Source organism: Anaerovibrio sp. RM50 (assembly GCF_000622005.1).
In the GTDB taxonomy this organism is placed as follows: Bacteria; Bacillota; Negativicutes; order Selenomonadales; family Selenomonadaceae; genus Anaerovibrio.
Map to the genome: position 1 here is coordinate 292,951 of NZ_JHWV01000001.1, position 57,671 is coordinate 350,621.

At 46.5% G+C, this 57,671-nt stretch carries 53 protein-coding genes, 1 tRNA gene, 1 pseudogene, 1 riboswitch and 1 other annotated feature (2 of these 57 only partly in view); of the genes and pseudogenes, 2 read left to right on the forward strand and 53 right to left on the reverse strand.

Annotation, left to right across the window (positions count from 1 at the left end; genetic code table 11):
• The 7 genes from mraY to T525_RS0101495 all read right to left on the reverse strand — a co-directional run.
• Positions 1-108: the start of a phospho-N-acetylmuramoyl-pentapeptide-transferase gene (mraY, locus tag T525_RS0101465; RefSeq protein WP_369751924.1), read on the reverse strand. It extends 885 nt beyond the left edge of the window; only the first 108 of its 993 coding nucleotides appear in the window; the start codon lies at positions 106-108; the stop codon falls past the left edge of the window.
• Positions 109-156: 48 nt separating this feature from the next.
• A complete protein-coding gene (murF, locus tag T525_RS0101470) occupies positions 157-1,536 on the reverse strand; it encodes a UDP-N-acetylmuramoyl-tripeptide--D-alanyl-D-alanine ligase (RefSeq protein ID WP_027405716.1) in 1,380 nt (459 codons plus the stop codon).
• A 2-nt stretch (positions 1,537-1,538) separates the two neighbouring features.
• Complete coding sequence (locus T525_RS0101475; RefSeq protein ID WP_027405717.1) at positions 1,539-3,035, reverse strand: UDP-N-acetylmuramoyl-L-alanyl-D-glutamate--2,6-diaminopimelate ligase; 1,497 nt, start codon at positions 3,033-3,035, stop codon at positions 1,539-1,541.
• 150 nt (positions 3,036-3,185) lie between these two features.
• Positions 3,186-3,560: a cell division protein FtsL gene (gene ftsL / locus T525_RS13865; RefSeq protein WP_037324762.1), complete on the reverse strand. Its 375-nt coding sequence runs from the start codon at positions 3,558-3,560 to the stop codon at positions 3,186-3,188.
• A 36-nt stretch (positions 3,561-3,596) separates the two neighbouring features.
• Positions 3,597-4,541, reverse strand: a complete 945-nt coding sequence (rsmH, locus tag T525_RS0101485; RefSeq protein ID WP_027405718.1) for a 16S rRNA (cytosine(1402)-N(4))-methyltransferase RsmH — start codon at positions 4,539-4,541, stop codon at positions 3,597-3,599.
• Between the two features lie 8 nt (positions 4,542-4,549).
• On the reverse strand, positions 4,550-4,981 hold the full coding sequence (mraZ, locus tag T525_RS0101490) for a division/cell wall cluster transcriptional repressor MraZ (RefSeq protein WP_027405719.1): 432 nt from the start codon (positions 4,979-4,981) through the stop codon (positions 4,550-4,552).
• A gap of 202 nt (positions 4,982-5,183) precedes the next feature.
• On the reverse strand, positions 5,184-6,017 hold the full coding sequence (locus T525_RS0101495; RefSeq protein WP_037324767.1) for a polysaccharide deacetylase family protein: 834 nt from the start codon (positions 6,015-6,017) through the stop codon (positions 5,184-5,186).
• A gap of 139 nt (positions 6,018-6,156) precedes the next feature.
• Here T525_RS0101495 and T525_RS0101500 point away from each other — a divergent pair, with 139 nt between their 5' ends.
• Complete coding sequence (locus tag T525_RS0101500) at positions 6,157-6,354, forward strand: DUF1858 domain-containing protein (RefSeq protein ID WP_027405721.1); 198 nt, start codon at positions 6,157-6,159, stop codon at positions 6,352-6,354.
• 127 nt (positions 6,355-6,481) lie between these two features.
• Here T525_RS0101500 and T525_RS0101505 read toward each other — a convergent pair whose 3' ends face one another.
• From T525_RS0101505 to T525_RS0101630, 25 genes are all read right to left on the reverse strand, one after another.
• A complete protein-coding gene (locus tag T525_RS0101505; RefSeq protein WP_027405722.1) occupies positions 6,482-7,426 on the reverse strand; it encodes a nitronate monooxygenase in 945 nt (314 codons plus the stop codon).
• Positions 7,427-7,634: 208 nt separating this feature from the next.
• The gene (locus T525_RS0101510; protein WP_027405723.1) at positions 7,635-8,033 is read right to left on the reverse strand and encodes a biotin/lipoyl-containing protein; all 399 of its coding nucleotides are present in this window, start codon (positions 8,031-8,033) and stop codon (positions 7,635-7,637) included.
• 36 nt (positions 8,034-8,069) lie between these two features.
• A complete protein-coding gene (locus T525_RS0101515; protein WP_027405724.1) occupies positions 8,070-9,605 on the reverse strand; it encodes an acyl-CoA carboxylase subunit beta in 1,536 nt (511 codons plus the stop codon).
• A gap of 45 nt (positions 9,606-9,650) precedes the next feature.
• A complete protein-coding gene (mce, locus tag T525_RS0101520; protein ID WP_027396274.1) occupies positions 9,651-10,073 on the reverse strand; it encodes a methylmalonyl-CoA epimerase in 423 nt (140 codons plus the stop codon).
• Positions 10,074-10,105: 32 nt separating this feature from the next.
• Positions 10,106-11,044, reverse strand: coding sequence for a methylmalonyl Co-A mutase-associated GTPase MeaB (meaB, locus tag T525_RS0101525; protein WP_027405725.1), 939 nt, complete (start codon positions 11,042-11,044; stop codon positions 10,106-10,108).
• A gap of 70 nt (positions 11,045-11,114) precedes the next feature.
• Positions 11,115-11,504 (reverse strand): cobalamin B12-binding domain-containing protein, encoded by a 390-nt coding sequence (locus tag T525_RS0101530; RefSeq protein WP_027396272.1) that lies wholly within the window; start codon positions 11,502-11,504, stop codon positions 11,115-11,117.
• A 17-nt stretch (positions 11,505-11,521) separates the two neighbouring features.
• The gene (locus tag T525_RS0101535) at positions 11,522-13,168 is read right to left on the reverse strand and encodes a methylmalonyl-CoA mutase (protein ID WP_027405726.1); all 1,647 of its coding nucleotides are present in this window, start codon (positions 13,166-13,168) and stop codon (positions 11,522-11,524) included.
• Positions 13,169-13,185: 17 nt separating this feature from the next.
• Entirely contained in the window at positions 13,186-14,691 is a 1,506-nt protein-coding gene (locus T525_RS0101540; protein WP_027405727.1) for an acetyl-CoA hydrolase/transferase family protein, read from the reverse strand.
• Between the two features lie 245 nt (positions 14,692-14,936).
• On the reverse strand, positions 14,937-15,506 hold the full coding sequence (locus T525_RS0101545) for a peptide-methionine (S)-S-oxide reductase (RefSeq protein ID WP_027405728.1): 570 nt from the start codon (positions 15,504-15,506) through the stop codon (positions 14,937-14,939).
• The gene (gene meaB, locus T525_RS0101550; RefSeq protein WP_027405729.1) at positions 15,506-16,699 is read right to left on the reverse strand and encodes a methylmalonyl Co-A mutase-associated GTPase MeaB; all 1,194 of its coding nucleotides are present in this window, start codon (positions 16,697-16,699) and stop codon (positions 15,506-15,508) included. Before meaB (T525_RS0101550) ends, T525_RS0101545 begins: the two co-directional genes overlap by 1 nt.
• 12 nt (positions 16,700-16,711) lie before the next feature.
• Positions 16,712-18,913, reverse strand: coding sequence for a methylmalonyl-CoA mutase (gene scpA / locus T525_RS0101555; RefSeq protein WP_027405730.1), 2,202 nt, complete (start codon positions 18,911-18,913; stop codon positions 16,712-16,714).
• Entirely contained in the window at positions 18,913-21,114 is a 2,202-nt protein-coding gene (locus tag T525_RS0101560; protein ID WP_027405731.1) for a methylmalonyl-CoA mutase family protein, read from the reverse strand. Before T525_RS0101560 ends, scpA begins: the two co-directional genes overlap by 1 nt.
• Before the next feature lie 252 nt (positions 21,115-21,366).
• Positions 21,367-21,556: riboswitch (cobalamin riboswitch) on the reverse strand.
• A gap of 117 nt (positions 21,557-21,673) precedes the next feature.
• Positions 21,674-24,319 (reverse strand): calcium-translocating P-type ATPase, PMCA-type, encoded by a 2,646-nt coding sequence (locus T525_RS0101565; protein ID WP_027405732.1) that lies wholly within the window; start codon positions 24,317-24,319, stop codon positions 21,674-21,676.
• Between the two features lie 27 nt (positions 24,320-24,346).
• Entirely contained in the window at positions 24,347-25,021 is a 675-nt protein-coding gene (locus T525_RS16490; protein WP_027405733.1) for a TerC family protein, read from the reverse strand.
• Between the two features lie 3 nt (positions 25,022-25,024).
• The gene (locus T525_RS16495; RefSeq protein WP_051533327.1) at positions 25,025-26,245 is read right to left on the reverse strand and encodes an O-antigen ligase; all 1,221 of its coding nucleotides are present in this window, start codon (positions 26,243-26,245) and stop codon (positions 25,025-25,027) included.
• 82 nt (positions 26,246-26,327) lie between these two features.
• The gene (locus tag T525_RS0101580; protein ID WP_027405734.1) at positions 26,328-27,770 is read right to left on the reverse strand and encodes a folylpolyglutamate synthase/dihydrofolate synthase family protein; all 1,443 of its coding nucleotides are present in this window, start codon (positions 27,768-27,770) and stop codon (positions 26,328-26,330) included.
• A 126-nt stretch (positions 27,771-27,896) separates the two neighbouring features.
• Positions 27,897-30,563 (reverse strand): valine--tRNA ligase, encoded by a 2,667-nt coding sequence (locus T525_RS0101585; RefSeq protein ID WP_027405735.1) that lies wholly within the window; start codon positions 30,561-30,563, stop codon positions 27,897-27,899.
• Positions 30,564-30,623: 60 nt separating this feature from the next.
• Positions 30,624-30,848, reverse strand: a binding site (T-box leader).
• Positions 30,849-30,983: 135 nt separating this feature from the next.
• Positions 30,984-31,068 (reverse strand) — tRNA-Leu (locus tag T525_RS0101595).
• Positions 31,069-31,128: 60 nt separating this feature from the next.
• Complete coding sequence (locus T525_RS0101600; RefSeq protein ID WP_027405736.1) at positions 31,129-32,268, reverse strand: glycerate kinase; 1,140 nt, start codon at positions 32,266-32,268, stop codon at positions 31,129-31,131.
• A gap of 25 nt (positions 32,269-32,293) precedes the next feature.
• A complete protein-coding gene (locus tag T525_RS0101605; protein WP_027405737.1) occupies positions 32,294-32,719 on the reverse strand; it encodes a hypothetical protein in 426 nt (141 codons plus the stop codon).
• Positions 32,720-32,722: 3 nt separating this feature from the next.
• Entirely contained in the window at positions 32,723-33,205 is a 483-nt protein-coding gene (locus tag T525_RS0101610) for a DUF523 domain-containing protein (RefSeq protein WP_027405738.1), read from the reverse strand.
• Between the two features lie 81 nt (positions 33,206-33,286).
• Positions 33,287-34,687: an NADPH-dependent glutamate synthase gene (gltA, locus tag T525_RS0101615; protein ID WP_027405739.1), complete on the reverse strand. Its 1,401-nt coding sequence runs from the start codon at positions 34,685-34,687 to the stop codon at positions 33,287-33,289.
• A gap of 6 nt (positions 34,688-34,693) precedes the next feature.
• Entirely contained in the window at positions 34,694-35,533 is an 840-nt protein-coding gene (locus tag T525_RS0101620; protein WP_027396257.1) for a sulfide/dihydroorotate dehydrogenase-like FAD/NAD-binding protein, read from the reverse strand.
• A gap of 21 nt (positions 35,534-35,554) precedes the next feature.
• Positions 35,555-36,298 (reverse strand): methylenetetrahydrofolate reductase, encoded by a 744-nt coding sequence (locus T525_RS0101625; protein ID WP_027405740.1) that lies wholly within the window; start codon positions 36,296-36,298, stop codon positions 35,555-35,557.
• A 27-nt stretch (positions 36,299-36,325) separates the two neighbouring features.
• Entirely contained in the window at positions 36,326-37,993 is a 1,668-nt protein-coding gene (locus tag T525_RS0101630) for a formate--tetrahydrofolate ligase (protein WP_027405741.1), read from the reverse strand.
• Positions 37,994-38,276: 283 nt separating this feature from the next.
• Here T525_RS0101630 and T525_RS0101635 point away from each other — a divergent pair, with 283 nt between their 5' ends.
• Positions 38,277-38,468, forward strand: coding sequence for a hypothetical protein (locus T525_RS0101635; RefSeq protein WP_027405742.1), 192 nt, complete (start codon positions 38,277-38,279; stop codon positions 38,466-38,468).
• A gap of 91 nt (positions 38,469-38,559) precedes the next feature.
• Here the strand turns inward: T525_RS0101635 and folD are convergent, their stop codons facing one another.
• The 21 genes and pseudogenes from folD to glmU all read right to left on the reverse strand — a co-directional run.
• Positions 38,560-39,420 (reverse strand): bifunctional methylenetetrahydrofolate dehydrogenase/methenyltetrahydrofolate cyclohydrolase FolD, encoded by an 861-nt coding sequence (gene folD / locus T525_RS0101640; RefSeq protein ID WP_027405743.1) that lies wholly within the window; start codon positions 39,418-39,420, stop codon positions 38,560-38,562.
• 126 nt (positions 39,421-39,546) lie between these two features.
• A complete protein-coding gene (locus T525_RS0101645) occupies positions 39,547-40,410 on the reverse strand; it encodes a 4-hydroxybenzoate octaprenyltransferase (RefSeq protein ID WP_027405744.1) in 864 nt (287 codons plus the stop codon).
• A gap of 4 nt (positions 40,411-40,414) precedes the next feature.
• Positions 40,415-41,875 (reverse strand): menaquinone biosynthesis decarboxylase, encoded by a 1,461-nt coding sequence (locus T525_RS0101650; protein WP_027405745.1) that lies wholly within the window; start codon positions 41,873-41,875, stop codon positions 40,415-40,417.
• Positions 41,876-41,885: 10 nt separating this feature from the next.
• The gene (tatC, locus tag T525_RS0101655; protein WP_037324771.1) at positions 41,886-42,653 is read right to left on the reverse strand and encodes a twin-arginine translocase subunit TatC; all 768 of its coding nucleotides are present in this window, start codon (positions 42,651-42,653) and stop codon (positions 41,886-41,888) included.
• Between the two features lie 2 nt (positions 42,654-42,655).
• A complete protein-coding gene (gene tatA / locus T525_RS0101660; protein WP_027405747.1) occupies positions 42,656-42,859 on the reverse strand; it encodes a twin-arginine translocase TatA/TatE family subunit in 204 nt (67 codons plus the stop codon).
• A gap of 244 nt (positions 42,860-43,103) precedes the next feature.
• A pseudogene (gene tatA, locus T525_RS16760) lies at positions 43,104-43,241 on the reverse strand (twin-arginine translocase TatA/TatE family subunit); the annotation flags it as partial.
• Between the two features lie 32 nt (positions 43,242-43,273).
• A complete protein-coding gene (locus T525_RS0101670; protein ID WP_027405748.1) occupies positions 43,274-44,245 on the reverse strand; it encodes a polyprenyl synthetase family protein in 972 nt (323 codons plus the stop codon).
• A 91-nt stretch (positions 44,246-44,336) separates the two neighbouring features.
• Entirely contained in the window at positions 44,337-45,728 is a 1,392-nt protein-coding gene (gene amrA, locus T525_RS0101675; RefSeq protein ID WP_027405749.1) for an AmmeMemoRadiSam system protein A, read from the reverse strand.
• Between the two features lie 131 nt (positions 45,729-45,859).
• The gene (gene sdhB, locus T525_RS0101680) at positions 45,860-46,615 is read right to left on the reverse strand and encodes a succinate dehydrogenase iron-sulfur subunit (RefSeq protein WP_027405750.1); all 756 of its coding nucleotides are present in this window, start codon (positions 46,613-46,615) and stop codon (positions 45,860-45,862) included.
• Positions 46,616-46,632: 17 nt separating this feature from the next.
• Positions 46,633-48,387 carry a succinate dehydrogenase flavoprotein subunit gene (gene sdhA / locus T525_RS0101685; RefSeq protein ID WP_051533339.1) on the reverse strand — a complete coding sequence of 585 codons (1,755 nt, stop codon included), beginning with the start codon at positions 48,385-48,387 and terminating at the stop codon, positions 46,633-46,635.
• 100 nt (positions 48,388-48,487) lie between these two features.
• Positions 48,488-49,108: a succinate dehydrogenase gene (locus tag T525_RS0101690; protein ID WP_027405752.1), complete on the reverse strand. Its 621-nt coding sequence runs from the start codon at positions 49,106-49,108 to the stop codon at positions 48,488-48,490.
• Between the two features lie 46 nt (positions 49,109-49,154).
• Entirely contained in the window at positions 49,155-49,712 is a 558-nt protein-coding gene (locus T525_RS0101695; protein ID WP_027405753.1) for a Fe-S-containing hydro-lyase, read from the reverse strand.
• Positions 49,713-49,729: 17 nt separating this feature from the next.
• Positions 49,730-50,572 (reverse strand): fumarate hydratase, encoded by an 843-nt coding sequence (locus T525_RS0101700; RefSeq protein WP_027397325.1) that lies wholly within the window; start codon positions 50,570-50,572, stop codon positions 49,730-49,732.
• Positions 50,573-50,800: 228 nt separating this feature from the next.
• Positions 50,801-51,544, reverse strand: coding sequence for a ribonuclease PH (gene rph / locus T525_RS0101705; RefSeq protein WP_027405754.1), 744 nt, complete (start codon positions 51,542-51,544; stop codon positions 50,801-50,803).
• Between the two features lie 154 nt (positions 51,545-51,698).
• A complete protein-coding gene (locus T525_RS0101710; protein WP_027405755.1) occupies positions 51,699-52,367 on the reverse strand; it encodes a hypothetical protein in 669 nt (222 codons plus the stop codon).
• 14 nt (positions 52,368-52,381) lie between these two features.
• Positions 52,382-52,942, reverse strand: a complete 561-nt coding sequence (locus T525_RS0101715; RefSeq protein WP_027405756.1) for a hypothetical protein — start codon at positions 52,940-52,942, stop codon at positions 52,382-52,384.
• Positions 52,943-52,980: 38 nt separating this feature from the next.
• The gene (locus T525_RS0101720; protein ID WP_027405757.1) at positions 52,981-53,388 is read right to left on the reverse strand and encodes a thioesterase family protein; all 408 of its coding nucleotides are present in this window, start codon (positions 53,386-53,388) and stop codon (positions 52,981-52,983) included.
• Positions 53,389-53,519: 131 nt separating this feature from the next.
• A complete protein-coding gene (locus T525_RS0101725) occupies positions 53,520-55,025 on the reverse strand; it encodes a Na+/H+ antiporter NhaC family protein (protein ID WP_027405758.1) in 1,506 nt (501 codons plus the stop codon).
• A 142-nt stretch (positions 55,026-55,167) separates the two neighbouring features.
• Positions 55,168-56,334: an aminotransferase class I/II-fold pyridoxal phosphate-dependent enzyme gene (locus tag T525_RS0101730; protein WP_027405759.1), complete on the reverse strand. Its 1,167-nt coding sequence runs from the start codon at positions 56,332-56,334 to the stop codon at positions 55,168-55,170.
• Positions 56,335-56,404: 70 nt separating this feature from the next.
• On the reverse strand, positions 56,405-57,355 hold the full coding sequence (locus T525_RS0101735; protein ID WP_027405760.1) for a ribose-phosphate pyrophosphokinase: 951 nt from the start codon (positions 57,353-57,355) through the stop codon (positions 56,405-56,407).
• Positions 57,356-57,463: 108 nt separating this feature from the next.
• Positions 57,464-57,671: the end of a bifunctional UDP-N-acetylglucosamine diphosphorylase/glucosamine-1-phosphate N-acetyltransferase GlmU gene (glmU, locus tag T525_RS0101740; protein WP_027405761.1), read on the reverse strand. 1,160 nt of this gene lie beyond the right edge of the window; 208 of the gene's 1,368 nt are visible here — the last part of the coding sequence; its start codon lies beyond the right edge, outside the window; the stop codon is at positions 57,464-57,466.

Consider the following 57,671-nt stretch of genomic DNA (forward strand, 5'->3'; position numbering starts at 1 on the left):
TATCAGCCAAGGGCCGGCCCCCAACACCAGAATAAAGCTTAAGGCCAGCGCAAAGGCTGCACTCATAGGCAGGACAATGGCGGTGCCTGCTATTGTAAATTCCAACATAATATTGTAAAAGCCTCCAAATAATTCAACTAAAACTATCCTGTTTCTTTAAATAAGATCAATAATCGCTTCCATCTTCATGCCCCGGGAACCCTTAAAGAGCACCGTATCTTCCGGCTGAAGCAGCTCCTTCAGCTTTGCCGCAGCCGCCTCATGGCTGTCCACATGGAATACATTTTCCATACCGGCCTCCGTGGCACCTCGGACGATTTCCCTGCCCATTGGGCCAAATGCCACCAAAGCCACAGCACCACTTTCTGCCACCTGACGGCCCACCTTCTGATGAGCTGTCACAGATACATCCCCCAGCTCCAGCATGTCTCCCAGTACAGCAATACGACGGCCCTTTGTTATTTCGCCCAACGTATTGATAGCCGCCTCCATGGACATAGGGCTGGCATTATAAGCGTCATTTATAATATTGTACTGACCTATACGCTTTGCCTCAAAACGCATGCCGGTCATTTCCAGACCATTAAGGCCCCTCTGAATATCAGAAGCATCCATTCCCAAAGCATAGCCTGCCGCAATAGCCGCCAAGGCATTGGAAACATTGTGACGGCCCACCATCGGAAGCTCAAAGTCCCCAACAGGACCGTTGGTGCCCAAACGGCACTTAAAGGTTGTGCTGTTAAGGCCGCCCTCCACATCAAAGGCCTTTATATCTGCCTCATTGTCAATGCCAAAGGTAATAACCTTTACACCGCCATTGCACTTATCCTTCATGGCAGCTGTATATTCATTGTCATTATTCAAAATAACAGTTCCGCCGGAGGGAATAGCCTCCACCAGCTCAGCCTTGGCCTTGGCAATATTTTCCATGGAGCCCAGAAGCTCCATGTGGGTTTCCCCCACATTTGTAACAATACCGATGGTGGGAGCCGCTATCGGTGCTAAAGCCGCAATCTGGCCAAGCCCCCGCATACCGATTTCCACCACTGCCGCCCTATGAGTCTCATTCATGTTGAGGAGAGTCATAGGAAGGCCAACTTCATTATTGTAATTTGCCTGGGTCTTTAAAACCGGGAACTTGGCCGACAGCACGGAAGCCGTAAGGTCCTTGGTGGTTGTCTTGCCATTGGAGCCGGTAATGCATACCACAGGAATATCAAACTTCATGCGCCAAAAATGAGCCAGTTCCTGATATGCCCTCTGGGTATCAGTGGCAGCCTTTATAACGGTACCCCCAAGCTCTGTCTGTGGCATCTGGTATTCATTGCTGACAAGAACACCATTTGCCCCCAGCTTCAAAGCCTCCTCAGCGAAGGTCTCGCCATTGAAACGCTCTCCCTTCAGGGCTATAAACAAACAGCCCGGAATGATTTTGCGGGTATCAGTAATAATTTCAGAAAAGAGCTCCTTGCCATGCTCCAGTATTTCTGCACCATTTAAGGCAGTTTCTATATCCTTTAAAGAAAACTCAGGCATAATTATTCTCCCATTTTCGCTTTGATGGCCTCTGCAGCCACCTCTTTATCGTCAAAATGAATCGTCTTATCCTTGAGAATCTGGTAATCCTCATGACCCTTGCCGGCAATTACCACAATGTCACCCTTCTTGGCAATTTCCACGGCTCTGAAGATAGCCTCACGTCTGTCAATAATAGCCTCATGCTGCTTATTGCCGGCCGCCTGCTCAACTCCCTCTACAACCTGGCTGAGGATAAAGGAAGGGTCCTCAGTACGTGGATTATCTGAGGTGGCAACGATAATATCAGAAAGCTCCGCGGCAATACGTCCCATTATTGGACGCTTTGTGCGATCACGGTCACCGCCACAGCCAAATACTGTAATAATACGGTTGTCGCAAATCTTGCGGGCGGTGTGGAGAATATTTTCCAGTCCGTCAGGAGTATGGGCATAATCCACGATTACAGCAAAGTCCTGACCGCCACGAACCAGCTCAAAACGGCCCGGCACGCCGCTGAACTCCTCCAGGGCAGCCTTAATAAACGGAAGTGGCACTCCCTCAGCCATGGCAGCTCCCGCAGCCGCCATTACGTTATACACGTTAAAGATGCCTGTAATCTTCAAATCCAGTGGCAGAGAACCAAATTGCTGCTTAATATCGAACTTGGCACCACTGGCCAGAACCTGAATATTTTCAGCCTTTAAGGAGGCCTCATTTTCAATGCCATAGGTAATATGACGGCAGTCAGCGTGATCCAGCATAAATTTTCCAGCCTCATCATCAATGTTTACAATGGCAGTCTTGCCATTCTTAACATTGGAAGGGCTGCTGACCATTTCGAACAGCTTTGCCTTGGCCAGCTTGTAGTTTTCCAGTGTCTTATGGTAGTCCAGATGATCCTGGGTTAGATTGGTGAATACCACAGTATCGAATTCCACCCCGGCAACCCTGTCCTGATCAAGGGCATGGGAGGATACTTCCATAACCACGTAATCCATGTTCTTCTCCAGCATCATGTGCATGGTATGCTGAAGCTCCACCACATCAGGGGTGGTATTGTGAATTGGCAGCACCTCATCCTCTATCATAATCTGAATGGTGCCGATAAGTCCCACCCTGAAGCCCATCTTACGGAGCATCGCCCGTATCATATAGCTGATGGAGGTCTTGCCGTTGGTACCGGTGATGCCGATTACGCGCATGCGCTGGGCCGGGTAATCATAAAAAAATGGCACGATGACCTTAAGGGCTTCCTTCAGGTCCGGTACCAGCAGTACATCCATCCCCACAGGCATAAAGGCGTTCTCATTATCTGTAATAATGGCTACAGCCCCCTTCTCCTGAGCTTGGGGAATAAAGTCGTGGCCATCCACATGGGCCCCCACCATACATACAAAAAGGGTACCTTCAACAGCCTTTCTGGAATCATGCTCTATATTTTTAATTACAGTCTCACTGCTGCCAAAAATCTCAGAACCCTCAATAAGTGCCGCCAGTGAACCCAATGTTTTTTCCATTAGAATTTCCTCCTAATTTATGTCATAACACAACTAATTTATTATAACGCCGCAACCCATACCGTGCAACTAAAAATAAACTCCCCATTTTTTGCAATAGAAAAGGGACTGCTTATCGCAAGTCCCTTTTCACTATGCCTATTAGTCCTTTTAATGCTTCGCCTGATTCCCTGCAAAATAATTTTCCTGTGGTACAGTCATCCCCAACTGATTCACAGCAATTTCCTTGATACGGGAATGAGACTTTAACTTTGCGTTTTCTACTCTGAGTGTTTCGTTGCTTTTCTCCAGGGCACTAGCTTCAGCCTGAATACGACCGACTTCGTACACTTCACTTGCCAGACAGCTGCTAAACCATAAGATTAAACCATAAATAAGTGCACTTACAACTAAAAAGCAAACTGCCTTTTTACGACGAGGGTCCTTCTGTACGTTACGCCTTACAATTTTACGTCGTATAATCCTTTGCTGTTCCTGGGGAAGTTCCTCAAAGTACTCTTCTTCAATTAATTGACGGGCAAGCACACAAGTAACCTCCTTTCAGTGCTTATTTACTAGGTGTCAATCCAATTTCTCCGCTATCCGCAGCTTAGCGCTTTTAGCTCTTGAATTCTGTTCCAGTTCATTGTCTGAAGCCACAGCAGCTTTCACAAGAAGCTTAATCTCTGGCTTATGGTTGCATACACAAACTGGAAGAGATGGCGGACAAATACATCTGCTTGACATTTCCTTAAGTACGTTCTTGGCAATTCTGTCCTCAAGGGAATGGAAGGTAATAATTGCTATTCTGCCGCCTGGCTTTAAATGCTTAACTGCAGTACGGAAAGCTTCTTCAAGAATCCCCAGCTCGTTATTAACCTCTATTCTAACTGCCTGAAAAATGCGCTTGGCAGGATGGCCTCCCTTGGCATTTCTCACTGCAGCCGGAACCGCCTTTTTTATTATATCCACCAGCTCACCTGTGGTTTTGATAGGCCCTGTTTTTCTTGCCTCCACGATGAACTGTGCTATTCTCTTATACCATCTTTCTTCGCCATATTCCTTAAAGATACGGCAAAGCGCATCCAAGTCATACTTGTTGATAACATCATAGGCAGAAAAATCCGCCTGCTGATTCATCCTCATGTCCAAAGGGGCATCCTGCATGTAGGAAAAGCCTCTTTCTGCTGTATCCAGCTGATGAGATGATACCCCCAAATCAAAGAGGATACCGTCGATTGACTCTGCATCCTGCTCCTGAAGGATTGTCTCCAGACCGGAAAAATTCGCCTTTACTATATTAACGCGACACTTTACTCCAGTCAACCGCTTAGTTGCAGCTTCTATGGCTGAAGTGTCCTGGTCAATACCTATCAATCTGCCATCTTCATTCAGCTTATCAGCAATCATCCGGGAATGGCCGGCACCACCCAAGGTACAGTCCACATAGGTTCCGGACAGGTTTGTTACCAGTCCGTCAACTGTTTCCTCCGGCATCACGCTTACATGATGAAATTTCTCACTCATTTGTTACCTCATATTCCCAATTCTGCCAAGGTTTCAGCTATAGCAGAAACAGATGGAGTAATTTCTTCATTGTACTTAAGCCATTCATCCTTGCTCCAAACTTCAATACGATTGGAAACGCCGATAAGTATAGCATCTTTCTTAAGGGAAGCATGCTCACGGAGGGTGGCAGGAATCAGGAATCTTCCCTGTTTATCAAGCTCAACCTGACGGGCACCTGAAAAGAAGAAACGCACAAAGGCGCGAGCTTCAGTTTTTGCTAAAGGTAGTTGACGAAGCTTTACTGAAAGCTGCTCCCATTCAGACTGAGGATAGATGAACAAGCAGTTATCCAATCCCTTGGTAATAATGAAGGATTCGCCTAATTCACTGCGAAAATCAGCCGGTAAAATAACTCGGCCCTTCGCATCCAGCGAATGGTTATATTCGCCCATTAACATCCTTCATCACCACCTTGTAGTCATAGTCTACCACAATCCCCCACTTTTTTCCACTTTTTAATGAATTTTGCCGCCAAAATTTTCAAAAAATTAAAAAAAAGGAAAAATGTCCTAGAAGCCCGTTCCAGGCAGTTTGAGAAGATTTAATTTATAAAAGAAAAAACACCTTCAGCATGAAGCCAAAGGCGTTAAAACACATTATTTATTTTTTAATCCATCCATCCTTATTCATAAGTGGGAGATATAAAACTCTTTCCAAAAAGTCCTTATTGGTATCTTCTGTATGAAATATAGGTACCCTCTCAAGAGCATAAACATTACTATTGCGGTTGACCGCATCATACTTAATGGTAAATCCGGCCTTATAGCCTGCATTCTTCACTAACTGCGCAATATGGAGGTTATAAGTCCCAGTCGGATATGCAATGAAGCAGGAATCCTTTCCCAGCTTCTCCTTTAGCATTGCTTTGGATTTCGTCAGCTCCTCCATAATCTGATCGTCACTGGCCTCAGTCATGGACTTATGAGTAGCTGTATGTGACTCAATAGAAAACCCATTGTCTTCCAGTTCCCTTGCCTGACTCCAGGTAAGATAATTTGGATACTTTTCCAAATAGGTGGTAACTACAAAAATGGTACCAACAAAGCCATACTTTTTCATTATGGGATATGCATTCTTATAGTTGTCAACATAACCGTCATCGAATGTTATCATGACCGGATTATCCGGAAGCTCCGCACCATTTGTCACAAACTCGTACAGCTGATCAGGTGTAATAGTATGATAACCGTGCTGGCTTAACCACTTCATTTGCTTTTCAAAATCTTCCGGTCTAACTGAGAGGGAATGAAATGTATTGTCAATTTTATGATAATTTAGAACCGTAACTCCTCTATGATCCTCTGTCTTAGCTAACTGATGCACCACAGGCTCTTCCTTCTTGCCTATAAAAGCTATCAGACCAACAGCCAAAAGAATAATTCCTGCCACTATAACCAATCTATATTTTTGAATATACTCATCAATATTAACCATAATTTCCCTCCATATTAATACCACCACTACATTATACCGCAATCATTTTATTTTTCCCACATTATATTAGGAAATTTTTCTTATTTATGTTATAATCGTGGAGTGTAATTAATAATTATTATTAAGGAGGTTGTTATATATGACTATTACAAAGGACATGTCCATCATGGAGGTTGTTACTAAATATCCTGATACCGTTCCTGTTTTCATGGAGAGCGGCATGGGCTGCATCGGCTGTGCTGCCGCACACTTCGAGAACATCGAGCAGGGTGCATCTGCCCACGGCATCGATATTGACAAGCTCATGGAGGGCCTCAACAGCGTTGTTGAGCAGTAATTAAGCCCATCAGAGAGCCCAATTTGTCTGAAGTTTAATATAACAAAAAATTAAGACGCTTGGAACTGTGGTATCTGCCACAGCCCCAAGCGTCTTTTTATTTAACTTTTATCTTTTACTTACCCAATCAAATTTCTATCTTCTGGGCATTTTTCAAGGTCTCCCTTGCCTCTGCCACCAGATTTTCTATGATAGCGGCCATTGGCTCAATTTTCTTTATTGGAGTCAGGCTCTGGCCGGCCTGAATCATACCCTTTTCCATATCGCCATCCACGGCTGCCAGCTTATTGGTGCCTGTAGCCAGCTTAAGGAGCTCCTCCTTGGTGGCCTTTCCGGAAAATTCCAGTGCCTGGTATTCCTCGGAGAATTTATTTTTGAGACCACGTACAGCGCTCTTTATGGTCTGCCCCGTTACGATGGTGTCCGTATCAACAGCATCGATAAGCTTCTGTTTGAAATTCGGGTGAACCGGGCACTCCTCAGCCACAAGGAATCTGGTTCCCATCTGCACGCCAGCTGCTCCCATAAGAAGTGCTGCGGCAATACCACGGCCATCTGCGATACCTCCGGCCATTACCACCGGAATATTTACTTCCGGAATTACCTGGGTCATTAGAGCCATGGTAGTAAGCACGCCAATATGGCCGCCGGCCTCCATACCTTCTACTACAATGGCATCCGCATTATTCTGTTCCAGCCGCTTGGCCAATTTAACATTTGGCACCACAGGAATAACCTTGATACCTGCATTATGCAGTGGCCCCACAAATGGCACCGGATTGCCTGCCCCCAGAGTTACAAAGGCTGGCTGTTCCTGGCAGATAACCTCCAGAATTTCATCCTTATTTGGTGCCATCAGCATAATATTTACACCGAAAGGTTTACCTGTAAGTGTCTTTGCCTTACGAATTTCATCTCTTACATACTCTGTGGTACGACCACCACAGGAAATAATTCCGGCTCCCCCTGCATTGGACACAGCCGCAGCCATGTTGGCATCAGAAATCCAGGCCATACCACCCTGAATTATCGGATACTTTATCCCCAGTACCTCACAAATACTTTTTGCCATATTGTTACCTCCATCTCTTTTCCCCAAACAACAGGGATTCAAATACCTTTTTTATCTTCTACACCATAAGATAAAAATCCTCTTTTTATATCACTTGTTGCTCCAAAGGATTCATCCACCTCGATGAAAAACAGATAAAAAGAAACAGGCGTCTCCGAATAATTTCAGAGACGCCCATTTTATTTACGTAAAGATACCCGTCAGCTTATTAGCCGATGATAACCATAGCCTCGCCAGCGGATACAGTGGAGCCCTCGGATACGTTAACAGCCTTAACAGTACCATCGCATGGTGCAGGAATCTCGTTCTGCATCTTCATAGCCTCGAGGATGATTACAGTATCGCCGGACTTAACAGCAGTGCCTTCGCCAGCAACAACCTTCAGAACCTTACCAGGCATTGGAGCGGAAACTGCAGTCTCGCCAGCGCCTGCTGCTACAGCAGCCTTAGCTGGAGCTGGTGCAGGTGCAGCAGCTGGAGCAGGAGCTGCCTTAGGAGCAGCTGGTGCAGCCTTTGGAGCAGCAGACTTTGCAGGAGCTGCGCCCTTTACTTCCTCAACCTCAACCTCATAAGCGGTACCATTAACTTTGATATTGAACTTTTTCATTTAATCTTTCCTCCAAATTTAAGTATTTCTTCTGAATTAAAGTGGAATGTTGCCGTGCTTCTTGGCAGGCATAGCCTCACGCTTGCAAGCGCAGGCATTCAGTGCAGTGATGATACGAGGGCGGGTTTCAACAGGCTCAATAACCATATCAGCATAACCGCGCTCTGCAGCCTTGTAAGGGGTTGCAAACTCATCAACATAATCCTGGGTGTGCTGAGCCTTAACATCTGGCTCATCACGCTTAAAGATAATGTTTGCAGCACCTGCAGGACCCATAACTGCGATTTCGGAAGTAGGCCAAGCCATAACCTGGTCAGCGCCCAATTCGCGGCAGCACATAGCGATGTAGGAACCGCCATAAGCCTTACGGGTAATAACAGTAATCTTTGGAACAGTTGCTTCACTGTATGCATACAGCATCTTTGCACCATGACGGATAATACCGCCATGCTCCTGACCAACGCCTGGCAGGAAGCCCGGTACGTCAACCAGATTTACAAGAGGAATGTTGAATGCGTCACAGAAACGAATGAAACGAGCAGACTTATCAGAAGCATCAATATCAAGGCAGCCGCCCATAACCTTAGGCTGATTTGCAATGATACCTACACTACGGCCATCAAAACGTGCAAAGCAGGTAATGATGTTGGTAGCAAAATGCTGATGAACTTCATAGAACTCGCCGTTATCAACTATTGCAGCAATGATATCCTTCATATCATAAGGCTGGTTAGGGTCATCTGGAATAACGGTGTTCAAGCTGTCGTCCATACGGTCCGGATCATCACCAGTGTCAAACATTGGAGCATTCTCCATGTTATTGCTTGGCAGATAGCTTAAGAGATAACGGATCTGCTCAATGCAGTCCTTCTCATCGGCTGCCACGAAGTGAGCAACACCAGACTTGGTGTTGTGAGTCATAGCACCGCCAAGGGCCTCAGCAGTAACTTCCTCATAAGTTACGGACTTAATAACTGCAGGGCCAGTTATGAACATCTGGGAGGTCTTATCTACCATGTAGATGAAGTCAGTGATAGCTGGGGAATATACAGCACCGCCTGCACATGGTCCCATGATTACAGAAATCTGAGGAATAACTCCTGAAGCTGCGGTATTGCGGTAGAAGATACCAGCATAACCGGAGAGAGCGTCAACAGCCTCCTGAATACGGGCACCGCCGGAATCATTGATACCGATGCAAGGAGCACCCATCTTCATTGCCAGATCCTGAACCTTCCAGATCTTCTTTGCGTGCATTTCACCAAGAGAACCACCCTCTACGGTGAAGTCCTGGGCAAAGGCATAAACCAGACGGCCATCAACAGTACCATAACCGGTTACAACGCCCTCTGCAGGAAGATCCTTCTTCTCCTGACCAAAGTTTGTACAACGATGCTTTACAAAAGCATCCAGTTCTGTGAAAGAATCCTCATCAAAGAGGAGCTCAAGACGCTCACGGGCAGTCATCTTGCCCTTCTCGTGCTGCTTGGCAATACGGGCCTCGCCGCCACCAAGCTCAATGTGAGCCTTCTTTTCCTTCATAAGTTCAATTTTTTCCTGAACTGTAGCCATTTTTTGCCTCCTAATCAGCCACAAGTGGCTGTATTTCTTATGTGATTAACGGTCCTCGTGCTGACAAAGTTCGAGCAGAACGCCACCAGCAGATTTTGGATGAACAAAAGCGATGTCAGCGCCGCCAGCACCCTTGCGAGGAGCCTTGTCAATCATAACAATGCCCTTCTCCTGAAGGTCAGCAATTGCAGCAGGAAGATCATCAACGCGGAGAGCGATGTGCTGGATGCCGCCACGGCCGCCGTTCTTCTCGATGAACTTGGCAATAGGGCTGTCATCAGCAGTACCAACCAACAGCTCAATCTCGGAACCGTTTGGAGTTGGATGGAAGGTAGTAGTAACCTTCTGCTCTGCAACAGTTTCTTCACCAGTGCAAGCCAGACCAATGGTGGTCCAGAGGTCCTTGCCCTCCTGTAAATCCTTGCATGCAATACCAATGTGGTCAACGCCTAAAATCTTGAATGCCATTTTTGTTTTCCCCCTAAATCTTTTATTCACACTTACTTAAGCATATCCTTCATCACATTACTGACAACCGTATAAGGATCAGTCTCCCTAGCCTTAATCTGCTCTACATATTCATCCATCTTGCCAGTTTCAACCAGCTTGTTGGTAATATAAGAACCTATATTGCTATGAAGCACATCCAGCATCTCGTTCTTGGAACGCTCTGTACGGCGTTTGGCCAATATTCCGTTTTCAGAGATATACTTAAAATGCTTTTCAATATTTTCAATTGTTTCGGTAATGCCCTCATTCTGGCTGGCAATTACCTTCTGGATAGGCGGACGCCAATCTGTCATTAAGCCGTCCAAATCAAGCATCATGTTCATTTCGCGAACCAGCTTGTCAGCTCCGTCATGGTCAGCCTTGTTAATGGTGAACACATCACCAATTTCAAGGATACCTGCCTTAATGGCCTGAATGTCATCACCCATGCCAGGAATCAACACAACCATTGTTGTATCAGCCGCCTTGACAATATCTACCTCGGACTGTCCAACACCAACAGTTTCAACGAAGATAATGTCCTTACCGAAGGCATCCATGGCTTTGACTGCATCAGCTGTCTTATGAGAAAGTCCACCAAGACTTCCACGGGTTCCCATACTGCGAATGAAAACTCCCTCGTCCATGGTCAGACCATTCATTCTGATGCGGTCACCCAAGATAGCACCGCCAGTAAATGGGCTGGTAGGGTCAATGGCGATAATACCAACTGTCTTCCCCTGTGCTCTGTAAGCCCTGGCCAGCTTGTCAGTAAGTGTACTCTTGCCGGCACCCGGAGGGCCGGTAATACCCAGGACAAAAGCGTGGCCCGTATGAGGATAAAGCTTTTTCATAATATCCATAGCTTCATCATACTCATTTTCGATGGCTGTAATCGCACGGGATAAAGCCAGCCTATTCCCCTTTAAAAGCTCTTCTACAATGTCCATCTATGCACCACCGTTACCAGCAATAAGATGACAGCCGCCGAAGCAGCCGTCATCTCTGCTGTATAAAAACTTATTTTACGTTAGCTTTAATAAAGTCAACAATATCGCCGGTTGGGGTACCTGGAGTAAATACCTCGGCAATGCCAGCTTCCTTAAGAGCTGGGATATCAGTCTCAGGAATAACACCGCCGCCAATGATAAGAACATCGTCCATGCCCTTCTCACGAAGCAGGTTTACAACTTTAGGGAAGAGATGTGGATGCGCACCAGAAAGGATGGACATAGCCACAACATTAACGTCCTCCTGCAAAGCTGCCTCAGCAATCTGCTCAGGAGTCTGACGAAGACCGGTATAAATAACCTCAAAGCCTGCATCACGGAGTGCTCTGGCAACAACCTTTGCACCGCGGTCATGGCCATCAAGGCCTGGTTTTGCTACTAATACTCTAACTTTAGCCATTTCTCAATTACCTCCAATTAAAGATTTACATGAGCTTCATACTCACCAAATACTTCACGCATTACGCCGCAAATCTCACCGAGAGTTGCATAGGTGCGAACAGCGTTAAGAATATGAGGCATGAGGTTCTCGTTCTCATCCTGACAAGCCTTCTTCAGATCAGCCAATGCGGACTTAACAGCATCGTTGTCACGCTTAGCCTTCATCTCAGCCAGGCGCTTGCACTGTGCAACACCTACAGAAGCATCAACCTTCAGCAGGCCCTTAGGTGGCTCTTCTTCAATCTGGAACTTGTTAACACCAACGATGGTCTTTGCACCGGACTCAACATCCATCTGCCACTTGTAAGCGGAATCCTGGATTTCCTTCTGGATATAGCCCTTCTCGATAGCTGCAACAGCACCGCCGATTTCATCAATCTTCTTGATGTATTCCCAAGCTTCCTTCTCAATCTTGTTGGTGAGGGCCTCTACATAGTAGGAACCAGCCAATGGATCGATTACGTCAGCCAGACCGGACTCATAAGCAACAATCTGCTGAGTACGGAGAGCGATCATTACAGACTCCTCGGTAGGAAGTGCCAAAGCCTCATCACGGGAGTTGGTATGGAGGGACTGGGTACCACCCATAACAGCAGCAGCAGTCTGGAGAGCAACACGGATAATGTTGTTGTTAGGCTGCTGAGCAGTCAGCATGGAACCTGCAGTCTGGGTATGTACGCGAAGCATCATGGATTTAGGCTTCTCAGCGTGGAAACGCTCCTTCATAACCTTGGCCCATACACGACGGGAAGCACGGAACTTGGCAACTTCCTCAAGTACGTTGTTGTGGGCATTCCAGAAGAAGGAAAGACGACCAGCAAAATCATCGATATGGAGGCCGGCCTTGATAGCAGCCTCGCAGTATGCGATACCATCTGCAATGGTGAATGCGATTTCCTGGGAAGCAGTAGATCCTGCCTCACGAATATGGTAACCGGAAATGGAAATGGTATTCCATTTTGGAACATTCTTGGAGCAATACTCAAAGATGTTGGTAATCAGACGCATGGAAGGACGTGGAGGGAAGATATAAGTACCACGTGCAGCATACTCCTTCAGAATATCATTCTGAATAGTACCCTTCAGCTGATCAGCAGGAACGCCCTGCTTCTCAGCAACTGCAATGTACATGGAAAGCAGTACAGATGCAGGAGCGTTGATAGTCATGGAAGTGGAAACCTTGCCAAGGTCAATCTGGTCGAATAGGACTTCCATATCAGCCAGAGAGTCGATAGCAACGCCTACCTTACCAACCTCACCCTCAGAAATAGGGTCATCAGAGTCGTAACCAATCTGAGTAGGAAGGTCAAATGCGCAGGAGAGACCAGTAGCACCGGACTCAATCAGATAACGATAGCGCTTATTGGATTCAGCTGCAGTAGAGAAACCAGCATACATACGCATGGTCCAGAAACGACCACGATACATAGTAGGCTGTACACCACGGGTATAAGGATACATTCCAGGGAAACCGATTTCATCAGCATAGTCAGTGTCCTTGATATCAAGTGGAGTGTACAGACGCTGCTCTGGCAGGTTTGGACGCTCTGGGAATTTTGCAGTAGCTTTTTCTACGCTGGCATTATATTTATCTAAACCAGCCTGAATCTTTTCATTGCTCATAGTGAAATATCCTCCTATTATTTCTTCATTGTGCCTGTTTTCATAAATCTTTCATGCCAAGAAAGTGCCTCATGTAAAATGTGTGGAGTATGAGCACTCTTGGTTTCTGCTAATGCTCTTTCATAATAATCCATCAGCATAGGCTTGAAGTCTGGATGAGCGCAGTTCTCAATAATAACCTTTGCGCGCTGACGTGGAGACAAGCCGCGAAGGTCAGCCAGACCCTGCTCAGTAACAATGATATCTACATCATGCTCAGTATGGTCAACATGAGAAACCATAGGAACGATGGAAGAAATCTTGCCATCCTTTGCAGTAGATACAGTAAAGAATACAGTCAGGTAAGCGTTGCGGGCGAAATCACCGGAACCACCGATACCATTCATCATCTTGGTACCCATGATATGGGTAGAGTTGATGTTGCCATAAATATCTGCCTCGATGGCGGTGTTCATGGCGATTACACCGATACGACGTGCAACCTCTGGGCTATTTGCTATCTCCTGTGGACGAAGCACAATATGCTTTCTGTATTCCTTGATATTAGCATAGAAACGCTTCAAACCTTCTGGGGATGGGGAGAGAGAGGTGCCTGATGCAAAATTCAGCTTTCCTGCATCAATCAGGTCAAACATACCATCCTGGATAACCTCAGTATAAACTGAGAGATCCTTCAGATCAGACTCAACGAATCCGCTAATAACAGCATTAGCAACAGCGCCTACACCAGACTGCAATGGCAGCAGGTTCTTAGGCATGCGACCAGCCTTTACCTCTGCATGGAGCAATTCGATAAAGTTCTGGGACATTTTGCGGGAGTTCTCATCGATTTCACCAAGTGGACGAACCTTGTCAGTAATATCACAAGGTACGATGTACTTGATCTTGTCTGGAGAACAAGGAATATAAGGAGTACCAATTCTGTCATTAGGCTTAACAACAGGAATTGGAAGACGATTTGGTGGATCGAGAGGAACATATACATCATGCATACCCTCCAGCTCCAATGGCTGAGAAGTGTTAACTTCTACAATAACTACATCTGCAGTCTGAACATAGGATGCAGTATTACCCATGGAAGTAGTAGGAATAATGTTACCTTCTTCAGTAATGGCACAAGCCTCTACGATAGCCACATCAATCTTGCCGCCCAAATATCCGTAACGAGCCAGCTGTGCGGACTCGGACAGATGCAGGTCAGCATACTCAATCTTACCGCTATTGATAGCGTTACGCATATCCTTGTTTGTCTGATATGGCATGCGGAAAGCAATACCATCAGCTCTTGCAAGACATCCGTCCTCTTCATCACCGGTAGAAGCGCCGGTCCAAAGGTTAATCTTGAAATGCTCCTTTTCCATGCGAGCAGCCAAAGCCATTGGAACAGCCTTTGGGTAACCTGATGGTGTGAAGCCGGAGGTACCAACATTCATGCCAGGCTTAATAAAAGCAGCTGCCTCTTCAGCAGTTACAATCCTGGACTGCAGTTCTTTGTTGCGTACCCTGTCGAGAATGTCAATCATCGAAAATCCTCCCCTAAAGTTGCATTGCTGCAACTCAAAATTTTCTGTGCGAGATGTATTATCTTTTTCCCCTGTGATTGGTGATTATAACTTTGGGTTATAATACGCTCAAACCATAGTTATACATTCTCGCATATATACATTATACATCACTCAAAGTCTACCACTCCAGATGATTTGAGTCAAGGAAAGATGTAGAAATTGTCATACAAATAAAGGGGATAGCTTTCGCTATCCCCCTTTTTTTACTGAATCTTAATATAATTCTTGAACTTCTGAATATCTATTTGCGTAATAGCAGAAGGATTCTTTTTAAGATAGTCCTGATGTGGCTCCTCAGCCTCCACAAATATCTTTATTTCCTCAGACCTTACAAATAGTTTTCGCCGTTGCTTCTGGTCGCTTACAGGGTCATTAATGGTAAGATTGCTCCCCGCCACCGCTGGTGGATTGGTCCTGTTGGCCATGAAATTTAAATGAAGTTGTATTTGGGGTAAATCTTCTGGTGTATTATGGTATACACCGCACATAAACATCGGACCAATTAAGTTCCCCTGACGATTTTCACTATAGGGGTCTGTTACGGAAAAAAGAATGTCCAGCAAGTAGGAAACATCAGTCTTCTTGGGGTTGTACTCCACACAGACCCCCATTACAGCCTTAACATTTCCTCCCGCCACGGCCTCATAATCCACAGCCTTTGACTCCGGATTTATATAACCAGTTTTTACTGTTACAACCCCGGGAAGTTCTTCAAAAACTGCCTGCAAATCGTGAAAGCTGCCACCGGAAAAATATATTTTCTTAGTATACATTAAGATTTCACCTCAGCTTCCGGATGGAATATATCCACCTGACGACGGGCTGCCATGTCCACATCAAACATATTCACCAGCTCCTTCACCGCCTGGGTAGGAGAAATTATTCCTTTTAGCACAGCATCCTTTACCTCCGGCATTCTGCCTGTTATCACAGGATCATCAAAGAACAGACTGTGAAGGTGTTCATCAATCATGCTGTACATCCATTCCAAAAGCTGACGATTGCGGCGTTTTTGGAAAACACCGCTCTCGTTGGTCATTTCCTTAAAAGCCTGGATAACCTTCCAAAGCTCCGGGATACCATATTTTGTATAAGCAGAACACATATATGCGTGGGTTGGCCACCCCTCTGTAGCGGGACGAATATATTCTATCATCCGCTCGTATTCCGCTCTGGCAACCTTGGCCTTCAGAAGATTATCCCCATCGGCCTTATTTATAACTATTGCATCTGCCAGCTCCATGATACCCTTCTTGATACCCTGTAAATCATCTCCGGCCCCTGTCAGCACCACCAGCATGAAAAAATCTACCATTGAACGTACTGTGGTTTCCGACTGGCCTACACCAACGGTTTCAATCAGAATAATATCATAGCCCGCAGCCTCGCACATGAGCATGGTTTCACGGCTTTTTCTGGCAACGCCGCCCAGGGTCCCCCCCGCAGGAGAAGGCCTTATAAAGGCCTCCTGACGACGGGAAAGCGTCCCCATTCTTGTTTTGTCGCCCAATATGGAGCCCTTGGTAACAGAGCTGGTTGGGTCAACGGACAAGACGGCCACCCTGTGGCCGGCATCGCAGAGCATATTACCGAAGGCTTCAATAATAGTGCTCTTGCCTGCTCCCGGCACACCTGTAATACCTATTCTAAGTGCCTTTCCAGTATGTGGTAAAAGCCTTTGTAAAACCCGCTGTGCCTTGGCAAAATGCTTGGAATTATTACTTTCAATGAGAGTTATAGCCCGGGATAATGTCATGCGGTCCCCATTAAGAACACCGTTGACATAATCATCCTCACTTAAGACCAGACGCCGTCTTGGCTTCATTTTTCCATTTAACAGATTAGGATTAATGTTGCCCACAGTGGTGTCCTTTATCCCCTCTATGCCGCCCATAACACTGCAGGCGAACTTTTCATTGGGCTCATCAGGAACCCAGCTCGGTTTTGAAGTGGTGTATTTTGCCATAACTCGTCACCATTACTCCTCTGCTAAATCTTCCTTGGCTCTTTCTATCAAAAGGGTCAGCAGCTTAATGCCAGCCTCCGGGATATTGGTTCCTGGAGCAAAGATGGCCACGGCACCGCTTTCGTAGAGGAAGTCATAATCCTGAACCGGGATGACACCGCCGATACAAACCATGATATCCTCACGGCCCAGTTTTTCCAGCTCCTGAACGAGCTGTGGAAGGAGAGTATTATGACCAGCGGCCAAGGAACTGAACCCAACCATGTGAACATCATTATCGACGGCATCCTGTGCAGTTTCCTCCGGGGTTTGGAAAAGAGGGCCTACATCAACATCCCAGCCCATATCGGCGAAGGAAGAAGCTATAACCTTCTGGCCTCTGTCATGGCCATCCTGGCCCATCTTGGCCACGAATATTCTTGGACGGCGGCCAGTAAGATTTTCAAATTCATCAGCCATTTCACGTGCTTTCTCCAAAGCACTCTTATCAGTAAACTCAGAGGAATAAACACCGGAAATGGTATGGATAACGGCCTGGAAACGTCCGGATACCTTTTCAACGGCATCGGAAATTTCACCCAGTGAAGCGTGGGCACGGGCCGCATCAACGGCTGCTTCAAGAAGGTTACCGTTGTCACGGGACTCTGCAGCCTTGGTAATACCCTCAAGGCAACGACGGACATCGTCATCGTTACGCTCTGCACGGAGTTTTTCCAGACGCTCAATCTGGGCCTGGCGTACAGCAGTATTATCAATGGCCAAAATTTCCAGTGGATCTTCCTTTTCCAGACGGAAGCGGTTCAGACCAACAATTGACTCATTGCCGGAATCAATCTGGGCCTGACGGCGGGCAGCAGCTTCCTCAATACGCATTTTTGGAAGGCCGCTGTTAATTGCCTTGGCCATACCGCCCAGAGCCTCAACCTCCTGAATATGAGCCCATGCACGGCGAATAATCTCATTTGTAAGAGCCTCAACATAGTAAGAACCACCCCAAGGATCGATAATCTTACATACGCTGGTCTCATCCTGAATATAAAGCTGGGTATTACGGGCAATGCGGGCGGAGAAGTCAGTTGGCAGAGCGATGGCCTCATCCAGCGCATTTGTATGGAGGGACTGGGTATGACCAAGAGCTGCTCCCATGGCCTCCATGAGAGTACGGGATACATTGTTGAATGGATCCTGTGCTGTCAGTGACCAACCAGAGGTCTGGCTGTGGGTTCTTAGTGCCATGGACTTATCGTTGGTAGCTCCGAAGGACTTAACAATCTTCGCCCAGAGCACACGGGCCGCACGCATCTTGGCAACCTCCATGAAGTAATTCTTACCAATAGCCCAGAAGAAGGAGAGTCGTTTAGCAAAGGCGTCAACTGGCAGACCAGCGGCCACACCAGTACGGATATATTCAAGGCCATCAGCAAGAGTGTAACCAAGCTCAATATCAGCAGTAGCACCGGCCTCCTGCATGTGATAGCCGGAAATGGAAATACTGTTGAACTTAGGCATGTATTTGGTGGTATATTCAAAAATATCACCGATAATACGCATGGACATTTCCGGTGGATAAATATAAGTATTACGCACCATGAACTCCTTCAGAATATCATTCTGAATAGTACCAGCCATAACACTCTTATCTACGCCCTGCTCCTCACCGGAGAGAATATAGAAGGCTAAAATTGGCAATACCGCTCCATTCATGGTCATGGATACGGACATCTGATCAAGAGGAATACCACTAAACAGAATACGCATATCCAAAATAGAGTCAATAGCAACGCCGGCCTTACCAACATCGCCCAAAACTCTTGGGTTATCAGAGTCATAGCCACGATGGGTAGGAAGGTCAAAGGCGATGGACAGACCCTTCTGGCCGGCAGCCAGATTTCTTCTGTAGAAGGCGTTTGATTCTTCAGCAGTGGAAAAACCAGCGTACTGACGAACTGTCCAAGGACGGAATACATACATGGTGGAATATGGGCCACGGAGGCATGGTGGAATGCCGGAGGCAAAATCCAGATGATTCATGTGCTCATATTCATCATAGTTATACAGCGGCTTTATAGGAATATGCTCCATTGTTTTGCCAGTCAGCTTGTCGAAATTGGCACCGGCAGCGTCCTCAAACAGCTTACGCCATTCTTCAGGGCTTCTCTCTGGAGCTTCTTTAAGGTTCATACTGGTAAAATCAGGATTGTTAAAAGAAGCCATCACTCAATCATCCCTTTCTTCTTCTGCAGTGCCTGCAGGATTTCATAACAATTTGCCTTGACAGAAATATACTTGTCAATACCGGCATTATCATAAGTTTCCTTAAGGTCCTTAGGAGCCTCACCAGCCAAAAATACAGTGGCATTTGGCAAAGCCTCGTGGAGCATAGGAGCCAGCTTAGGCACAATATCAGGATAAGTGGCATCTGTGGAGCAGATAACAACTGCATCAGCTCCGGATTCCTTGGCGGCAGCAGCGGCCTCTTCCTCAGTAGGGAAGCCGTTATTGCCTAGTACCTCAAAGGCACCAACCTGCAGGAAGCCGGTGGTAAAGTCTGCTCTTGCCTTATGCTGTGGAATAGGGCCCATATTGGCCAGGAAAATCTTAACATTGTCGTCATTCTTTTCCTTATAAGCCTCTGTCACCATGCGAAGAGCCTCATAACGCTCACTCCAGCGATGTCTTTCTATTTTTTCAACTTCCTCGGCATTTTCAGCACATTTCGGGCAAGTAAGGGCACTTCTCAGCTGCTCAATAGTGGCACCAGCCTTGGCTGCCTCTATAACGGATTCCATAGATCCCTTTTCATCCTTAATCTTGGCCAGAGCCTCATCACAGAACTTGGTGTCGATATCATTAAGATATGCGGAAATTTCCTCTGAACGCAGCTTCTTGTTCTCCCCGAAATCCTCCGGTCTAGGGTCAAGGCGCACCTCGGTCATATTAGGATACATATTGGAACCAACAATGCGGTCACGGCGAAGCTCCAGCTTCTTGAAGCGCTCGGCCAAAATAAGGCCAATCTGCTCCTGAGGATATCCCTCCTTGAGAGCCTCAACAATACCGCCTTTGGTTTCAATTACTTTAAATTCATCCCAAATCTTTTCTTTTACCTGTTTGGTAAGAGTTTCCACAGCCCAGGAGCCACCAGCAGGGTCAATTGGCTGAAGTAAGCCAAATTCCTCCTGAAGCATTATCTGAACATTTCTGGCAATACGGCGGGAGAATTCATCACCCTTGCGGATAACCTCGTCAAATGGAGGATTTTCGAAAGAATCCAGTCCTCCCACAACGCCTGAGAAAATCTCCGATGTATTGCGCAGCATATTTACATAAGGGTCATATACGGTCTTGAAGAAACGTGCTGGACGGGCATGAACGAACATTTTTTGTACTTCATCGCTACCGCCAAATGCCTCCACAATCTGGGACCATATAGGACGGACTGCTCTCAGCTTGGCAATCTGCATAAAGAAGTTGGCACCCATAGAAAATTCAAAGGCTATCTGGCCTGCAGCCTCGTCCACAGTAAGACCACGCTCCAGCATTGCCCTGATATAATCAGTGGCCACAGCCAGACTATAGGCAACCTCCTGAATATCGTTGGCACCGCCATTGCTGAACACATCGCTCTTTACAAAGCAGGTCTTTACTCCAGGGGCATTTTTTATAGCCCACTTGGCTGCTTCATAGGCCTCGTCATACAGTTTTGCCAGGGACTGTTTATTTTTACCAGTTGACACCAGTTCTCCCACTGGATTGGCACCAATAATACCCTTAAGAATATTGGTTGACTGGCCACTTGACTTTAAATCAGCTGCCACCATGGACAGCATAGGCACAGCAGATGCGCCGGCATAAATGTAGAGTGGATATTTTTCCAGCTTTAATCCATCCAACAAATCATGCACATCCTGCAGAGTGGTTACACTGCAGCCCTCGTCCCCGGGCTTATCTGCTTCCCTTGCATCCCCGCATGAAATAGTAGCCTTGTCGAGAGTAATGTTATAAATTGTTGAGCCCCTGTCTATTTCATGCTTCAACAACTCATTGTTCTCCTTAGGCATTGTTTCATCACAGGCTTGAGCGATACCCCATGGAGATTCTATGTAACCATTTGGCTTTGCTCCCCTCATAAAATCATCCATGCCAGGGAAGGATTTTTTAGGCAGGATTGGGTCAGTATCCTTCCTGAAATACATTGGAGAAAATGTGATACCCTCGTAGGTTTTGGTATACATTTTCTTTTCAAATGGCGCACCTTTTAGCAGGGCGATACAGGCTTCCTTCCACTCATCGTAAGTAGGCGGTGTAAACTCATCCAAAGGCACGTCAGGAAAATCAGTTACCTGTTCAGCCTTTTTCAGAATGGCCTGAAGATCCAGCTCTTCTTGGGCCTGACCGCTTTTCTCCTCATTCATTGAATTTACCTCCTTCACGCAAAATGAAAAAACCATCTGCCTAGAGTGTGCAGATGGAGTTGATGTAAGAAATATCCCTCCGGTAAAAATAAAAAACCGACTTAAATAAATAAGCCGGAGATTGATACCAGATAAACGAATCGCCTAAATCGCAGATATTCCATCCATCACAGTTCCATCCCCTACCCATCGCTCGCAGGTACAAGCATACTTCAAATCAAAGGGTTGCTGGCAGCCCTTTGAAATATCGCTAACGGAAATGATAAAACAGGCAGTTCTCCTGGCTCAGGATCAATGCTTGGTACGCCTTCCCAGATCACATTATCCGTGACCCAGTGACATAATTGTACTTCGCTCCCCATTACAGTGGCGGGACCGCTCCGGCTTGTACCGGATTCTCTATTAAGTCTGATAAACAGACACCTGTCCTCACTCTATTTAATTAATTTCATTCTAAATCGTTATAAATCAAATGTCAATGCACAAAAGGCATATTCGTATGACAATTATTACAAAATATGCCTATGGAAATACTACTATATAACCATAGGCATACCTACTATCTTAAAATTATTCTTCTTACTACATCCACTGGTATGACCAATATTGCCATAAAGGCACATATAAGCCATGTTTTCAGTGAAAGAGGCTCAACGCTCAAAACCTCCCCGCCAAATTCCACAAATACCCATTGCATGGCAAATATGGCAAAGCTTACCAGCAAAAAGGTATTGTTACGGCCAAGGTGCTCAAAGACATTTATATGGTCTGTGCGGGCGTTAAAGCCATTAAAGGTAATGGCCATCATAAAGGTGGCAAAAAGAGCTGACTTCAGATAGGTTACTGTCACATCGCCGAAAAGTCCCCGCACCGGTTCAAAGAACAAAATGCTCAGACAAATTGCCGTGATAACCAGGGCATTTATGATGACCTGTGTAAGCATTTTTTTGGTTACAATATTCTCCTGACGGGCCACCGGCTTTTCCAGCATATATTCCTGAAGGGCGGGCTCACTGCCGTAAGCAATGGCCGCCAAAGTATCCATGGCAAGATTAATCAGAAGAAGCTGAATAACCGTTAGAACAATATTCTCTCCCAGCATTGGTCCCAGAAAACAAACAAGTACAGCCGCCACGTTTACTGTAAGCTGGAATATAAGGAACTTTCTTATACTCTTAAAAATTGATCTGCCATATAAAATAGCCTTTACCACGGAGCGGAAGTTATCATCGAGAATAGTAATATCCCCTGCCTCCTTGGCCACCTCTGTGCCGCTTCCCATGGCAAAGCCAACCTCTGCCTTCTTTAGGGCCGGGGCATCGTTTACACCGTCACCGGTCATGCCCACCACCATATCCAGCTCCTGGGCAATATTCACCAGACGGCTCTTGTCAGTTGGCAGGGCCCTTGCTACCACACGAAGCTTTGGCAGAATTTTTTTCAGCTCATCATCAGACATTTTTTTCATTTCGCCGGAGGTGAGCACCACATCATCATCAGAGTGAATAAGGCCTGATTCCTTGGCTATGGCCACAGCCGTCTCCCGCTTATCCCCGGTAATCATTACCACCTGCACCCCGGCATTCTGGACCTCACGGATAGCTCCCATAGCCTCTGAGCGAAGGTTGTCACGAATACTGATAATGCCAATCAATGTAAGGCTGCCCTCAGCCTCAGCTTCTCCATGTTCATTAACGGAGCCTGAACCATAAGCCACCGCCAACAGACGCATGGAACGGCCGGCCTGTTTATCAATATATTTATGAATTTCACTGACAGAATTTAAAGCGTGGGGTAAACCATCCGCCCCCAGATACTGATGACATTTTTCCAGCATTACCTCCGGGGCACCCTTAAGATAACAAATACATTTATCATCTTCATTTACTGCCACTGCAGAATACTTGTCCCTAGAATTAAAATATTTAAAGCCAAGGGCCTCATCACGATTTATGGCGTCGGTCAGACCAGCATCCATCAATGCCTTGATTATGGAACGATCAGTGCTGTTACCGCCGATTACAGAATCTGCTCCCGGGTGGGCACTATTGTTAAGGCCAGCGGCTTTTATAAACTTGTTGATATATTCCCCTGAAGCCTCTCTTCCCTCATTGCTCTTCAGCTCAAGATTACCAATATGCTTTAAATGTACTAAATCTCCCAGTGCTATATCCACCACAGATAGCTTTCCCTCAGTAATGGTTCCTGTTTTGTCACTGAAGAGAATGCTGAGACTGCCGGAGGTTTCAATACCATTTATTTTCTTGACCAAAACATTGTCCTTCTCCATTTTCAGACTCTGAACGGAAAGGAGCATGGAGGTAAGCATTGGCAAGCCCTCAGGAACAGCACACACAATAACAGTTACAGCTACAGTAACCGCATCAATAATCAGGCGCACCCAGCCCCATAAATTGTCAGGAGCCTCCCCAGTAACAAAGGTCTTTATGAGAATACCCAGCACAATAGCAATTGCACCTATATAGCCAAAGGCAGAAATATGATGGGCCAGCTTATCCAGCTTCACCTGTAGTGGTGTCCTGCGGGCCGTAGACTGTGCTTCCAAAGCCAACTGACCAAACAGTGTTTTATCCCCCACTACACTGGTTTCCAGATATGCCTCACCACTGCACACCACCGTACCACGATAAGCATAATGGGGATTAAGCAAATCCTCCGCATCATAGCCATCACTGGCCTCATTATCCACTGGACATTTTAATATTTCCTCAGTCTCACCATTCAATACAGACTGGTCAATATGCACAGAGCCCTCAACCAACGATCCGTCTGTAGGAAGTCGGTCCCCGGCCTGTAAAAATACAATATCCCCAGACACCACCTCACTGACAGGAATCTCCGACAATTCGCCGTCACGAAGAACCTTGGTTATATCCTTGGCAGCCTCGTCATTTCGCAGGGTCACAGCTTTACCTTCCTGATTATACTCACTGACAGAAGCAACACCATTGGCGATAAGAATAGCCACCATTATTCCAACTGGCTCAAACCACTCCGCCTGCCCCATAAAATAAAGTACGCCCTGAATAATCAGAGCGACTAACAGAATCATTATCATGGGGTCCTTAAACCCCTGAAAAATCTTTTTAAACAGAGAATCCCTTTCAAGCTGAGTCAAAGAATTGCTGCCATATCTGGCCCGACGTTCTTCAATTTCAGCAGAACTTAAACCCATTAAGCTCATAAAACACTCCTACACACAACACAAGTTTTACTCAGGCTGTACTTGCTTCTTTTTGCTGTAGCCAATAATACACACACCCACGGCCAGTACAGCAGGAATAATAATGGAAGCCATGGAACCCAAGGCACCCTCGATTACAGGGCCAATGCTGGCATCGTGAACCAACATGCTGCCACCTGTCCAACCTAAAATACCGGCACCAAGATAAATCAGCACTGGCCAGTTATCCAACAGCTTGCCAATAATCTGGCTGCTGCCCACAACGATAGGCACACTGATAACAAGACCAATTACTACCAACAAAAAGCTGCCATGGGCGGCACCTGCTACCGCCAGTACATTATCAATACCCATAGCCGCATCAGCCACGATAATTGTCTTCACAGCCCCGGCGAAATTATCCGCCTCCTCTACATGGCCCTCCTTGGCTGGAGCCAACAGCTTAATGGCAATCGGCAATAACAGCAGACCACCCAAAGCCTGTAGATATGGGATAGACAAAAGATAAACCGCCAGCAGTGTCATAATAATTCTTATAATCACTGCTCCCGCAGTACCTACCAAAACTGCTTTCTTTTTTAGCTCATCCGGGAGACGATGGGCTGCCATTGCAATTACCACCGCATTATCCCCGGCTAAAACCAAATCAAGTATTACGATAGAAAACAAAGCTGTCCAAAAATCCAATGTCATAATTGTCATTAATTATATCTTCTCCTTCATAACATAAACAAGTCCGCAAATCATCCACAGATACATGGAGGAAGGGACATTATACAATACATCGTCTGTAAGACCGTTAAGAGCCACAGACACCAAAGCCAGGCCCAAGCCAAGCATCAGGCCCTTGGAGAATTCATCGGGCATAGTCTTTTGAGGATACAGGGCAGTACCGGTATATCCAAGGAAAAATACCAGGAAGGCACAGCCTCCCACAATACCAATTTCAGCTAGATAGTTAAGATAAATATTATGAGCATGGACCAAGGTTACACTGCCATCCACAATATAGGTATCATAAATTGGATAAACCAGAGAATACGCTCCGCCGCCAATACCCAAAATCGGGTGGTCAAGAATCATCTGTACTGTACTTTCCCACATGGCAATACGCATTTCCGAGGAGGTATCCACCACGGTAAACATAGTGCTCATGCGTTCAAACAGCACCGGATTCAACAACAGGAACCCTGCCACCAGCACTGCCACCCCGGCCAATATCCGCTTGTCCTTCAATATACCATAAACTGCCATAATAAAAGCAATGGTAAGGCAGGCCCCACGGGCATATGTCATGGCAACACAGCCCAAAGTGCAGACCATGGCCACACCAAGGGCAATGCGGGTACGCTTCTCAGTAAGAGTGCCAAAAAGCCCCAGCAGCACGCAAACCACCATATCAAGATAGGCAGCCAATATGTTGGGATTCTCCAAAGTTGAAAAAACGCGCTTGCTAAGCTCCGGAAAGGCTTCACCATCAACCCACTTCATTTCCGATGTATCAATGCCGAAAATAAACTGGAAAAAACCGTAGGCCACAATAATGGCGGCAGAAGCCCCCAAAGAATAAGTAAGCAATCTTATCTGCCGACAGTCTTCCACATTCTGGGTCACCAGCACATAGGTCAGAAAATAGATTATAACCAGCACAAACCATATTGTCAGTGTATATATCTTATCCGGGGATACCAATATGGAGGCTGCACTGCACAGTAAGTACACAATAAGCGGCCAATGAAAGGTGGTAGCCTTTACGTGGAAATTTGGATCCTTCCACCAGCGAAATAAAAACAAGGCTATGCCGATTCCCATAAATACTATAGCAGTAGTTTGTGATAATCCTATGAAAAAAGCCTCCAACAGAATTGTCAAAAATATTGTATCCTTAACAGCCCTGGAAGCCGCCAGTTTATTCAAGCTGCTCAAAAGAATTCACCTCAAAAATATATAATTACATTCATATTATTATACAAAAAAAATGGGACCAAAACAACGGTCCCATTCCCCATTAACACTTTTCACTTTTTAAAAAGGCACGCAAATAACCTATAAGATACAGGGAGCCGGCACAAATAAGCACCGTTTCCTTTCCCTCTGTCACCGAAGCCTCTGCCAGTGCCATGCCCCGTTCCAGGGCTGTCCTTGGCTCGTCAACGGCTTCTTTTTCATTTACATTGGCATATTCCAGCAAATCAGCCGGCTGGGCCGCCCGTTCAGAGAGGGGTGTGGTAAATATAACCGTATCCTCCGGCCGCAGCAGAGCCTCCATCATCCCCTCAAAATCCTTATCTCTAAGAATTCCCAGAACAAAAATCCGCTTTCTGCCAGGATAATAATAATCGAGGCTGTCCCTAAGGGTTTTTATGCCGGCAGGATTATGGGCACCATCAATAATGAGCTCAAAGCCATCACGGGCCATTACCTCAAAGCGTCCCGGCCACTTCACAGAAGTCATGGCCTTTTTCAAGGCCCTTTGGGTAATACGCAAATCGTCTACAGCCAGAAGCATAGCCGCCGCTGCCGCCAGACCGCTGTTGCCCACCTGATGTAGGCCCATCAATGCCAGCTTGTAATCCATGGATGCCATTTGGTCGTTATGGGAAGTAAATTCCACCAGCTGAGTTTTGGTTGTATCCCCGGACTCACATCTGCCGTATGGCAGTGCAGACAGTGCCTCTATCTGCAAGTCAATCATGGAAGGATTCATGCTGCCGTTACCAACATTGCCAAGATTTGGCGGAATACTTAGCTGACCAAGGGGTTTAGTCGGTTTGGCATCAAAATCTTCGCCTGCAACGTATATGGAAGCTTTATTTTCTGCAGCTTTTTCCCGTATTATCTCCAGAGCTTTTCCCGCAGCCCCTGTTATTACAGGTACTCCAGCCTTAATAATGCCCGCCTTGTGCTCTGCAATTCCCTCCAATGTGCCCCCACATTTATCTGCGTGCTCGAAGGACACATTTGTAATAACGGAAACCTCCGGGGTAATGACGTTGGTGGAATCCAACAGTCCCCCCAGGCCCACTTCTATGACGGCGTACTCCACCTTTTCCTTCATAAAAATATAGAAAGCAGCCGCCGTCAGCACCTCAAACTGGGTAGGGTGCTCATCACCCTCCCCCACCATAAAATCGCATAAATCACTGACCACGGTAATAGCCGCAGAAAATTTATCCTGGCTTATTTCTTCGCCGTTAATAATAACCCGCTCAGTGTAGGAATCCAAATGGGGCGATGTGAACATTCCAACCTTTATTCCGGATTCTTTAAGGATTTCCGTCAGCATACAGGTAACGGAGCCCTTGCCGTTAGTGCCGGTTACATGAACAGTCTTATATTCGTTTTGGGGATTTCCCATTAATTCCAGAAGCTTTTTGATGCGAACCAGCCCCAAGCTCGTACCAAAGACATTAAGCTCCTCCAAATATTGCAATGACTCTGAATAATTCATAATATCCCCCTGATAACAGTGCACTGGCAGCGTCTCTGGCGTCGTTTATAGCTCAAAAATCACTACGTCAGTACACTAACCATGAACAAAAAGGGGACTGTCTTCCAGTCCCCCATATATTATGCATTAAAGCTTGGCCAAATCCTCAAGGCGTGCCTTCACAGCGTCCATCTTCTCCTGATAACCGGCCAGTTTTTCCTTCTCCCCTGCCACCACGTCGGCAGGAGCCTTGGCCAGGAAGCCCTGGTTGGACAGCTTCTTGTCCAGACGGGAAATTTCCTTTTCCAGCTTGGCCATTTCACCATTGAGACGGGCAGTTTCCTTCTCAACATCGATAAGATCCTTAAGAGGCAGGAAGATTTCCACACCGTTTACGACACCAGCCATGGCATTTTCCGGCTTTTCAGCGCCAACCGCCATGTGGGTAACAGGCTCAGCAGAAGCCAGAACAGTAAGATAGCCCTCATTATCAGCAAACACCTGACGCAGGGATTCATCGGTAAAGTTCAATACAACCTCGCTCTTCTTGCTTGGAGCCGCATTAACCTCCAGACGAAGGGCGCGTATAGTCTTTATGGTCTCCATAATGGTGGTCATGCTGCTTTCACTGTCCTCGTCAATAAGGTCAGCAATAGTCTTGTCCTCAGCAGGCCACTGGGAAACCATAATACTCTTGCCCTCGTGTGGAATGTGCTGCCAAATTTCCTCGGTAATAAATGGCATAAATGGGTGCAGCAGACGCAGAGTGCGCTCCAGAACATAACCCAATACATACTGGGCTGTCTGACGAGGCTTAACATTTTCCTTGTCATAAAGGCGGGCCTTGGAAAGCTCAATATACCAGTCGCAGAACTCGCTCCAGATAAACTCATAAATCAGACGGCCAGCCTCACCCAGCTCGTACTTTTCCAGATTTTCGGTAACACCCTGGGCGGTCTTGGCAAAACGGGACAGTATCCACTTATCTGCCATAGTGTAATCCTCAGGTGCCGGTACAAAGCTCTTGTCGAAGCCCTCCAGATTCATAAGCATGAAGCGGGAAGCGTTCCACAGCTTGTTGGCAAAGTTACGGGCAGACTCAACACGCTCGTTGTAGAAGCGCATATCATTACCAGGAGTATTGCCGGTAATCAGCATAAAGCGCAGAGAATCTGCACCATATTCCTCAATCATTTCCAGCGGGTCAATACCATTGCCCAAGGACTTGGACATCTTGCGGCCCTGGCTGTCCCTTACAAGGCCATGGATATAAACGGTCTTAAACGGAATATCCTTGCCAAATTCCAATCCCATAACTACCATGCGGACAACCCAGAAGAAAATAATATCATAACCAGTTACCAAAGTAGCCGTAGGATAGAAATGCTTCAGCTCAGGAGTCTCCTCAGGCCAACCCATGGTCTCAAATGGCCACAGACCGGAGGAGAACCAGGTATCCAGCACGTCCTCATCCTGACGTACATTCTTGCTGCCGCACTTAGGACACTGGCAAATATCATCACGGGATACAGAGGTCTCGCCGCAGTCATCGCAATACCATGCAGGGATACGATGGCCCCACCACAGCTGGCGGGAAATACACCAGTCACGGATGTTGTCCAGCCACTGGCAATAAATCTTGCTGAAACGCTCTGGAACGAACTTAATGCGACCATCTCTTACAGCATCAGCCGCCGGCTTTGCCAAAGTATCCATCTTCACAAACCACTGGGTGGAAATCAATGGCTCAATGGTGGAATGACAACGGGAGCAATGACCTACTGCATGCTCATGGTCCTCAACGGAAACCAGGGCACCAATTTCCTCCAGCTCCTTAACCAGAGCCTTGCGGCACTCATAACGATCCATCCCCTCGTACTTGCCGGCACCTTCCATCATCTTGCCGGTGTTGGACAGAACCTTAAGCTGCTCCAGATCATGACGGAGTCCCATTTCATAGTCGTTAGGGTCATGGGCAGGAGTAACTTTTACGGCACCAGTACCAAAGGAAGAATCAACATATTCATCAGCAAAAACTGGAATTACGCGATTAACAACTGGCAAAATAACATTCTTGCCAACTAAATCCTTATAGCGCTCATCATCAGGGTGAACAGCCACGCCAGTATCACCGAACATGGTCTCAGGACGGGTGGTGGCAACCTCCACATACTTGTCCGGCTCACCTTCCACCTGATAGCGGATATGCCACAGATGCCCCTGCTCAGTTTCATGCTCTACTTCAATATCGGAAATAGCGGTATTACAATCAGGACACCAGTTGGTAATACGGGTACCCTGGTAAATAAGGCCCTTTTCATAAAGGCTTACGAATACCTCGCGAACAGCCTTGGAGCAGCCCTCATCCATAGTAAAGCGCTCTCTGTCCCAATCAAGGGATGAGCCCAGAGAACGAAGCTGGCTCATAATACGGCTGCCAAACTTTTCCTTCCACTGCCAAACTCTTTCAAGGAACTTTTCGCGACCCAGCTCATAGCGGTTGGTGCCTTCCTCACGGAGAGCTCCCTCAACCTTGGCCTGGGTAGCAATTCCTGCATGGTCGCAGCCCGGCATCCACAGGGTATTGTAGCCCTGCATGCGGCGCCAGCGGATAAGAATATCCTGAAGGGTATTATCAAGGGCGTGACCCATGTGAAGCTGGCCAGTTACATTTGGAGGTGGGATAACGATGCTGTAAGGCTCCTTCTCCTCATCTACCACTGCGTGAAACAGCTTGTTTTCTTCCCAATAACCATACCATTTTTTCTCAAAGGATTTTGGGTCATATACCTTAGGGATATTGTTTTCTTCCATAAGTCATTTCCTCCATAATACAAATTTTTCATAAAATACAAAAAAGCACTCTCATCCTACTTAAAGGACGAAAGTGCCTGCTTTCGTGGTACCACCTAAATTCCTTAAAATCACAAAGATTTTAAGCTCATTTACATAACGCCGTTTCCGCGTCCCAACCTACTATACTTTCAGCCAGGAAACTCCAAAGCTACCTTCTCTGCCGCACACCCGGAAGGCTCTCACCTAACCCTTCCTCTCTTTTGGGCTGCATTTACAGATACTCCTCTTTTTCATCGTCTCTAACTTGTCTTTTTCACCATTATCTTTGTCACTCATCATTCACTTCCCTCGATGTACAAATAAAGTACATCTTCTCTTGTGAATTTCTTCGTTCCTCGATACTGGCAAAAAATCCTTCGTTATATTTAGTTGTCATTTTGGTGCGGACGAGAGGGGTCGAACCTCCACGCCTTGCGGCACTGGATCCTAAGTCCAGCGCGTCTGCCAGTTCCGCCACGCCCGCAAACTTTACTAAGTATATCAATCTTTAGGCTTTTTTGTCAAGGCTGACGAATATGGTCTGTTATATTTTTACCTTCAAAAGCCGCATGGTCTGTTCCACTGTGTCAATCATATTCTGTCTTGCAGTTTCCGCCTCCATGGCCTCAGAAAGGGAAACAACTCCACGCAGAATAGGGAAAAAGGCATCTATGCCGTGTTCGTTGCAGGCCTTGGCCTCCGGGGTTACGCACCCGGCAAAGGCAATCACTGGCTTATTATATTTTTTGGCAATTTTAGCCACCCCCACAGGGGCTTTACCCATAACTGTCTGACCATCAAGGCGCCCCTCACCGGTAATCACCAAATCAGCCTTTTCTATATGATTTTCCAGCTTGGTTTCTGCCAAAACGATTTCAATTCCGGATTCCAGTGTGGCATTGGTAAATGTGAGAAAAGCAAAGCCCAAGCCACCAGCCGCCCCGGCTCCAGGAGCATTGGCATCAGCATGAGGATATTTTTCCTTGGAAAGACGGGCATAATCTCCCATCCACTTATCCATCAAAGCTATATCCTCAGGAGTGGCACCCTTTTGTGGGCCATAAATGGCACTGCAGCCCTTATCACCACAAAGAGGATTGGTAACATCACAGGCTATGCGGAAGGTACATTCCTTCAGCTCAGACGCCACATTACTGTCATCAATATGGCAAAGGGCCTTTAATCCCACCGCTCCATATGGAACCGACTTATTATCGGCATCCAGCATCTTATAGCCAAGGGCCTGGAGCATGCCAAGACCACCATCATTGGTGGCACTGCCCCCAATTCCGATTATAAAATGACGACAGCCCTTATGGATAGCATCCAATAAAATCTCCCCCACCCCATAGGTGGTAGTATAAAGAGGATTGCGCTTATTGTCCGGCACCAGGGTAATTCCCGCAGCAGCAGCCATTTCTACAATGGCAGTATTTCCATCGGGCAAGATTCCATACTGAGCCGTGATTTTATCCCCCAAAGGCCCAGTAACTTCAATATTCTGTAACTTCCCTTCCATACCAAGGGTCAGGGCCTCCACTGTACCCTCGCCCCCATCAGCCAGAGGCAGCACTTTGATTTCTGCCCCGGAAAATACCCTTTTAATGCCGGTCTCAATAGCCTTGCCGGCTTCCAGGGAGGTGAGGCTTCCCTTTAATGAGTCAATAGCAACAACAATATTCATGGCCCTCTCCTATACATCTCTCATTTTATTTTACGGCAGACAAAATGCTTTTATATTCCTTGGTGAGATAATTCAAAATAATGTTCATCATGGCATTGGCCTTGTCCCCGTCCATCTGGCCGTCAGGATTCATCATGCAGCAGGTGAGAATCAGACTGCCATCATTATCCACAATATATTTGAAAGGCTTAAGGGTGATATTCCAGTTGTTGACCGCATCAAAAACCTTAATCTTATTGGTGTCATTCATTACTCCGCTGGCAATCTGCACCTGAATTATTGAAAAGGCACTTTCATCAACAATGATAATAAATGGAATGTTCTGTCCCTCCACACTGAAGGCGGAACGAAATACTGATGTATTCAGCTGGTCGTTCATATCCTGGCGGGTAAACATATTTAAATTATGACTGGTTAAATACTCCTGGAAAATTTCTGCCTTTTTGCTCATCTTTTATTCCTCCCGATACATTGCGATTATCCGCTGTAACATGTCTTCATCCAGATCCTTTTCAGAATAGACCTTTACTCCATTCTGCTTTAACAGTGCAGCCGTAACCCCTTCTCCATCAATCTTGTTACCACTGAAGCTGCCATCATAAATAACATCCTTACCACAAGATGGGCTGTTCGCCTTTAAAATAGCCACCTGAACTCTGTGCTTTTTCACAATATCCAGAATATTTTTGGCCCCCTGGGTAAAATGTGCTGTCACATCTTTACCATCTTTATTGACTACCCTTGCTGTTCCCCTCAGCACATCACGTCCATCACCATTCTGAAGCTCAGCTGGTGGACGTGGTATAGGCAAATTACCTGCAGATTCGGGACAGATAGCCGTCAAATAGTGACTATAACGCATCAGAAGCTCATTGTCATTGGATCCCCCACTATACTTAACCTTATTGCCTAATAGACACGATGAAACTAAAATCATTTTAAAACTTCAAACCTTATACTTACACAGAAGTGGGCTGATGCAATAACAGCACCAACCCACTGGATCTACACACTCACTTTATTTCTTGCTTTTGAGGTACTCATCAATGGCTGCAGCAGCCTTCTTGCCGGCACCCATTGCCAGAATAACAGTAGCTGCACCGGTAACAATATCACCACCGGCAAATACGCCTTCCTTGGTGGTGGCACCAGTTTCCTCGTCAGCAATAATATTGCCACGCTTGTTGGTATCCATACCAGGAGTAGTGGATGCCACAATAGGGTTAGGGCCATTACCGATAGCCATAATTACAGTATCCACATCCAGCTCAAACTCAGAGCCTTCCACAGCCACAGGACGACGACGGCCAGAAGCATCAGGCTCGCCCAGCTCCATGCGGATGCACTTTAGGGATTTAACCCAACCATTTTCATCACCAATGATTTCCACAGGATTATTGAGGAGCTTAAAGTCAATGCCCTCCTCCTTGGCGTGATGAACCTCCTCAGCACGGGCTGGAAGCTCAGCCTCACTACGACGATATACAATATAAACCTTATCAGCACCCAAACGCAGAGAAGTACGGGCAGCATCCATGGCAACATTACCGCCACCTACTACAGCCACCTTCTTGCCCATGGCAATTGGAGTTGCATGATTTGGGAAATCATAAGCCTTCATGAGGTTGCAACGGGTAAGGAACTCATTGGATGAATATACACCATTGAGGCTTTCACCCGGAATATTCATAAAATGAGGAAGGCCAGCACCAGTACCAACGAATACAGCATCAAAGCCCATCTCAGCCATCAACTCATCTACAGTAAAGAGACGGCCAGCAATGGAGTTAACCTCAATGGTAACACCCATCTTCTGAAGATTATCAATCTCACGCTTAACGATCTTGTCCTTAGGGAGACGGAACTCCGGAATTCCATAGGACAGTACACCGCCAGCCACATGAAGTGCTTCAAAAATAGTAACCTTGTAGCCCTTGCGAGCCAAATCACCAGCACAAGTCAGACCAGAAGGACCAGCACCGATGATGGCCACCTTCTGGGCATCAGGAGCAAACTCAATAGGCTTAACTTCTTCGTTCTTGTCCAGCTGATAATCAGCCACAAAACGCTCCAAACGGCCGATAGCCACGGATTCCCCCTTATGAGTAAGAACACAGTTCTTCTCGCACTGGTTTTCCTGTGGGCATACACGACCACAAACTGCTGGCAGGGAACTGGACTCCTTGATAATGCTGATAGCACTGTCAAAATCTCTTTCCTTGATTTTGCCGATAAAGGCAGGAATATCAATACCTACAGGACAGCCAGGACGGCACTGGGGATTCTTGCAGCCGAGACAACGGTTGGCCTCAGCCACGGCAGTTTCCTCATCATAGCCCAAAGCTACCTCCTGAAAATTATGAGCGCGAACCTGTGGGTCCTGCTCCGGCATTTTATGCTTTTCCAATACAAGAGCCATTACCAATTACCTCCCAAGACCGATATTGCAAACATGATCCTTGGCCTTTGCTTCCTGTTCGCGGAACATACGGCCACGGGACATGAGATTATTGAAATCTACCAGATGACCATCAAACTCAGGGCCATCAACACAAGCGAACTTCATCTCGTCACCCACCTGCACGCGACAGCCACCGCACATGCCGGTGCCATCTACCATTACAGGGTTCAAGGAAACGATAGTCTTAATTCCCAGCGGACGGGTAGCATCGCAGACGCTCTTCATCATAATGCCAGGGCCAATAGCAGTAACCTGGTCAATCTTCTCCCCACGGTCCACCAGCTGCTGAAGTGCAGTAGTAACAAAGCCCTTCACACCATAAGAGCCATCATCAGTAGCAATAATAACCTCATCGGAAATAGCTCGCATCTTATCCTCAAAAATCAAAATATCCTTGGTCTTGGCACCCATAATGGAAATAACCTTGTTGCCAGCCTCATGCATAGCACGGGCAATAGGATAAACAGGGGCAACACCAATACCGCCACCAATGCACACAACGGTTCCCATATTACCATCAATTTCAGAAGGCTGTCCCAAAGGACCAGCAAAGTCCACAATGGAATCCCCCTCATTAAGGGCACTGAGCTGCATGGTGGAAGCACCAAGAACCTGGAAAATCAAGGTAATAGTACCCTTTTCCACATCAAAATCAGCAATGGTAAGAGGAATACGCTCCCCCTTCTCATCTACACGCAATACGATAAACTGGCCGGCCTTTGCCTTTTTAGCCACTCTTGGAGCCTCAATATCCATGTGGAAAATACCAGGAGACAGCTCCTTTTTGTACATAATCTTAAACATTGTCTACTCTCCTTAATACACTTAACCTAAAACACCCTGGAGATAAGCTTCCAGATTACTCTTAATAGGCATGAGATAAAGATTTGCATCCCTTTCCTCAGCAAACTTCAATGCTTTCTTGGAAAACTCAATGCTCCATTCCAAGGTAGGCTGGAATCCTTTAGGGAAAATTACATTATTCTTAAGCTCCCAATAACTCTGGGAACGCTCGGACATAACAGGGGATACACCCCAATAAACATTCTGCCCCTCCAGCATATCCGCGTACATTTCCATAAAACGAATATCAAAGAAAGGCTGGGTGAAGAAGCCCACAGCTCCCGCCTGCAGCTTTCGCTGAATGCGATAAAGCTCCTGGCGCATGCTTCCACGGTACTGGTCAATACCAGCATAAACCTTAACCTCTGGCATCTCCTGATGGAACTTGGATATAACATCAGTGGTGACAGTAGGGTAAAATTTATGGCTCATATCCTGAGGTGGATCGCCTTCAATAACCAATACCTCAGTTATACCACTCTGACGAAGCTCAGGCCGCATGGAAAGTGGCTGGGACAAATCCACATCAATGGCCCTAATATGAGGCATAACAGCAGGGAAATACTCCTGGGCAATGGCCGCCCCCTGCCAGCTTCTCATATCAAATCTCAGCAGGTCCGGAATATTGATAAGCTCCACCCCCGGAGCATTCTTCTTTACTATCTGCAAATCCTCCCGCAGGCCTTCTTCGCTGCGGGGAATAAGTTCAACGGAAATTCTACCCAATTATTTCACTTCTTTTCAAATTAAACTTTAGAATAAACCGGTAATTTTACCATTTACATCTATATCCATATTCTCTGCCGCCGGCTTTTTAGGAAGGCCAGGCATGGTGAGAATATCCCCTGTAAGAGCCACGATAAAGCCTGCTCCCGCAGAAATACGAAGCTCCTTGACGGTAATCTTAAAATTCTTAGGACGGCCCAGCTTGGTTGGGTCATCAGACAGGGAATACTGTGTCTTGGCCATACATACAGGCATCTTATCAAGCCCAAGCTCCTCAATTTCCTTTAGCTGCTTCATGGCAGGGCCAGTGAATACCACACCATCGCCGCCGTAAACGCGCTTAACAATGGCCTCAATTTTCTCCAGTATGGACTGCTCCACCTCATAGGTAAAATTGAAGCTGTTAGGCTTTTCAGTTGCAGCCAGCACCTTTTCAGCAAGGGCAATACCACCTTCGCCGCCCTTGGCCCAAACCTCGGAAAGAGCTACCTCTGCACCAAGCTCGTTGCACTTCTTCTCAACGAAGTCCAGCTCCTCCTTGGTATCAGTAGGGAATGCATTAATTGCAACCACTGCAGGAAGGCCAAATGCCTTAACAGTTTCAATATGCTTGATAAGATTTTCAAGACCCTTTTCCAATGCGGACATATCAACCTTGCCCAGCTCTGTCTTAGGCAGACCGCCATGCATCTTTAAAGCACGGACAGTAGCTACAATAACCACTGCAGAAGGCTTCAGGCCGGCAAAGCGGCACTTAATATCAAGGAATTTCTCAGCACCAAGGTCAGCACCGAAGCCTGCCTCAGTTACTACTATATCTGCAAATTTAAGAGCGAATTTAGTTGCCATGACGGAATTACAGCCATGGGCAATATTGGCGAAAGGACCGCCGTGAATGAGAGCAGGAGTCCCTTCCAGAGTCTGTACCAAATTAGGCTTAATGGCATCCTTAAAGAGCAGTGTTAATGCACCGGTAACATTCAGCTCATCAGCCCGAACAGCACGACCATCGCGGGTATATGCCACCACAATCTGACCAAGGCGCTTCTTCATGTCCTCCAGATCGGTAGCCAAACACAAAATAGCCATCATTTCAGAAGCTACAGTAATATCAAAGCCAGTTTCACGAGGCACACCATGAGCCTTGCCCCCCATGCCGATTACCACATGACGGAGAGCGCGGTCATTCAAGTCCAGCACACGCTTCCAAGCAACACGGCGAACATCAATATCAAGGGCATTACCCTGCTGGATGTGGTTATCAATAACCGCTGCCAATAAATTGTGGGCTGTGGTAATGGCGTGGAAATCACCAGTGAAATGAAGATTAATATCCTCCATAGGAACCACCTGGGCATAACCACCGCCTGCAGCACCACCCTTTAAGCCAAAGCATGGTCCAAGGGAAGGCTCACGAAGAGCAACAGCAATGTTCTTCCCCATCTTATGGAAGGCATCTGCCAAACCAACACTGGTGGTAGTCTTTCCTTCTCCCGCAGGAGTAGGATTAATTGCGGTAACCAAAATCAGCTTGCCATCCTCGTTGTCCTTTACCTTATTCCAGGCATCGAGGGAAATCTTGGCCTTGTACTTACCATACATCTCCAAATCATCTTCTGCAATGTTCAGGGACTTGGCCACCTGGGCTATAGGCTGCATTTTGGCTTCCTGGGCAATCTCAACATCAGTTTTCATTTAGCATCCTCCTAAAATCCAATCCAATTATCGCTCATATTAACTTAGTGTAAAAGTACACTGAAATATTATACTATAAATGAAACACCATGCCAACAAAGTGCATTTAGCCCTTAAAAAAATTTCTGTTATTCCAAGGATTTACAAAGTTTTTTGATTGACATTATACCACCACAAGTGATATTATCAGACAAGTATTCGCATATATTAAAAATTAGCTTTTTATGTATGCCCCAAAAATGGTATAATTTATAAAACACAACTTATAGAGAGCGTGATAAATATGAATCTTGAACTGAAACTTATGGAATCATACAACGATGGCCTGTCCAAGGGCATCATCAAGGGCGAGAATGCCGCAAACCGCCGTACTGCCATGCGCATGCTGAGGGCTGAGGAGCCTATTGAAAAGATTATTCAGTACACCAGCCTCACTGAGGAAGAAATCCAGCTGTTGGTGGGCCAGGTTCGGTAATCCGAAAAAATGTATTTTAAAAGCTCGTTACAGAGATTGCAAGTTCTCTGGTAACGAGCTTTTTTCGTGTTGTCAAAAATTATACATTTACTTATTTCAGCTGCATCTCTGCAGCGTCCACAGTGTTCTGCATCAGCATGGCTATAGTCAATAACCCTACGCCCCCTGGCACAGGAGTGATGGCACCGGCCACTTCCTTAACTTCATCGAAGTCCACATCCCCCACCAGTTTTTTAGGGGCAATGCGGTTAATACCCACATCAATTACGGTGGCCCCTGGCTTAATCATGTCAGCAGTGACAAACCTTGGCTTGCCCACGGCAGCAACCACGATATCAGCTTCCTTTACCACCTCAGCCAGATTCTTGGTGCGGGAGTGGCAAATGGTAACGGTGGCATTTTTGCCCAAAAGCAGGTGAAGCATTGGCTTGCCCACAATATTGCTGCGGCCAATAACCACAGCCTTGGCACCCTCCATAGGAATCTCAGCCAGCTCCAGCATACGGATACATCCATGGGGAGTACATGGCACCAGAGCCTTCTGGCCAGTTACCAGACGTCCCACATTAACAGGATGGAAGCCGTCCACATCCTTCAGTGGATTAATTGCCTCCAGCACCTCGGACTCATAAGGCTGCAATGCCTTTGGAAGAGGCAGCTGCACTAAAATACCATGTATTTTAGAGTCATTGTTAAGACGGTTAATTTCAGAAAGGAGCTCCCCACGGGTGGTGGTTTCAGGCATTTCCACGCCCTCGGAATAAAAGCCCAGCTCAGTGCAGGCCTTGTGCTTATTTCTTACATAAACCTGGGAAGCGGGATTTTCCCCTACAATAATAACTGCCAGACCCGGAGTAACACCATACTTTTCCTTCAGCTGAGCAGCTCTCCTGCCTGCCTCCTCACGGATTTTTGCCGCAAAATACTTGCCTTCCAATAATCTTGCCGTCATAACTTACCTCCAACTTTAATTCCGCATTGGTTACCCCCTCAGCCAGTAGTCTAACTGAGAGAACCAAGGCTGTAACACCTCATCCGCCTCGCAAGCTCGGCACCTTCCCCAAAGGGGAAGGCTTTATTACTTCAAAAAAACACTGGCCAAGGTAAAGAAAAACATGGCCACAGATACTATGCCATTTCGCATGTAATACTCTCTTGTAAAGGCACCAAAGCCCTTGATGGCAATAAGGCGGTGCTGATAATAAAGCACAGCCGCAGAAACTACTACACCTAAATAATAAATAGCCCCCAATTCAAAGAGAGTACCCATATAAACGAATATACCAAGGCATACCACATGGGTGAGCTTTGCCAAAATAAGGGCATTCTTGGCACCAATGGCGGTAGCCATGGAATGAAGGCCATGGGCTTTATCAAATTCCTCGTCCTGGGCGCCATATACCACATCAAAGCCCCCTATCCAGAGAGCTACTGCCACAAACAGCACAATCATGGGCCAGTCAATGGTGCCTGTCACAGCCACCCAGCCCCCGGCAGGAGCCATGGCCACTGCAATACCGCATACATAGTGACAAAAACAGGTTATACGCTTCATATATGGATAAACAACAAAGGGCAACGCCGCCACTGGCAGCAGTTTAATGCAGATTGGATCCAACTGCAACACAGAAAATATCAACACTGCAAAGCAAAGAGCCACCAGCAGATAAATGTCTTTTTTATTCAGCTGGCCTGCCACCATGGGACGTCCCTTAAAACGAGGCTGATCCACATCGTATTTTAAATCTATCAAATTATCCAGGGCCAGGGCCGCACTGCGGGCCGCCACAATGGTAAGGGTAATCCATACCATTACCATAATATCAGGCTTGCCATCAGCCGCCAAAAAGGCCGCCATATAAGCAAAGGGAAGGGAAAATACAGTCTGATAAAATGCCACATTATTGAGATGGGCATCCATCTTCTGCCAAAAACTATTCATACTGTCAGTCAAGTCCAAGCTCCTTCCACTTTGAGTCCACCAAATCCTTTATATCCTGGGTCATCTCAATCTCATCAGGCCACTCACGGGTATGGCCTTCCTCCGGCCAGGACTTGGTGGCATCAATGCCCACCTTGGTACCCCACTTTGCCATTGGGGAGGAATGGTCCAGGACATCAAGAGGGCCCTCCACCATTACCAGATCACGCTTGGCATCAATATTATTGAATACGCGCCACCATACTTCCTTCGGATTCTGCACGTCCACATGGGCATCCACCACGATAATCATCTTTATGAACATCATCTGGCCCATTCCCCACAGGGCGTTCATAACCTTCTTGGCCTGCATAGGATATGTCTTTTTAATAGATACAAAAATACAGTCGTGGAATACACCCTCCAGTGGCATATTTATATCAATAATCTCAGGAATCGCCTGCTGGAGAAGGGGCAGGAATATACGCTCCGTAGCCTTGGCCAGGAAGCAGTCCTCCATAGGCGGCTTCCCCACAATGGTGGATGGGTAAATAGGGTTCTTTCTGTGGGTAATGCAGGTGATGTGGAAAACAGGATAATAATCTGCCAGGGAATAGTAGCCTGTATGGTCACCAAAAGGCCCCTCCCAGCGGGTCTCATCCACGTCCACGTAGCCCTCCAGAATAATCTCTGCGTGGGCAGGAACCTCCAAGTCAACGGTTTTGCACTTGACCATTTCCACGCTCTTGTGGCGCAGGAAACCCGCAAATACCATTTCATCAATATCACGAGGAAGCGGTGCTGTTGCAGCATAGGTTACCACAGGGTCAGTACCAATGGCCACAGCCACCTCCATGCGCTGAGCCCCGGTGGCCTTTGTGTCACGGTAGTTGTCCGCACCATTTTTATGAATATGCCAGTGCATACCGGTGGTTTTGCTGTCGTACTTCTGGAGGCGGTACATGCCCACATTGCGCTTACCCGTATTTGGATTCTTGGTGAAAATCAACGGCAGGGTAATAAAACGTCCGCCGTCCTGAGGCCAGCACTTCAAAATCGGAAACTTGTCCAGAGATGGATTATCAGTAATAACCACTTCCTGACAAGGGGCCTTCTTCACGTATTTAGGGAAATTAATAGCACCCTTGGCCGTTGGAATAATGCTGAGCAAATCCATTTTATGGGAAACGGAAATATAAGGAAGACGCAAAATTTCCCTCAGCTCATCTGCTATATCATCAAGTTTTTCCACACCAAAGGCAATGGACATGCGCTCCATGCTGCCAAAAGCATTCATGAGCACCGGCATATCGTAGCCCTTAACATTCTCAAAGAGAAGGGCAACGTTTTTCTCCCCCTCCATTTTGGATACCCGGTCCGTTATCTCTGTGATTTCCAGCTCACAGTCCACTTCAGTCTTAATGCGCTTCAGCAAACCGCGGCTCTCCAGTTCAGCAATAAACTCCCGCAAATCCTTAAAAGCCATGCTTAGCCTCCTACTTTCTCAAAACAAATCTAACAACCAAATAACTGATTCCATACAGTACCGTCAGCGGCAGTGCCAGAGTAATCTGGGAGATTATATCCGGCGGTGTCAGCAGGGCACCAATGATAAATGAAACAAAAAATACATACCTGAAATACTTTTTGAGCTGCTGGGAAGTTACAAGCCCGATGGCCGCCATTATTATAATAACCAGCGGCAGCTCAAACGCCAAACCAAAGGGCAGCAGGAATGTAATTATAAAATCAAGATACTTTTCAATAGAAAACAGTGGCGACAAATCCTCCGAACCCATACCCATAAAGAACTTTATGCCAATAGGAACGATGAGGAAAAAGGAAAAGGCCAGGCCCGCATAAAACAGCAAAATGGAGCTTGGAACCATAATTCCCAAGACCATCCGCTCTTTTCTTGTAAAAGCCGGCACAAAAAAACGCCAGATTTCATAAAAAACCACCGGAGTAGCCAATAGAAATCCGGAAAACAAAACCACCTTTGCGTAGGAAAAAAAGGCCTCACCAGGCTGCATAAAATAAAGCTTACCAGCAGGTGCCAGCAAAAACTGCATTATTTCCTCATCAAAGGCATAGGTTATGCAGCTGCCCACAAGCACAGCCACAACACAGTGTATTAGCCGCCGTCTCAGCTCTGTCAGATGGTCGATTATGGACATTTCATCATCATGTTCAGGATTAATGTTCATATCTTCGGCCATACCCTCAGACTCAATCTCCTCTATTTTTTCTTCAACTGCAGCCATGATTACGCTTCATCCTTGGACTTATCTTTAGACTCCGCAGTGATGTTGATAGTGTCCTTGTCCTCACTACCATTCTGTGCAGACTTGAATTCCTTGATGCTCTTGCCAAAGGCCTTGCCAATATCAGGCAGCTTGCCAGGTCCAAAAATAACAAGACCAATAATCAAAATTAAAATAAGTTCTGGTACACCAAATCCGCCAAACATAATATGCCTCCTACGAACACATAATTTCTCTTTAATTATACCCTATTTGTTCAAAATTTTCCCTTACTAAAGGAAAATCTCTAAAAAAATATCCCCTCCAAAAAGTGAAGGGGATATACAATTATCACTGTTTATTATTATCAGCAGCCACACCGGATGATTCAACGGTTCCATCCACCTTCTTTTCCTCTCCGGTGGAAGCCTCCAGTTTCTTAACAGGCTTTTCCGTTGGCTCATCATCCATGATGCCGTTGGACACCTTACGGAACTCCCTTATGGTTTTGCCAAGACTTCTGCCCAGCTCGGGCAGCTTGCCGGGTCCAAACACGATAAGACCGATTATAAGAATTATAATAAGCTCTGGTACGCCTATGCCAAACATCAGGTTACCTCCGTGAAATAAACATATCTTTTTTAGAATTTCCTGCCGGCAATGAACTCAGCAGCTGTAACATAGGCCAATCTAACATCCCCGGGAATACTCTCCGGCAGAACATTTCTTGCTCTTTCCAGATATTCATCAACCTTTTTCCTGGTAAAATCAATGCCATCGGATGCTCTTACAATTTCCAGAGCTCTGTCCAAGTCCGCCTTTGTCATATTGCGGTCAGTCACTATTGAAAGTAGCTCATCCTTATCTTGAGATACTTCCAGGGCTCTGATGGTCGGTAATGTAATAATGCCCTGAAGGATATCATTGCCTGCTGGCTTGCCAATGGTCTTGGAATCCCCTGTAAGATCCAGCAGATCATCAGTAAGCTGGAAGGCCATACCTACGCAGTAACCATAATCGTACAATGCCTGAACATCCTTTTCCGGAAGTCCCATAACATGACCGCCCAGCTGACAGCTGATCGCCAGGAAATTGGCAGTCTTCATGGCAATACGCTCATAGTATTCCTCAGTGTCACAGGAAGCCTTATAGATTTCCTTATTCTGAATCAGCTCACCTGCAGACAAATCCGCCAAAAGTCTGGAAAGCTGGTTGTTAACCCTTTCTCCATAGCCATTTTCCGTTACCAGTACAAAGGCCTTGGCAAAGAGATAATCCCCTGCCAAAATAGCCAGCTGGTTGCCCCACTTGGAATTGGCAGTGGCCTCACCACGACGGGTGGCGGCACTGTCCAAAACATCATCGTGAACCAGTGAAGCCATATGAATAAGCTCCAATGCCACAGCCAACGGCATAACCCTTTTCAAATCAAAATTTTCACTGCAACGGGCAGCCAGAAAAAACATTGCAGGGCGCAATCTCTTGCCCCCGGCCTTTATAAGATGATTGCCAATCTCGGTGATGGTGGCAACCGGAGATACAACAGATTCATGCAAAGCCGTTTCCAGCTCAGCCAAATCTGACTTTATAATTTCAAATAACTTGTTAGCCAATTCTATCCCTCACACAAATAAACTAAGCCTTAATAATTCTACTATATATCGCAGTGTTTTTCAAATAAAGTTTATTTATCAGGATATATTATCATTCATGTCTGGTCACTTCAAAGCGTTGTAATTTAACCCTTTCATCAGGTGATATGCCACCCTTGCGGCGTGCAATGGAAATTTGTTCCTCCACTGTATCCACCCCATCCAGATCTGGCAGCAACAGTCCCCGTCTATACCCGTCCTCGCTGGATACAATCACGCCATAACGCTTCACATCCAACTGGGCCGGACTTTCTATAGGCTCTGGCTCTGACAGCACATCCACATCGTATACCAGATCCTCCAGTTCCTCCTCTGTTACCTCAGGGAAACGGGGGTCAGCCGTGCCCGCCGAAACTGCATTGGCTATTATTTCTGCTGCCAGACTTTCACGTACTGGCAATATTGTGCCAATGCAGCCCCGTAGCTGTCCGGCTTTTTTTATGGATACAAAAGCTCCAGCCCTTGTATTAATCATTTCTGCAGGCAATCCATCAGGCACATCTATGCGCTTATTATAACGGACAAAGCTTTCAAGACTTTTACGGGCCAGCCTCAGATAGTCATCTTCTTTTTTTCTGAGAGCCTCCATTTCCCTTTTATGCCCCTCCAGGACCTGCTCACCTATATTGCGTCTTCCATTCTCCCCTCTTGGGGTAAATCGTGCCACACCATAGCCAACACCAAAAGGGCCCTCACAGGATAAAAGCTCGGATTCCACATCCAGACAATCAAATGCCCCTGCCATTATCCAAAATGAACGCAGGCCGCACTCCGCGGCACCTTCTGCCAATTTGGCAGGAGTTGTCAGCAATTCCAGAAAATCTCCTTTGTCAAAGCAATCTGCCATACGCTGATCAAAAGCCGGCCCCTCCTTGGCAAATCCGTAAGGGCCATCGGCCTTCAGTTTATGTGATAAATCTCCACTTGCCACTATCATCATGCGACGGTCCATAATATCCGCCGTTTCCCTGAGAAGAACACCCAAAGTATAGTGATGAATATTTGAAAGGCCTGAAAGACCTATGCGAACAATCTTCCCTTCGTATCCAGCCATCTGCAAGAAATACAGGGGGATCATCGTTCCGTGATCCAACTCACTGCCCTGGCGCCCCAGCGTCCCCGCAGGCAGTTTTATTTCCCCGGCAGTCTTTGAAACCTGCTGAACGAATTCCTCATCGTATTCAACATGAAAGGCCAGCTCAGGATGTCCAAAATTGGCAAAGCTCCCCTTTGCTGTGGACCCGGAGGAAATCTGCATATAATCCCCGTACATGGTAGCGTGAGGGCTTGTAATAACCACAAGATCAGGATTATTTTTCACGATCCAATCAGCCACACTCTTGTATGCTTCAATAGTATCTGATATTTTATTTTCCTCCCCGCGGCCAATCTCCGGCAAAATAAGAGGGGGATGAGGAACAGCACAAGCTCCAAGAAATGACATGTCAACACCTCCAGATTCTTTTTCTGTAGCATAATTACGACAAAGGAGACGCTAATACCTTTATTTTTATATAAAAAGACTGCCGCATTGAAAATCAATGCGACAGTCATTTCTATTCAACAAATACTAAATTACTTATTGAAAATATTCTTAAGAGCCTGCTTATTTACATCGCGGTTCAGCTGTGCAAGATAAGTAGTCAGCTTAATGTTCTTAGGGCAAACCTCTACGCAGTTCTGGGAGTTACCGCAGCTGGTGATACCGCCCTTGCCCATGAGAGCTTCAAGACGCTTTTCCTTGTCGAACTTTCCAAGTGGATGGAGGTTGAACAGGTAAGCCTGTACAGATGGAGATGCACCGATGAAGTCGGACTGAGGTCCAACATTAGGGCAAGCCTCCAAGCAGCAACCGCAAGTCATGCAGTGAGAAATCTCATAAGCAGTGGTTGCAGTGTAAGGATTCTGGATAGGAGCATCCTTAACTTCCCAGGAACCATCAACCTCAACCCAAGCCTGTACACGCTTGAGGGACTCAAACATTACGGAACGGTCAATGTGGAGGTCACGGATTACAGGGAATGTTCTTGCTGGCTGCAGACGAATTGGCTGCTCCAGCTCATCAATCAGTGCACAGCATGCCTGACGTGCCTTGCCGTTAATAACCATCATGCAGGCACCGCAAACCTTCTCCAGACAGTTGCACTCCCAAACTACTGGGGCAACCTTCTTGCCATCAGTAGTTACAGGGTTCTTCTGGATTTCCATCAGGGAAGCTACTACATTCAGAGCAGGACGATATGGAATCTCGAACTCCTGAGTGTAAGGCTTGCTGGTAGGGCTGTCCTGACGCTCAATAATAAACTTAACTGTTTTCTTCTGTTCTGCCATTCTATTTTATCCCCCTATTACTCTTTCTTTGCAACAGCGTAGTTACGAGGACGTGCCTTAATGAGGGAGTGCTCAAACTCCTCATAAGTTACAACTGGCTCCTCAGTTGCTGCATCAAAGCTTACAACGGATGTAAACATGAACTTCTCATCGTTACGAGGATAGAACTGCAACTCGCCATCCTTCTCGATGCGCTTGCCGTTTTCATCCAGCATAATCTTTGCATGTGCACCACGTGACTCATCACGGGAACGAGCAGACTTGGTGATAGCCATAGCGTAAATAATCATGTTACGGAGCTGACGAACGAACATAGCCTCCTGGTTAGCCCAGTTGCCATGGTCAGTTACGCCGATGTTCTCCCAACGCTTCAGGATTTCCTTCAGCTTGCCGAGGCAGATATCCAGACCGTTGTTATCACGCTCAATGGATACATACTCGTACATGATTTCGCCCATTTCCTGATGGAGCTTGTGAGCATTCTCAGGACCGTTCATCTGACGGATCTTGTCATACTCATCCTGAACTTCCTTGCGTGCAGCCTCAATCTCAGCATCGGTGATCTCGCACAGCTTGGATACGTTCTCCTTGGCCCACTTCATAGCCTCAGGACCGGAAACGGTGCCGGAATAAGCAGCGGACAGCAGGGAGTTAGCACCAAGACGGTTTGCACCGTGATACTGATGGTCGCACTCACCGGAAGCCATAAGGCCAGGAATGTTGGTGAAATGCTTTCTGTCTACATAGATACCGCCCATGGAGTAATGAACGGAAGGGAAAATCTCCATTGGAACCTTACGAGGGTCCTTACCAACGAACTCAGTGTAAATCTCAATGATACCGCCCAGCTTGCGCTCCAGATAATCTGCAGGAATATGGGACAGATCGAGGTATACACGACGGTCATGGTTAATACCCAGATCCATGTGAACGCAAACCTTGAAAATTGCACGGGATGCAACGTCACGAGGAACGAGGTTACCATAAGCTGGGTACATATCCTCAAGGAAGTACCAAGGCTTACCATCTCTGTAAACCCATACACGACCACCCTCACCGCGGCAAGCCTCGGACATCAGACGGTTCTTGTCGGAGCCTGGGATAGCAGTTGGGTGAATCTGAATGAACTCAGGGTTGGCAATCTTTGCGCCCTGCTGATATACTGCAGAAACTGCAGAACCATTACAAATAGTGGAAGCGGTGCAACGGCCAAATACCTGACCAGGACCACCGGTTGCAAGAATAACAACATCAGACTTGAAAGCCTTGATTTCCATGGAGTTCATGCTCTGGGCAATGATACCACGGCAAACGCCATTCTTATCCTTGAAGATCTTTACGAATTCCCAGAACTCGTACTTGGTTACGCCGCCCTTAACTTCCCAACGGCGAACCTGCTCGTCAAGAGCATAGAGGAGCTGCTGACCAGTGGTGGAACCAGCAAAGCAAGTACGCTTATTCTTCTGTCCACCGAAGTTACGGAGGTCAAGAACACCTTCTGGGGTACGGGTGAAAGGTACACCCATACGATCAAACATCTTAATGAGCTTTGGAGCTGCCTCAACCATGCCCTTAACAGCCAGCTGGTCAGCCAGGAAGTCACCACCGTATACGGTGTCATCGAAATGCTCATAGATGGAATCGTGCTCACCCTTGGTATCCATGCAAGCATTGATACCACCCTGTGCACAGAGGGAGTGAGAACGCTTTACTGGGCAGTAAGAGAATAAATCTACTTCGCCGCCAGCTTCACAAATTTTAAGGGTAGCCATCAGACCTGATAAGCCGCCACCTACTACAATAATCTTATTTTTAGCCACGTAGGTTCTCTCCTTATAAATAAATCTTTACTACTACGACACTCTTACTTTATTACATGAAGTAAGAAGACATGAATGCCAAAGTGAACAGGCACATGAGTACGCACAGACCCATGGCACCCTTGTCAACAACACACTGGGAACGAGGTCCCTTGGTGATACCCCAAGTCATGCAGAAGGTAGTAATACCATTGCAGAAATGGAAGATTGCAGCAAACATACCAATAGCATACAGAGCAAATACAACTGGGTTAGCCAAAGTGGACTGAACCAATGCATAGCTGATATGCTCACCCATGATGCCCTTAGTGTAAATACGAAGGTAACCAACATGCCAGATGAGGAATACTACGAGATACCAAGCAGACCATCTCTGGAGAGCGAACTTCCAGTTACGGGAATAACCGTAATCGCTAGGGTTGTTGTTAGCCTGGAGTGCAATGTAAATACCGTAAATACCATGGAACAGGATAGGTACAGCATAGAGACAGATTTCAATACCAAGGAAAATTGGTGGTGGAATCAACTCCATCATTGCCAAGCCATTGTTGAACACCTCTGGGCCGCCCATTGCTGATGCATTTGTAAGCAAATGCTCAATCAGCACACCGCCGAGCAGTACAAGTCCGCAAAGGGAATGCAGTCGACGAAGATAAAAAGATACGTTAATCATTCTTGACCTCCTAAAATTTTCTTTCACACAGGAAAGTATTTATAATTTATAACTTACGATATGGTTTCTGACCAATCTCGTAATAGTCATTACCCTCAGAATCGATAACCACGATTGCAGGGAAATCCACAACCTCAAGAGCAGCAAGAGCCTCTGGACCCAGCTCAGGGTAAGCGATAACGGTGTACTTCTTAACAGACTTTGCAATGAGGGCAGCAGCACCGCCAACAGCAGCAAAGTAAGTAACGCCGTTCTTCTTCATGGACTCAACCACCTCAGGGGCACGGGAGCCCTTACCAATCATACCCTTGATACCCTGCTCAAGCATGGTAGGAGTATAAGCATCCATACGGCCGGCAGTAGTAGGACCGCAGGAGCCGATTGGATCCCCTGGCTTTGCAGGTGTAGGACCAAGATAGTAAACAATCTGGTCATTCCAGTCAATTGGCAGCTTCTCGCCACGAGCCAGAGCCTCAGTCATAACCTTGTGTGCAGCATCACGGGCACTGTAGATAGTACCGGTAATGAGCACGCTGTCGCCAGCGCGGAGCTTGCGGGAATCCTCTTCTTTAAGAGGAGTAGTTATACGAATTGTCTCAGCCATTATATAAACCTCCTATATTAAAGAACACGATGGGAATGACGGCAAGCATGGCAGCAGATGGTAACTGCTACTGGCAGGCCGGCAATATGAGTAGGACCCCACTCGATGTTTACAGCCAGTGCGGAAGTTGTACCGCCAAGCTGAGGACCGATACCGGTCTTGTTAATAAGGCCGAGGAGCTCGTTCTCCAGTGCAGCGTAATCAGGGTGAGCATTACGCTCAGTAATCTTACGCATGAGAGCACGCTTGGAAAGATAAGCGGCCTGATCCATAGTACCGCCGATACCAACACCAACAACCATTGGTGGGCATGGGTTGCAGCTTGCATGCTGGATAATATCCAGAACAGCCTTCTTAACGCCCTCAACGCCATCAGCAGGAACCAGCATCTTGATGCCGCCCTTGTTCTCGGAACCAAAGCCCTTGCAGGTCAGCTCAATCTTCAGCTGATCGCCTGGTACAATCTTGGTATAAATAATAGCTGGTGTGTTGTTCTGAGTATTCTTACGGTCAAATAAAGGCTCAGCAACAACGGACTTACGGAGATAACCCTCAGTGTAGCCCTTGGCAACGCCAGCGTTGATAGCTTCTGTCAGATCGCCGCCTTCGATATGAAGATCCTGACCTACCTCCAGGAAAATAATGGTCATACCAGTATCCTGGCAGATAGGACGATCCTCAGCTCTGGCAATCTCAGAGTTGCGAATGATCTGATCAAGAACAACCTGACCAACTGGAGACTCTTCAGTCTCACGGCCCTTCTTAAGAGCTTCATACACGTCCTGAGGTAAATAGTAGGCAGCTTCCTTACACATCTGCGCTACTTCTGCTGTGATCTGTTCAACATTGATCGTACGCAAATTAAACCCTCCCTAATATAATAAAAAAATACACTCGCATACATATCTCATATTATCATACTTTTAATGTGCTTTCAAGCCAATAACCACAAGGGTTTGCCCCTAAAAAGATGAATGGTATTCGTAATTTTCTTTCAGTTGTCTGATAATTCAGTGATAATCGGTGTTTATAGAATATCCACCTTATCATTAGCATATCTTACCAACTAAAAAAATATTAAAACTTTTTTATTCGCGGCCCACTTTCCAGACCAAATCGTTGCCCAAAATATCCTTTTCGTAGGAAATAAGTTCATCGGTGCCCTTTTCCGCCAGTGCCAGAAGATTGTACATTTCTTCACGGCTGAAAGGTCTTCCCTCGCCGGTTCCCTGCACCTCAACAAACTGCCCCATGCCTGTGCGCACCACATTCATATCCACAATACAGCTGGAATCTTCCTCGTAATTCAAATCGAGGATTGGCTCCCCCTCAGCGGAAATTCCCACGCTGATAGCTGCCAGAAAATCCTTCACCGGGAATGGCTTAGTGCCGTCATATATAGTTGCGCAGGCCTCCACCACGGCAATAAAGGCCCCTGTAATAGAAGCTGTACGGGTACCGCCGTCAGCCTGAATAACATCACAATCAACTGTGAGAGTTCTTTCTCCCAAGGCCTTCAAATCCATAACTGAACGGAGACTGCGGCCAATGAGCCGCTGGATCTCCTGGGTGCGGCCAGTCTGTCTCCCACGGGCAGCCTCTCTGGAAGTTCGGGTATTGGTAGCACTTGGCAGCAGAGAATATTCTGCTGTAAGCCAGCCCTCCCCCGTTCCCTTCAAAAAGCTGGGCACCCGATCCTCAATGGTGGCAGCACAAATCACTTTGGTCTTGCCCATTTCAATAAGAACAGAACCTGCGGGATGAATCTGAAAATGACGGGTCATATCATATCTGCGAAGCTGGTCATTCTTACGGCCATCTTTTCTTTCCATATTTTTCCTCCTTAGAAAGCAAGATGAAAGCATACAGGCTTTCATCAGCCCTTACACGAAATCTAAAGTTCATCTGCATCCTTTGGATTTGATTCACTAAGATTTCTTAGCAAAAATCCCCGCCACCTATACTGGCGACGGGGCACAAAAATACTTAGCTGTTCTGTTCCTGATACTGTCTAAAGTTCTTGATAATAACAATTGGGGTCTTCTGGGAAGCATTACCAAACGGATTATCAATGAGAAGGTTAGCTGCCATAAGGCCGTTAAGGCCCTTGGACTCCCCAACCACGCGGGAACGCTTCAAATCATTTACATCCGCAATAAGACCGCCAAAGCAGCCAAGACGTTCCTTAAGCTGTTCAACTACTTTGTCAGGGTCCTTTGGACCATAGACGATATGCTTGTCAAATGGTGGCATAGTACCGGTAACATCATCAATAAGGGCAGTCTGCTCACCGCCCCACTTGTAAAAGAGACCATTAGCACCTACCAGCTTGCCTAAAAAGCCCAGTAACAGAGCACCAGCTACGCGCCACTTGCCCTCCACATCCATAAGGGACTGCATGCCATGTGGGCTGGCCAAAGAGCCGTAATCAGGAATAAAGCGACAACAAAACTTGGCTACTCTGGTAATATTCAAATCCTCCGGACGAACAGCGCGGCCCTGAGTAATGGCCACTACACTCTCTGCCACGGAAATAACATCATCAGGGCCTATCTTACCCTTCGTATAACGCTCCACTGTATCAATAATATCATCCTTATCAGTGAGAATTCTGGTAGGGATTGGAATCAGTTCAATCTTAACATCATTACTCATATCAATAGCCCTCCTTATACTTCCACCAGTTCAGTGCCGGCCAGCTTGGCAATTTCAGCCGCAGGAACCTCAATACGGGCCTGACGATAGTGAGCCACAAGGCGGCCGGTCTCCAGCCAGATAATCTGGAAATTGAAGTCAGGCATCTTAGAAATTGCTTCTTTAATTGTCATGCCATGACGGGCGATAAGCTTAACCTGTGCCTTGATGAAGGTACGGTCCAGATCCTGGCCATAGCCCTTTCCCTGAATGATATAAGCCTCGAAGTAATCGTCCTCACGGGGAGCAGATACCAGTTCTGCATGGCCTCTGGTCTCAAGGCCATCGTACTGCTCATAAGGGAGCTGAGGACGAACAAGGCAATCCATAATAGTTGCACACTGAGGGCCCTCGTTTACATATTCAACATTTGTGCTGAAGGTCAGGCTGTTTTCAGTCTGCTCGTCCACCACAAATGGGCTGCGGCTGTCAACCTTGGCTATAACATTTTCAAGCCCAAGATGATTAAGATATGCCTTTACCAGAGCCACCAGCACAACTGCTGCAGCAATAATACCTAATAATATGTTTTCCATAAATTATACCTCCAAATTTGTTAATGCCTCATGACTAATCAGTCCAGCATTGCTTTTAATTTATCATAGTAAATATCCGGCAGACGGGTAATTTTGCCGGTGTCCATCGAAGTAAAAACATTCTGGGTCCTGCCCGTTACCAGCAGGGTATCATCGGATGCCCGCAAAATACGGTAAGTAAAGGCCATCTTTGCCTTGGTGAGAGCCTCCGGGGTTGTTTCAATAATCAATTCATCGTCAAATTTAGCTGAATTAACATATTTGGCACTAACCTCGGTAATGGGAAAAACATATCCATCATCCATAAGCTGATTCAGGGTAATACCCGCTTCACGAAGAAACTCCACACGGCCAATCTCAAACCATCTGATGTAGTTGGAATGATGCACAACAGCCATGGCATCTGTGTCATAAAAGTTAACCTTGTGGCGTACTGTTGTTACCACAACATCATCTCCTCATTTTTTCAATCTTTTACAACTTATTTAGAATAAAACGATACCAACTGAATGTCAAGGCGAAAATAAAACACCTGCACAAAAATGTACAGGTGTCCTAAACATATTAAAAAATTAAATCAATGGTCAACATCCACAGGCTTAACCTTGGCGCATATAATTGCCATAACAACTGCCAGAATAGCAGCTGCCGCAGCCAGACCATACCAGCCATTCATGGTATAACCATCAACGATATAGCCCACAAAGCTGGCACTGGCAACAATCAAAACATAAGGAATCTGAGTGGATACGTGGTCAAGATGACTGCACTGGGCACCGGCAGAAGCCAGAATAGTTGTATCGGAAATAGGTGAAGCATGGTCACCGCCAACTGCTCCGGAAAGGATAGCCGCCACAGTAATGGACAGCATATTAACATCGCTTGGCCCAATTACAGCTACTGCAATCGGAATAAGGATACCGAAGGTACCCCAGGAGGTACCTGTGGCAAAGGCCAGAATAATAGCTACCACGAAGAAGATAACCGGCAGGAACATTACCACATCGGTATTGGCACTTACCAGCATACCCACATAGCCCCCAAGATTCAGATACTTGTCGCTGCAGATGCCTGAAAGGGTCCAGGCAAAGCAGAGAATCAGATTGGCAGGGGTCATGGCCTTGAAGCCCTGTACAAAAGTTTCGCAGAAGGACTTAAAGGAAATTACTTTGCGTGGCAGATACAGCAAAGCTGTAAACACAAAGGCGGTGAAGGAGCCGAATACCAGGCCTTTGGAAGAATCGCAGTCCGCAAAAGCATCGGCAATAGTCTTGCCTTCATTAATACCACCAGTGTAGAGCATGCCATATACACAGGCTGCAATAAGAACAAGCAGTGGCAGAACCAGGTCGATAATGCGGCCGTTGCCGGTAGGACCCTCCTGCTCACTGTCACGATACTCCTTAGGAACAATAAAATTATCCTGATTTTTTCTGACATAGGCCGCCATGGAGAATACATCCCGCTGGGAAATGATAATGAACACCATAAACGCCATGGTCAACAATGCATAAAGATTAAACGGAATGGTCTGGAGGAACAGGGCAAAGCCATCAATCTCACTGCCCTCCGGCAGGGATGAGCCAACTGCTGCTGCCCAGCTGGACACGGGCGCCAATATACAAATAGGTGCCGCAGTGGCATCAATGATGTAAGCCAGCTTGGCCCGGGAAATCTTAAACTTGTCCGTAATAGGACGCATTACAGTACCAACAGTAAGGCAGTTGAAATAGTCATCAATGAAAATAACAATACCAAGAATAGCAGTCAAAAGCATTGCACTTCGACGGCCCTTGATATTCTCTGCCGCCCATTCACCATAGGCACGGGTAGCACCGGAGCGTGTAATGGCCGCCACAATAATACCCAAAATTACCAGAAAGACCAAAATATTGACATTGCCGCCCACCTTATCAGCCAGCACATCAAACATAGTCATAACAGCTTCAATTACGTTGAAATTTGTATATAGCAAAGCACCGGAGAAAATACCGATAAGCAGTGACATATACACTTCCTTTGTCGCCAATGCCAGCACAATAGTGATTATAGGTGGCAATATTGACCAAACAGATTCTACCATGTGTTTTTTCCTACTTTCTTCTATATTGTGAATAAATACTCATTTATTTTAATACAAAATAAAGTTTTTCTCAACTAAAAATATATATTTCGTACACTTAATATAACAATTAAGCATAACAAACGTCCATTGACAGTCTACATCAGGCAAATATGCCGGATTTTCGTACCTCATCCACGGCCCGCTGCATATCCTCCTCAGACTGCACCAAAGCCATGCGCACATAGCCCTCCCCAGACGGGCCAAAGGCACTGCCCGGTGTCACCAATACCCCGGTTTTGTCCAGCAGATCCTTGACAAATACTTCAGAATTTTCATAGGAGGCAGGAATCGGTGCCCAAACAAACATTGTTCCAGGTGGCTTGTCCATCTGCCACCCTGCTTCAATAAGGCCATCACAGAGAACATCACGGCGACGCTCATAAGCTGCCCTTGTTTCTGCTACTATGGACTGGTCCCCCGATATGGCTTCTATGGCTGCCGCCTGAATTGGCAGGAACATTCCATAATCCATATTGGATTTTAAGGTCTTTAACATTCCCACCACCTTGGCATTGCCAAGGCAGTAGCCTATGCGGGCCCCGGCCAGGCCATAGGTTTTGGACAAGGAGTTAAATTCCACTCCAATCTCCTTTGCCCCAGGAAGCTCCAGAAAACTGCCCCACTGACGGCCGTCAAATACAAGCTCACTATATGCATTATCATGCAAAACAATAATGTCATACTTTTTGGCAAACTCAATAAGCTCCTTATAGAACTCTATTGGCGCCATGGCGGCAGTAGGGTTGTTTGGATATGAAACAAGCATAAATTTGGCCTTCCGGGCCACTTCCTCCGGAATATCCTTAAGCTGAATCACATAATCATGCTCTTTTTTCTGGGGCATATAATAAAGCTCTGCCCCGGCGAAGCGTGGTCCATCAGCAAAAATCGGATAGCATGGGTCCGGAACCATCATAATATCCCCCGGATCCAAAATCGAAAGGGCAATATGTGCCAAACCGTCCTGGGAGCCTAAAAGAGAACATATTTCCGTGTCAGGATCCAGAGTTACATTGTAACGGCGCTGATACCACTTGGCCACCGCATCCAGCATGGCCTTTCTGTCAGAAATGGCATATACGTAGTTTGCAGGGTCCATTACAGCCTTGGCCATTGTTTCCATAATCCGCTTTGCAGGCGGAATATTTGGTGCGCCGATACTGAGGTCAATTACATTTTTTCCCGCAGCTACACGCTCCTTGCGCATTTCTGCCAATCTGGAGAATACCCCTTCCCCGAACTGTTCCATTCTTTTTGCAAATTCCATCTTCATTCACCCCTAATTATTGCTAAACGAAAAGGGCGAACCTAGATTCGCCCCTTGCTTTATTTAATTATTATTTGAAGAGCTTACTTACAGAACCATTGTTGTAGATACAATCAATGAACTCAGCCAGCATTGGTGCCAGGGAAATGGTTACAATCTTTTCGGAACGCTTCTCCGGAGCCAATGGAATAGTATTGGTAATAACAAGCTGCTTAATAACAGAATCATTGATGCGCTGTACTGCAGGATCAGTAAGAATACCATGGGAGCAGCAAGCATAAACTTCCTTGGCACCCAGCTTCTTAAGAGCCTTGGCACCCTCACACAGGGAACCGGCAGTATCAACCATATCATCAATCATGATGCAGGTCTTGCCCTTAACGTCACCAATAAGATTCATAACCTCAGCACAACCAGGACGTGGACGACGCTTCTCCACGATGGCAATACCCACATCCAGCAAGTCAGCCATTCTGCGGGCACGGGTAACACCGCCCAAATCCGGGGATACAACAATAGCATCCTCAAGATTCAGCTCCTTAAAATATTCAGCCATTGCAGGAGCTGCTGCCAGATGGTCCACAGGAATATCAAAGAAGCCCTGTATCTGGCCGGCATGAAGGTCAACAGTAACTACACGGTCCAAACCAGCAGACTGCATCAGATTGGCAACCAGCTTGGCGGAAATAGGCTCACGTCCACGGGTCTTGCGGTCCTGACGGGCATAGGCATAGTAAGGAACTACGGCAGTTACGCTATGAGCAGAGGCACGCTTACAAGCATCAGTCATGATGAGAAGCTCCATGAGATTCTCATTAACCGGCTGGCTGGTAGGCTGGATAATAAAGATATCCTTGCCGCGAATGCTTTCACTGATCATAACCTGGATTTCGCCATTGTTGAAATGACCCACCTGAGCCTCAATAAGACTGATACCAAGATGCTCGGCAATCTCCTGGGCAAGTGCCGGGTTCGCATTACCAGCTAAAAGACGCATGTTACTCTTTGCAGATTGTGACATTTTTTATAAAGCCTCCAAACTTTAATAAAACAAATTTCTTTTGGTGGAAATTTTGCCATAGTAAAATTTCCGTATATATATTATCAGTAAACCACTGAAATATCCACTTTAATTTTTTCGTTTATCTGCCCAACCACTTATATTTTTTTGGTGAGCCCGGGCAATGGCCAGATCAGAGGCCGGAATATCCTTGGTGATAGTGGAACCGGCACCAATATATGCCCCCTCACCAACGGTTACAGGAGCCACCAGAGCCGTCTGGCAACCCACAAAGGCATTGTCACCAATAACAGTACGATGCTTGTTCTTGCCGTCG

Bases quoted from the DNA above. Each gene is read 5' to 3' on its own strand.
- T525_RS0101505 (WP_027405722.1), bottom strand. From the start codon at position 7,426: ATGGCAAAAAGTATTTGTGAGGTACTGGGGATAAAGTATCCGATAATT.
- T525_RS0101495 (WP_037324767.1), bottom strand. From the start codon at position 6,017: ATGGTTAATATTGATGAGTATATTCAAAAATATAGATTGGTTATAGTG.
- T525_RS0101510 (WP_027405723.1), bottom strand. From the start codon at position 8,033: ATGAAAAAGTTCAATATCAAAGTTAATGGTACCGCTTATGAGGTTGAG.
- T525_RS0101585 (WP_027405735.1), bottom strand. From the start codon at position 30,563: ATGGAAGAAAACAATATCCCTAAGGTATATGACCCAAAATCCTTTGAG.
- rsmH (WP_027405718.1), bottom strand. From the start codon at position 4,541: ATGAGTGAGAAATTTCATCATGTAAGCGTGATGCCGGAGGAAACAGTT.
- T525_RS0101535 (WP_027405726.1), bottom strand. From the start codon at position 13,168: ATGAGCAATGAAAAGATTCAGGCTGGTTTAGATAAATATAATGCCAGC.
- T525_RS0101530 (WP_027396272.1), bottom strand. From the start codon at position 11,504: ATGGCTAAAGTTAGAGTATTAGTAGCAAAACCAGGCCTTGATGGCCAT.
- T525_RS0101600 (WP_027405736.1), bottom strand. From the start codon at position 32,268: ATGAATATTGTTGTTGCTATTGACTCATTAAAGGGAAGCCTCACCTCC.
- T525_RS16490 (WP_027405733.1), bottom strand. From the start codon at position 25,021: ATGACAATTATGACATTGGATTTTTGGACAGCTTTGTTTTCTATCGTA.
- T525_RS0101715 (WP_027405756.1), bottom strand. From the start codon at position 52,942: ATGGAAAACATATTATTAGGTATTATTGCTGCAGCAGTTGTGCTGGTG.
- T525_RS0101635 (WP_027405742.1), top strand. From the start codon at position 38,277: ATGAATCTTGAACTGAAACTTATGGAATCATACAACGATGGCCTGTCC.
- T525_RS0101645 (WP_027405744.1), bottom strand. From the start codon at position 40,410: ATGAATAGTTTTTGGCAGAAGATGGATGCCCATCTCAATAATGTGGCA.
- T525_RS0101725 (WP_027405758.1), bottom strand. From the start codon at position 55,025: ATGGTAGAATCTGTTTGGTCAATATTGCCACCTATAATCACTATTGTG.
- meaB (WP_027405729.1), bottom strand. From the start codon at position 16,699: ATGGCAAAATACACCACTTCAAAACCGAGCTGGGTTCCTGATGAGCCC.
- mraZ (WP_027405719.1), bottom strand. From the start codon at position 4,981: ATGTTAATGGGCGAATATAACCATTCGCTGGATGCGAAGGGCCGAGTT.
- T525_RS0101565 (WP_027405732.1), bottom strand. From the start codon at position 24,319: ATGAGCTTAATGGGTTTAAGTTCTGCTGAAATTGAAGAACGTCGGGCC.
- tatA (WP_027405747.1), bottom strand. From the start codon at position 42,859: ATGTTTGGCGGATTTGGTGTACCAGAACTTATTTTAATTTTGATTATT.
- murF (WP_027405716.1), bottom strand. From the start codon at position 1,536: ATGCCTGAGTTTTCTTTAAAGGATATAGAAACTGCCTTAAATGGTGCA.
- folD (WP_027405743.1), bottom strand. From the start codon at position 39,420: ATGACGGCAAGATTATTGGAAGGCAAGTATTTTGCGGCAAAAATCCGT.
- T525_RS0101515 (WP_027405724.1), bottom strand. From the start codon at position 9,605: ATGGCTACAGTTCAGGAAAAAATTGAACTTATGAAGGAAAAGAAGGCT.
- scpA (WP_027405730.1), bottom strand. From the start codon at position 18,913: ATGGCTTCTTTTAACAATCCTGATTTTACCAGTATGAACCTTAAAGAA.
- T525_RS0101475 (WP_027405717.1), bottom strand. From the start codon at position 3,035: ATGGAAAAAACATTGGGTTCACTGGCGGCACTTATTGAGGGTTCTGAG.
- T525_RS0101730 (WP_027405759.1), bottom strand. From the start codon at position 56,334: ATGGAATTTGCAAAAAGAATGGAACAGTTCGGGGAAGGGGTATTCTCC.
- sdhA (WP_051533339.1), bottom strand. From the start codon at position 48,387: ATGGCTACCCTTAAAATTTGTGAAGCTGGCGGCGAAGTAGATTTATTC.
- T525_RS0101500 (WP_027405721.1), top strand. From the start codon at position 6,157: ATGACTATTACAAAGGACATGTCCATCATGGAGGTTGTTACTAAATAT.
- T525_RS0101620 (WP_027396257.1), bottom strand. From the start codon at position 35,533: ATGTTTAAGATTATGTACAAAAAGGAGCTGTCTCCTGGTATTTTCCAC.
- T525_RS0101710 (WP_027405755.1), bottom strand. From the start codon at position 52,367: ATGAGTAATGATGTTAAGATTGAACTGATTCCAATCCCTACCAGAATT.
- T525_RS0101630 (WP_027405741.1), bottom strand. From the start codon at position 37,993: ATGAAAACTGATGTTGAGATTGCCCAGGAAGCCAAAATGCAGCCTATA.
- T525_RS0101735 (WP_027405760.1), bottom strand. From the start codon at position 57,355: ATGTCACAATCTGCAAAGAGTAACATGCGTCTTTTAGCTGGTAATGCG.
- T525_RS0101690 (WP_027405752.1), bottom strand. From the start codon at position 49,108: ATGATTAACGTATCTTTTTATCTTCGTCGACTGCATTCCCTTTGCGGA.
- sdhB (WP_027405750.1), bottom strand. From the start codon at position 46,615: ATGGCAGAACAGAAGAAAACAGTTAAGTTTATTATTGAGCGTCAGGAC.
- T525_RS0101695 (WP_027405753.1), bottom strand. From the start codon at position 49,712: ATGGCTGAGACAATTCGTATAACTACTCCTCTTAAAGAAGAGGATTCC.
- T525_RS0101605 (WP_027405737.1), bottom strand. From the start codon at position 32,719: ATGAGCAAAAAGGCAGAAATTTTCCAGGAGTATTTAACCAGTCATAAT.
- T525_RS0101610 (WP_027405738.1), bottom strand. From the start codon at position 33,205: ATGATTTTAGTTTCATCGTGTCTATTAGGCAATAAGGTTAAGTATAGT.
- T525_RS0101560 (WP_027405731.1), bottom strand. From the start codon at position 21,114: ATGAATGAGGAGAAAAGCGGTCAGGCCCAAGAAGAGCTGGATCTTCAG.
- T525_RS0101580 (WP_027405734.1), bottom strand. From the start codon at position 27,770: ATGAATTATTCAGAGTCATTGCAATATTTGGAGGAGCTTAATGTCTTT.
- T525_RS0101650 (WP_027405745.1), bottom strand. From the start codon at position 41,875: ATGGCTTTTAAGGATTTGCGGGAGTTTATTGCTGAACTGGAGAGCCGC.
- mce (WP_027396274.1), bottom strand. From the start codon at position 10,073: ATGGCATTCAAGATTTTAGGCGTTGACCACATTGGTATTGCATGCAAG.
- gltA (WP_027405739.1), bottom strand. From the start codon at position 34,687: ATGGCTCTTGTATTGGAAAAGCATAAAATGCCGGAGCAGGACCCACAG.
- T525_RS0101540 (WP_027405727.1), bottom strand. From the start codon at position 14,691: ATGATTGACATTCTCGACAGGGTACGCAACAAAGAACTGCAGTCCAGG.
- T525_RS0101545 (WP_027405728.1), bottom strand. From the start codon at position 15,506: ATGTATACTAAGAAAATATATTTTTCCGGTGGCAGCTTTCACGATTTG.
- meaB (WP_027405725.1), bottom strand. From the start codon at position 11,044: ATGGACATTGTAGAAGAGCTTTTAAAGGGGAATAGGCTGGCTTTATCC.
- amrA (WP_027405749.1), bottom strand. From the start codon at position 45,728: ATGTCATTTCTTGGAGCTTGTGCTGTTCCTCATCCCCCTCTTATTTTG.
- tatC (WP_037324771.1), bottom strand. From the start codon at position 42,653: ATGGCTGCAGTTGAAGAAAAAATAGAGGAGATTGAGTCTGAGGGTATG.
- rph (WP_027405754.1), bottom strand. From the start codon at position 51,544: ATGGAAAGAAAAGATGGCCGTAAGAATGACCAGCTTCGCAGATATGAT.